At 66.7% G+C, this 57,671-nt stretch carries 41 protein-coding genes (1 of these 41 running past the window's edge); 21 read left to right on the top strand and 20 right to left on the bottom strand.

All coding sequences use genetic code 11. The annotated features are described in order from the left end of the window. Positions 1-875: the 3' portion of a deoxyguanosinetriphosphate triphosphohydrolase gene (locus ACFW0H_RS26350; RefSeq protein ID WP_422916795.1), read on the top strand. The gene continues 457 nt to the left of window position 1, outside the view; 875 of the gene's 1,332 nt are visible here — the last part of the coding sequence; the start codon falls outside the window, past its left edge; it ends in the stop codon at positions 873-875. A gap of 25 nt (positions 876-900) precedes the next feature. Continuing rightward, positions 901-1,965 (top strand): FUSC family protein, encoded by a 1,065-nt coding sequence (locus tag ACFW0H_RS26345; protein WP_422916794.1) that lies wholly within the window; start codon positions 901-903, stop codon positions 1,963-1,965. Between the two features lie 166 nt (positions 1,966-2,131). On the opposite strand, the gene ACFW0H_RS26340 is transcribed toward ACFW0H_RS26345, so the two are convergent. After that, entirely contained in the window at positions 2,132-5,752 is a 3,621-nt protein-coding gene (locus ACFW0H_RS26340) for a transporter substrate-binding domain-containing protein (protein ID WP_422916793.1), read from the bottom strand. An 8-nt stretch (positions 5,753-5,760) separates the two neighbouring features. Further along, positions 5,761-6,375, bottom strand: a complete 615-nt coding sequence (locus ACFW0H_RS26335) for a response regulator (protein ID WP_422916822.1) — start codon at positions 6,373-6,375, stop codon at positions 5,761-5,763. Between the two features lie 397 nt (positions 6,376-6,772). Between ACFW0H_RS26335 and ACFW0H_RS26330 the strand changes: the two genes are divergently transcribed. Then, positions 6,773-9,727 carry an HD domain-containing phosphohydrolase gene (locus ACFW0H_RS26330; protein WP_422916792.1) on the top strand — a complete coding sequence of 985 codons (2,955 nt, stop codon included), beginning with the start codon at positions 6,773-6,775 and terminating at the stop codon, positions 9,725-9,727. A gap of 190 nt (positions 9,728-9,917) precedes the next feature. On the opposite strand, the gene ACFW0H_RS26325 is transcribed toward ACFW0H_RS26330, so the two are convergent. Further along, positions 9,918-10,259 (bottom strand): YggL 50S ribosome-binding family protein, encoded by a 342-nt coding sequence (locus ACFW0H_RS26325; RefSeq protein WP_422916791.1) that lies wholly within the window; start codon positions 10,257-10,259, stop codon positions 9,918-9,920. A 223-nt stretch (positions 10,260-10,482) separates the two neighbouring features. Between ACFW0H_RS26325 and dacB the strand changes: the two genes are divergently transcribed. Continuing rightward, on the top strand, positions 10,483-11,940 hold the full coding sequence (gene dacB / locus ACFW0H_RS26320; protein WP_422916790.1) for a D-alanyl-D-alanine carboxypeptidase/D-alanyl-D-alanine endopeptidase: 1,458 nt from the start codon (positions 10,483-10,485) through the stop codon (positions 11,938-11,940). A gap of 34 nt (positions 11,941-11,974) precedes the next feature. Here dacB and ACFW0H_RS26315 read toward each other — a convergent pair whose 3' ends face one another. Together ACFW0H_RS26315 and rlmKL are read right to left on the bottom strand one after the other, a co-directional pair. After that, complete coding sequence (locus ACFW0H_RS26315) at positions 11,975-14,752, bottom strand: sensor domain-containing diguanylate cyclase (protein WP_422916789.1); 2,778 nt, start codon at positions 14,750-14,752, stop codon at positions 11,975-11,977. 271 nt (positions 14,753-15,023) lie between these two features. Then, positions 15,024-17,198, bottom strand: coding sequence for a bifunctional 23S rRNA (guanine(2069)-N(7))-methyltransferase RlmK/23S rRNA (guanine(2445)-N(2))-methyltransferase RlmL (rlmKL, locus tag ACFW0H_RS26310; RefSeq protein ID WP_422916788.1), 2,175 nt, complete (start codon positions 17,196-17,198; stop codon positions 15,024-15,026). A gap of 431 nt (positions 17,199-17,629) precedes the next feature. Between rlmKL and rmf the strand changes: the two genes are divergently transcribed. After that, positions 17,630-17,845, top strand: coding sequence for a ribosome modulation factor (rmf, locus tag ACFW0H_RS26305; protein WP_151132935.1), 216 nt, complete (start codon positions 17,630-17,632; stop codon positions 17,843-17,845). 93 nt (positions 17,846-17,938) lie between these two features. Here rmf and ACFW0H_RS26300 read toward each other — a convergent pair whose 3' ends face one another. After that, on the bottom strand, positions 17,939-18,964 hold the full coding sequence (locus ACFW0H_RS26300; RefSeq protein ID WP_422916787.1) for a quinone-dependent dihydroorotate dehydrogenase: 1,026 nt from the start codon (positions 18,962-18,964) through the stop codon (positions 17,939-17,941). A gap of 57 nt (positions 18,965-19,021) precedes the next feature. Next, positions 19,022-19,243, bottom strand: a complete 222-nt coding sequence (locus ACFW0H_RS26295) for a DUF2835 domain-containing protein (protein ID WP_422916786.1) — start codon at positions 19,241-19,243, stop codon at positions 19,022-19,024. A gap of 147 nt (positions 19,244-19,390) precedes the next feature. Here ACFW0H_RS26295 and ACFW0H_RS26290 point away from each other — a divergent pair, with 147 nt between their 5' ends. After that, positions 19,391-20,260: a DUF6685 family protein gene (locus tag ACFW0H_RS26290; protein WP_422916785.1), complete on the top strand. Its 870-nt coding sequence runs from the start codon at positions 19,391-19,393 to the stop codon at positions 20,258-20,260. 705 nt (positions 20,261-20,965) lie between these two features. On the opposite strand, the gene ACFW0H_RS26285 is transcribed toward ACFW0H_RS26290, so the two are convergent. After that, positions 20,966-25,828 carry an NAD-glutamate dehydrogenase gene (locus ACFW0H_RS26285; RefSeq protein ID WP_422916784.1) on the bottom strand — a complete coding sequence of 1,621 codons (4,863 nt, stop codon included), beginning with the start codon at positions 25,826-25,828 and terminating at the stop codon, positions 20,966-20,968. Between the two features lie 400 nt (positions 25,829-26,228). Here ACFW0H_RS26285 and ACFW0H_RS26280 point away from each other — a divergent pair, with 400 nt between their 5' ends. From ACFW0H_RS26280 to ACFW0H_RS26230, 11 genes are all read left to right on the top strand, one after another. Continuing rightward, entirely contained in the window at positions 26,229-27,188 is a 960-nt protein-coding gene (locus tag ACFW0H_RS26280) for an AAA family ATPase (RefSeq protein ID WP_422916783.1), read from the top strand. A 122-nt stretch (positions 27,189-27,310) separates the two neighbouring features. Then, a complete protein-coding gene (locus tag ACFW0H_RS26275) occupies positions 27,311-28,189 on the top strand; it encodes a DUF58 domain-containing protein (RefSeq protein ID WP_422916821.1) in 879 nt (292 codons plus the stop codon). Further along, positions 28,186-28,677: a DUF4381 domain-containing protein gene (locus ACFW0H_RS26270; protein WP_422916782.1), complete on the top strand. Its 492-nt coding sequence runs from the start codon at positions 28,186-28,188 to the stop codon at positions 28,675-28,677. Before ACFW0H_RS26275 ends, ACFW0H_RS26270 begins: the two co-directional genes overlap by 4 nt. After that, positions 28,670-29,689 (top strand): vWA domain-containing protein, encoded by a 1,020-nt coding sequence (locus ACFW0H_RS26265; protein ID WP_422916781.1) that lies wholly within the window; start codon positions 28,670-28,672, stop codon positions 29,687-29,689. The genes ACFW0H_RS26270 and ACFW0H_RS26265 overlap by 8 nt, the downstream gene beginning before the upstream one ends. Then, positions 29,686-31,407 carry a VWA domain-containing protein gene (locus ACFW0H_RS26260; protein WP_422916780.1) on the top strand — a complete coding sequence of 574 codons (1,722 nt, stop codon included), beginning with the start codon at positions 29,686-29,688 and terminating at the stop codon, positions 31,405-31,407. Before ACFW0H_RS26265 ends, ACFW0H_RS26260 begins: the two co-directional genes overlap by 4 nt. Beyond that, positions 31,407-33,047 carry a BatD family protein gene (locus ACFW0H_RS26255; protein ID WP_422916820.1) on the top strand — a complete coding sequence of 547 codons (1,641 nt, stop codon included), beginning with the start codon at positions 31,407-31,409 and terminating at the stop codon, positions 33,045-33,047. The genes ACFW0H_RS26260 and ACFW0H_RS26255 overlap by 1 nt, the downstream gene beginning before the upstream one ends. A gap of 285 nt (positions 33,048-33,332) precedes the next feature. Continuing rightward, the gene (ydcS, locus tag ACFW0H_RS26250) at positions 33,333-34,484 is read left to right on the top strand and encodes a putative ABC transporter substrate-binding protein YdcS (RefSeq protein ID WP_422916779.1); all 1,152 of its coding nucleotides are present in this window, start codon (positions 33,333-33,335) and stop codon (positions 34,482-34,484) included. 74 nt (positions 34,485-34,558) lie between these two features. After that, on the top strand, positions 34,559-35,569 hold the full coding sequence (locus tag ACFW0H_RS26245; RefSeq protein WP_422916778.1) for an ABC transporter ATP-binding protein: 1,011 nt from the start codon (positions 34,559-34,561) through the stop codon (positions 35,567-35,569). A 3-nt stretch (positions 35,570-35,572) separates the two neighbouring features. After that, entirely contained in the window at positions 35,573-36,511 is a 939-nt protein-coding gene (locus tag ACFW0H_RS26240; RefSeq protein ID WP_422916777.1) for an ABC transporter permease, read from the top strand. After that, on the top strand, positions 36,501-37,307 hold the full coding sequence (locus ACFW0H_RS26235) for an ABC transporter permease (protein WP_422916776.1): 807 nt from the start codon (positions 36,501-36,503) through the stop codon (positions 37,305-37,307). Before ACFW0H_RS26240 ends, ACFW0H_RS26235 begins: the two co-directional genes overlap by 11 nt. A 173-nt stretch (positions 37,308-37,480) precedes the next feature. Then, a complete protein-coding gene (locus ACFW0H_RS26230; RefSeq protein WP_422916775.1) occupies positions 37,481-38,905 on the top strand; it encodes a gamma-aminobutyraldehyde dehydrogenase in 1,425 nt (474 codons plus the stop codon). 152 nt (positions 38,906-39,057) lie between these two features. On the opposite strand, the gene ACFW0H_RS26225 is transcribed toward ACFW0H_RS26230, so the two are convergent. The 4 genes from ACFW0H_RS26225 to ACFW0H_RS26210 form a co-directional block, all read right to left on the bottom strand. Continuing rightward, entirely contained in the window at positions 39,058-39,765 is a 708-nt protein-coding gene (locus ACFW0H_RS26225) for a type 1 glutamine amidotransferase (protein WP_422916774.1), read from the bottom strand. A gap of 167 nt (positions 39,766-39,932) precedes the next feature. Next, positions 39,933-40,274: a ribonuclease E inhibitor RraB gene (locus ACFW0H_RS26220; protein WP_422916773.1), complete on the bottom strand. Its 342-nt coding sequence runs from the start codon at positions 40,272-40,274 to the stop codon at positions 39,933-39,935. 346 nt (positions 40,275-40,620) lie between these two features. Continuing rightward, positions 40,621-41,559, bottom strand: coding sequence for an alpha/beta hydrolase (locus tag ACFW0H_RS26215; protein WP_422916772.1), 939 nt, complete (start codon positions 41,557-41,559; stop codon positions 40,621-40,623). Positions 41,560-41,810: 251 nt separating this feature from the next. Then, positions 41,811-42,089 (bottom strand): hypothetical protein, encoded by a 279-nt coding sequence (locus ACFW0H_RS26210; RefSeq protein ID WP_422916771.1) that lies wholly within the window; start codon positions 42,087-42,089, stop codon positions 41,811-41,813. Positions 42,090-42,275: 186 nt separating this feature from the next. Between ACFW0H_RS26210 and ACFW0H_RS26205 the strand changes: the two genes are divergently transcribed. Further along, a complete protein-coding gene (locus tag ACFW0H_RS26205) occupies positions 42,276-43,301 on the top strand; it encodes a patatin-like phospholipase family protein (RefSeq protein WP_422916770.1) in 1,026 nt (341 codons plus the stop codon). Positions 43,302-43,450: 149 nt separating this feature from the next. Here ACFW0H_RS26205 and glsB read toward each other — a convergent pair whose 3' ends face one another. The 7 genes from glsB to kdpF all read right to left on the bottom strand — a co-directional run bounded on the left by glsB (position 43,451) and on the right by kdpF (position 52,444). Next, complete coding sequence (gene glsB, locus ACFW0H_RS26200) at positions 43,451-44,359, bottom strand: glutaminase B (RefSeq protein ID WP_422916769.1); 909 nt, start codon at positions 44,357-44,359, stop codon at positions 43,451-43,453. 78 nt (positions 44,360-44,437) lie between these two features. After that, on the bottom strand, positions 44,438-45,130 hold the full coding sequence (locus tag ACFW0H_RS26195) for a response regulator (RefSeq protein WP_422916768.1): 693 nt from the start codon (positions 45,128-45,130) through the stop codon (positions 44,438-44,440). 166 nt (positions 45,131-45,296) lie between these two features. After that, positions 45,297-47,945 carry a DUF4118 domain-containing protein gene (locus ACFW0H_RS26190; RefSeq protein WP_422916767.1) on the bottom strand — a complete coding sequence of 883 codons (2,649 nt, stop codon included), beginning with the start codon at positions 47,943-47,945 and terminating at the stop codon, positions 45,297-45,299. Further along, complete coding sequence (gene kdpC, locus ACFW0H_RS26185; RefSeq protein WP_422916766.1) at positions 47,942-48,493, bottom strand: potassium-transporting ATPase subunit KdpC; 552 nt, start codon at positions 48,491-48,493, stop codon at positions 47,942-47,944. The genes ACFW0H_RS26190 and kdpC overlap by 4 nt, the downstream gene beginning before the upstream one ends. A gap of 88 nt (positions 48,494-48,581) precedes the next feature. After that, on the bottom strand, positions 48,582-50,633 hold the full coding sequence (gene kdpB / locus ACFW0H_RS26180) for a potassium-transporting ATPase subunit KdpB (RefSeq protein ID WP_422916765.1): 2,052 nt from the start codon (positions 50,631-50,633) through the stop codon (positions 48,582-48,584). Positions 50,634-50,645: 12 nt separating this feature from the next. Beyond that, complete coding sequence (gene kdpA, locus ACFW0H_RS26175; RefSeq protein ID WP_422916764.1) at positions 50,646-52,346, bottom strand: potassium-transporting ATPase subunit KdpA; 1,701 nt, start codon at positions 52,344-52,346, stop codon at positions 50,646-50,648. A gap of 8 nt (positions 52,347-52,354) precedes the next feature. Beyond that, the gene (gene kdpF / locus ACFW0H_RS26170) at positions 52,355-52,444 is read right to left on the bottom strand and encodes a K(+)-transporting ATPase subunit F (protein WP_422916763.1); all 90 of its coding nucleotides are present in this window, start codon (positions 52,442-52,444) and stop codon (positions 52,355-52,357) included. A 442-nt stretch (positions 52,445-52,886) separates the two neighbouring features. Here kdpF and ACFW0H_RS26165 point away from each other — a divergent pair, with 442 nt between their 5' ends. Genes ACFW0H_RS26165 through ACFW0H_RS26155 form a run of 3 tightly spaced genes read left to right on the top strand, consistent with a single transcriptional unit; the run spans position 52,887 to position 55,977 of the window. Beyond that, complete coding sequence (locus tag ACFW0H_RS26165) at positions 52,887-53,708, top strand: transporter substrate-binding domain-containing protein (protein WP_422916762.1); 822 nt, start codon at positions 52,887-52,889, stop codon at positions 53,706-53,708. Further along, positions 53,705-54,541: an amino acid ABC transporter permease gene (locus tag ACFW0H_RS26160; RefSeq protein WP_422916761.1), complete on the top strand. Its 837-nt coding sequence runs from the start codon at positions 53,705-53,707 to the stop codon at positions 54,539-54,541. Before ACFW0H_RS26165 ends, ACFW0H_RS26160 begins: the two co-directional genes overlap by 4 nt. Before the next feature lie 59 nt (positions 54,542-54,600). Continuing rightward, positions 54,601-55,977 (top strand): LLM class flavin-dependent oxidoreductase, encoded by a 1,377-nt coding sequence (locus ACFW0H_RS26155; protein ID WP_422916760.1) that lies wholly within the window; start codon positions 54,601-54,603, stop codon positions 55,975-55,977. Positions 55,978-56,183: 206 nt separating this feature from the next. On the opposite strand, the gene ACFW0H_RS26150 is transcribed toward ACFW0H_RS26155, so the two are convergent. Then, positions 56,184-57,404, bottom strand: a complete 1,221-nt coding sequence (locus ACFW0H_RS26150) for an MFS transporter (protein WP_422916759.1) — start codon at positions 57,402-57,404, stop codon at positions 56,184-56,186. Positions 57,405-57,671 lie beyond the last annotated feature (267 nt).

Here is a 57,671-nt window from a genome sequence, read left to right as displayed (position 1 = left end):
CCCAAGGCCTGCGGGTGCTGACGCAACTGGAGTATCACCAGTTCGACGGCGGCATGCGCCTGACCTACGCCACCCTCGGCACCTACCTGAAGTACCCCTGGACCTCGCGCCATGCCGAGGCCCTGGGCTACAAGAAGCACAAGTTCGGTTGCTACCAGAGCGAGCTGCAGCTGCTGGAGCAGATCGCCGCCAAGCTGGAGCTGCCGCGGATCGACGAGCAACGCTGGGCGCGCCATCCGCTGGTCTATCTGATGGAAGCGGCGGACGACATCTGCTACGGCCTGATCGACCTGGAAGACGGCCTGGAAATGGAGCTGCTGGACTACGCGGAAGTCGAAGCCCTGCTGCTCGGCCTGGTGGGCGACGACCTGCCGGAAACCTACCGTCAGCTCGGCCCGCAGGACTCCCGCCGGCGCAAGCTGGCGATCCTTCGCGGCAAGGCCATCGAACACCTGACCAACGCCGCCGCCCGCGCCTTCGTCGAGCAGCAGGACGCCCTGCTGGCCGGCACCCTGCCGGGCGATCTGGTGGAGCACATGCACGGCGCGGCCAAGCGCTGCGTGCTCAAGGCCAAGGCCATCGCCCGCGAGAAGATCTTCCAGGACAAACGCAAGACACTCCACGAGATCGGCGCCTACACCACCCTGGAAATCCTGCTCAATGCCTTCTGCGGGGCGGCCTTGGAGCAGCACGGCGGGCGCTCCCCGTCGTTCAAGCACCGGCGCATCCTCGACCTGCTCGGCAACAATGCGCCCGACCCGGACTGGCCGCTGTACCGCTCATTCGTGCGCGTGATCGACTTCATCGCCGGCATGACCGACAGCTACGCTACCGAAATGGCCCGTGAGATGACCGGCCGATCCAGCCCGATCTGACCGCAGGTCTTCAGGAGTAGCGCTGATGCGAACCTTGTTCAAACAGAGCCTGCGCTGGCACGCCGGCCCCCCGGCCTGGGGCGCCGCCCTGATGGCGGGCGCGGGGTGCGGGCTGCCGTTGATGCTGGGCCTGTTCACCAGCCACAGCGGATTTCTCTGGGCCGCCACCGGCGCTTTCCAGGCTTCCCTGGCCAACCCCTTCCATCGCCTCGGCATGTTGCGCATGACGCTGCTTACCGGGCTGGGCGCCGTCAGCGCCGGCCTGGGTTTCTGGTCCGCCAGCCATCCCCTGCTGAGCCTGGCCAGCTTCGCCTTCGTCGGCCTGCTGCTGGCTGTGCTGCAACGCTACGGCACGGAGCTCGGCAAGCTGGGCGTGGGGCTGGCGGTCTGCCTGTGCCTCGGCCAGGGCCAGGCGGGGCTGGGCAATCTGCACAACGGCCTGGCGGTAGGGGCGCTGTTCGCCATCGGTGGACTCTGGGTGATGCTGCTGGCCTTCGCCCTGCGCGCGAGCCGGGGTCTGCGGCTATGGCCGCTGATGCCCCGCCTCGGCGAGTTCGCCCAGGTCATGCGCCGCCATGCGCAGCGACTGCCGCAGCGCCTCTGGGTGATCCATGCGACGGCCTGTTGTACGGCCGGCGCACTCGCCGGCCTGGCGGTCAACCTTTCCGGCTTGCCGCGAGGCTACTGGCTGACGCTGACGGTGATGACCACCATCCAGATGGACCTCAACGGCAGCCTGGTTCGCGGCATCCAGCGCGGCCTGGGCAGCCTGGTCGGCGCGCTGATCCTGATCGGGGTGGGCAGCTGGCTGCAGAGTCCCGGATTACTGGTGGCCTGCATGCTGCCGCTGATCGTCCTCAGCCGGGCTTACATCGCCCAGCATTACGGACTCTTCGTGGCGCAGACCACCGTTTGCTTCGTGCTGCTGGCTGAAAGCCTCTCCCTCGACTGGCACCTGCCCGAGGTGCGTCTCTACAACACCCTGCTGGGCGCGGCGCTGGCGCTGCTGGTGGCCTACCTCGCCCACCGTGCCCGCCTGCGCTGGGGAACTCCGGCGCCACGGATGGAGGAAGCGCGCCAGGGGGAATGAGCATCCACGTTCGTAGAGCCCGGATTCGCGGAGTCCCTGCACTTGCCCCACCGTAGGGTGCGCCATGCGCACCGATCCCGGGGTCAGCGCCTGCGCCTCGCTCAACCCTTGGTGCGCGCGGCGCACCCTACCTGGTCAGCTCCATCGCGTCATGCATACAGAGGCCTCATTCCTCCAGGCGCTGCGCCAATGCCTCCAGCAGGTTGTCCAGGCTGCGCCGGACCATCTCCGCCAGCCGCCGCAGCTCGACCTCCCGGACACCACCGGCATAGGCCTCGGCAAAGGCGATGCACTGGCCGAGCAGGGGCTGTGCGTCGAACAGCGCCACGGCCCCCTTGACCCTGTGCACCAACCGTTCCAGCTCTTCCCAAGCCCCGGCCTGCAGCAAGGTGTCCAGTTCCAGGGCGTCGGCCTGACTGGACCGGTGCATCTCCGTCAACAGCAGGCGCGCCGCCCCGGCGGAGCCACCGATGCTGCGCTCCAGCAGGCCAGGGTCGAGGCGGATCGGCGAATCGCTCCCACGCGCCGCCTGCGCCGCGGAATCGACAGAGTCGAGGCCTTGCAGGTAACGCTGCAGCCCTTCCAGGCCGATGGGTTTGAACAGGCAGTCATCCATGCCCGCCTCCCGGCAGCGTGCCAACTCCTCCGGCTGCGCGTTGGCGGTCAGCCCGATGACCCTGCTGGGAGCCTTACCGAGCCAGCGTTCGCGCTCACGGATGCAGCGGGCGAGCTGGAAGCCGTTCATTACCGGCATGTTGCAGTCCGTGATGACCAGGTCGAACTCCGCTTCCTCCCAGGCGCGCAGGGCGTCTTCGCCGTTCCCGGCCTGCGCCGCCCGGTGCCCGAGGAATTCCAGTTGCTGCACCAGCACCATGCGGTTGACCGGATGATCGTCCGCCACCAGCACACGGTAGGTGTTCGCAGCCGGCTCAAGCCTGGCGGACGGTTCCGGGGCTGGCGGCAGAGGCTCGCGTCGAGGCAGCCACAGGTCCACCGTAACCTGCGTACCGACACCGAGCTCGCTGTGCAATTCGAGCTGCCCGCCCATGAGGCTCACCAGCCGGCGGCAGATGCTCAGCCCCAGACCAGTACCGCCGCGCTCCACACTCATGCTGCCGGCGAACTGGGTGAAGGACTGGAACAGCCGCTTCTGGTCCTCTTTCGCGATACCGATTCCGCTGTCCTCCACCACCAGCCTCAGGTGCACCTGCCCGTCTTCGACCGAAGCGCTGCACAGGCTCACGCAGACGTTGCCCCGGTCGGTGAACTTGATGGCATTGCTGATGAGATTGGAAAGGATCTGCTTGAAACAGGACGGGTCCACCATCACGTCGTCCGTGGTAGCGAGGTCCAGGTGCAGAAGCAGCTCCAGGCCTTGCTGCCGCGCCAGCCCCTCGAACACCCGAACCACCGATTCCGTCAGCGCCCTGGGGGAGGATTGTCGGGGTTCGAGGACCATCCGCCCGGATTCGATCTTGGCGATGTCGAGGATATCGCCGATCAGCGCCAGCAATGAATTGGCCGAGTCCTGGGCCACCGTGATCGCCTCGCGGTCCGGCCTCTCGCGCTTGAGCGCCAACTCGAGCATGCCGATGATGGCGTTCAATGGTGTGCGAATCTCGTGACTCATGGTGGCGAGAAAGCGGCTTTTCGCCACATTGGCCGACTCGGCCTGGTCCTTGGCCTGACGCAGCTCGGCCATCAGGCGATTGCGTTCGGTGATGTCCACCCAGCCACAGATCAGGCCGAGGATGCGCTGCTGGGCATTGCGATAAGGGATGGCCCAGTAGGACACCTCCAGCGTCTCTTCACACAGGTGCAGCTGCTGGTCGCTGAACTGCGCCCGGCCCTCCTGCAGGGCACGCAGGTTGAGCGACTCCAGCGCTTCCAGGGCCTCGACCCGCAGGCCCTGCACGGCCGTCAGGCGCTTGCCCAGCAGCGCCTCCCGCTCCAGGCCGAAGGCAGCTTCGAAACTCAGGTTGCAGGTGATGGTACGCCCCTCCAGGTCACGTACGGACAGCGGGAAGGGAATGCCGTCGATCAGCGAGCGCTTGAATTCCAGCTGGTCATTGAGCCAGCGCTCCTTGCGCTCGCGCCGCTTCACCTGGCGGCGCAGGTAGAGGGCCCAGCCGGCGAACAGCACCGACAGCAGGAGAAAGGCGAAGCCCACCTCGTAGAGCCGTTCCTCGTACTCGACCCAGGTGCTTTCGGCCACTTCGGCATTGGTGTACCAGCGATTGACGATGTTGCCCAACTCGTCCGGCGAGATGGACAGCAGCGCCTTGTCGAGGATGCTCAGCAGCTCCGGCTCGCCATGCACGACCGAGAAGGCATAGCGTGCCGGGTCCCGCCCGACGGTATCGGCGATGCGCAACTTGCCGGGGTAATAGCGATTGATCAGGAAACTTGCCGACGCCATGGCGTGCAACGCGCCATCGGCCTTGCCTTCGGCGACGCTGGAAAGCGCCTGGATACCGCTGCCGACTTCCAGCAGACGCACGCCCGGGTGGCGCTGCTCGATGTAGCCACGCATGGCATGGCCGCCGGGGATGGCCAGGAGCTTGCCATCGAACTGGTCCAGGCCTTGGAGGCCTTGTTCCGACAGGCGCACCACCAGCACGTTGCTGCTGCTGAAGTAGGGTCGGGTGAAGTGGAGGAACTCGTTCCGTTCCGGTGTCGAGACCAGGGTTGCCGCCATATCGGCCTGGCCATTGCGCAACCGATCGAGCATCCCCTGGACGCTGACGGCGTCCTGGACCTCGACCGTCAGGCCGGTCTTCTGCCGGATGAGCTCCAGCAAGTCGGGCGTTATGCCGCGAAAACGCTTCTGCGCATTGAAGAAGGTCAGCGGTTCGAAGGAGCCGTCCACCACCAGCCTGGCCGGCCCGTGCCGCCTCAGCCAGCGCCGCTCCCGTTCGGTCAGGTGCAGCCGGGCGTTCTCGAGAAACATCCCCGAGCCACCGCCCCAGCGTCGCAGGATCCCCGCCCTCTCGGTTTCGGGTATGGCCGCTATCGCGAGATCGAGGATGCGCCGCAGCTGCTGGTTGTCCGCGGCCAGGGAAAAGCTGAACCCCACGCCGTCGAAACCGGCGAAGTTGGTCATCCGCAGGTTGGTCAGGTAGCCCTGCCCGATCAGGTAATTGACGGTGATGGCATCGCCGATGAACAGGTCGCTCTGGTCGAAAGCCACCGACTGCAATGCACCGCGCACCGAGTTGTGCAGGCTGGGCCTCGCACCGGGGTAGAGCTGGCGGACCTGAGCCGGATCCGGTCCCTCCTCGGAAACGGCCAGGCGCAGCCCCGCGAGGTCTCCTTCAGCGGCACGAGTATCATCGATGCGCATCACCATCACTGGCTGGTGCTGGACATAGGGGCGGGTCTGGATCAGGCCCGGGCTGGCCGCATCGGCCTCGAGGCTGCTGCCCAGCAGGTCGACCTCACCGGCGCGCAGGGCAGCGCGCGCGGCTTCCCGGTCCGGATAGCGCAGGACTTCGGCATCGATCTCCAGGGCCTGGGCGATCAACCTCAGGTAGTCGGCGGTGATCCCTTCGTATTCCAGGCCACTGGCGGTGATATCGAAGGGCGGAAAGTCCGGTTCGCTGGTACCTATGCGCAATACGCGCTTGTGCCGCAGCCAGAGCCTGTCCTGCTCCTCCAGCGGCACCCGCAGATCCCGCGCCTCGGAGCGCCCAAGCAGCTGCAGGGGCACGACTTCGCTCGCAGGGCAGTGCGGGGACAGCAGCAGGCTGCCCAGGAGGGAGCCTGCCAGCAGGGCGGACAAGCGCATGGCCAGGGTCACACCAGGGCATTGCGGTTGGCGAACTCCACCAGCTCGATCAAGGATCGGGCGTTGAGCTTGAGCATCAGGCGGGTCTTGTAGGTGCTGACCGTCTTGTTGCTGATGAACATCTCCTCGGCAATTTCCTTGTTGCTGTAGCCGTTGGCGAGGAACTTGAGCACCACCAGCTCGCGATCGGAAAGGCGGTCGATCATCTCGACCTCGTCCGGCAGACCGATCTGGCGCTTGCCGGACTTGATCACGTCGCTGGGGAAGTAGCTGTAGCCCGAGAGCACCGCCCGAACCGCCGCGGTGACTTCGGAAAGATCACCTTCCTTGCAGACGAAGCCCGCCGCGCCACCCTGCATGCAGCGCGTGGCGTAGTGGTTGGGGTTCTGCCCGGTCAGCACCAGCACCCGCAGCGGCATGTCCAGCGCATGCAGGCGGGCGATGACATCCAGGCCGCCGAGCTTGGGAATGCCGATATCGAGTATCACCAGGTCCGGCTCGTGCTCCCGCGCCAGGGCGATGGCGTCCACGCCGTTATCCGTTTCCGCCACGATCGAATAACCCTCGCGATCGAGCAGCAGGCGCACGGCCAGGCGAATCACCGGATGATCGTCGACGATCATCACCTTGTAGGCGGACTCGTTTCCCGGCTCGATAAAATCATCCAGATTGACCAGCTTGCTCACGGCAGCTCTCCTTCGCGCGATTGAACGCTGCCAAGATAGAGATGCCGGCTCCCCTGTCGAGCCCAGGAAGGGCCGCTTCTCCACTTAAAGACGCGGCTTACCGCACCTTAGGCCATCTCCTACGGCAACTGGTCAGTTTCAACGCGGAAGATCGCTCGGTTCAGGAAGAAAACTCTGCTAGATCCGCACCACCCCACCGGCCTGGTGAAAGCCTTGGCGCCCCCCCCGGCCTACCGAACCCGTCCCGCCCCCATGGCAATTTGCACGACGAAGCCAACCGCGCTCATCTATGCTCCTTTAGCCCCCCAGGGACCGGGGCCAAGGAGCTTCCTCAATGCTGCAAAAGTTCGCAGAGCGTCGCTTTCCGCTGCATGTCCATATCAGCGTGCTCTTCACCCTGCTGCTGCTCCTCACCGGCGTGGTCCTGGGCCTGTTCAACTACCGCCAGACCAGCCAGATCATCCTCTCCAGCAGTGACGAGCTTTTCGGCCGCATCAGCGGCGAAGTCGAAACCGACCTGCGCCACACCTACCAGCCGATCCACCACCTGTTGAACCTGTTGGCCCTGAGCGGCGGCGACCAGCGCCAGGACAGCTTCGATCGCCTGGACCTGCTTCTGCACCCGCTGACCCGTGCCCTCACGGACAATCCCAAGTTGGCCGCCCTCTATCTGGGCTATGACGACGGCGACTTCTTCATGGTCCGCCCCCTGCGCAGTGAGCGGCTGAAGACGGCCTTCAACGCCCCGCCCGGCGCCGCATACCAGGTCTGGAGCATCGAGCGCGACAACCTGTCCCGGGCTCGCTCGTTCACCTTCTTCTTCGATGATGCGCTCAACGAGATCGTTCGCCGCCAGGAACTCAGGGAACGCTACGACCCGCGCGGCCGACCCTGGTACTACCGGGCCCTGGAGCAGGACGGAGCAATCGCCACCGCACCCTATGTGTTCTTCTCCAGCGGCGCGGTCGGTACCACCCTGGCCCGGCCCAGCGGCAGCGACGCGGTGATAGGGGCCGACCTGACCCTGGACGACCTTTCCGCCACCCTGGCCGATCACCGGGTCACCCCCTCCACCGAAGTGGTGCTGTACCAGCCGGACGGCCGCGCCGTGGCGTACCCGGACACCAGCAAACTGGTCAAGCGGATCAATGGCGCCCCCGAACTGGGCGAAGTCAAGGAGTTCAGTCCGCCCCTGGCGGCGCTGGCGGGCCTCGCGGGTCAAGACGACCTGCGCACCAGCCTGCAGATCGACGATCGCCGCTGGGTGGTGGCCCGCCAGCGCCTGGAGGAAGGCGGCCCCCAGGGCCTGCAACTCGGCATCCTGGCACCCGAGGATGAGCTGCTGGACGACGCCTACCGCATCCGCTGGCAAGGCGCGATCCTGACCCTGGCGATCCTGCTGCTCTGCATCCCGCTCGGCTTCCTGCTCTCGCGCATTGTGGTCAAGCCGCTCCAGGCGCTGGTCACCCAGGCCGAGGCGATCCGCAGCTTCAACTTCAGCCTGCCCGCCATGGGCAACTCGCCCGTGCTGGAGGTGGACCAGTTGGCGGTGGCCATGGCGCGGATGAAGGAAACCATTTCCAGCTTCCTCGATATTGCCTCCAGCCTCTCGGCGGAAACCCGGTTCGACAACCTGCTGCGCCGCGTCCTCGACGAAACCATAGACATCGGCGAAGCCTCCGGCGGCCTCCTCTACCTGATCGACACCCAGAAGGGCCGCCTGGAGCCCCATGGCCTGTTCCTCAACGACCAGGAGCAGGATCTCGAGGCCCACGGCATCCGGGGCTTCGGCCTGGAAAGCCCGGCCTTGCCGCACTGGCTGGACCTGCCGGCCCACGGCGGCCCAAGCCAGGTCTGCTCCTTCGGCTACGATCAGGCCGGCGCCTACTGCGACCTGCTGAAGACCCTGCAAAGCCCGCGGGTTCACCTGGTGAGTACCGGGCTGCACAACCGCCAGGGCAACACCATCGGCGTGCTGGTCCTGCTCCACCGCGACGTCGGCAGGGAAGCCCGGCCAGCCATCCTGCGCCCGGAGCGCATCGCCTTCGTCGAAGCGATTTCCGGCGTCGCCGCGCTCTGCATCGAAAGCCAGCGGCTGCTGGAGAAGCAGAAGCAGCTGCTGGATGCCTTCATCCAGCTGATGGCCGGCGCCATCGATGCCAAGAGCCCCTACACCGGCGGCCACTGCCAGCGCGTACCGGAGATCACCCTCATGCTGGCCCGGGCCGCTGCCGCGAGCGAGGAGCCGCCGTTCCGCGGCTTCAAGCCCACCGACGAAGAGTGGGAAGCCCTGCATATCGCGGCCTGGCTCCATGACTGCGGCAAGGTCACGACGCCGGAGTACGTGGTGGACAAGGCCACCAAACTGGAAACCCTGTACGACCGCATCCACGAGGTCCGTACCCGCTTCGAAGTGCTCAAGCGCGATGCCTGGGTGGACTACTGGCGGGCCATCGCCCAAGGCGCGGACGAAGGCGAACAGGCGCGTCGGCGTGACCAGGAGCTGGCGGCGCTGGATGACGACTTCGCCTTCATCGCCCGCTGCAACCTGGGCGGCGAGGCCATGGCCGAGGAAGACCAGGAGCGCCTCAAGCGCATCTCCGCGCGCACCTGGACCCGCACCCTGGACAACCGCCTGGGGGTTTCCTGGGAAGAGGCCCAGCGTCTGGCCCGCACGCCGCCGCAGCCGCTGCCGGTCGAGGAAAACCTGCTGGCCGACCGCCCCGACCACCTTTTCGAACGCCCCGCCAGCGACCTGATCGCCCCGGACAATCCCTGGGGCTTCAAGCTCAGGGTGCCGGAGTACAAGTTCAACCGTGGTGAGCTGTACAACCTCTCCGTGAGCCGCGGCACCCTGACGGAGGAAGAGCGCTACGTCATCAACCACCACATCGTGCAGACCATCCTGATGCTCAATCACCTGCCCTTCCCGGCGCACCTGGCGAACGTGGCGGAAATCGCCGGCGGGCACCACGAGAAGATGGATGGCACCGGCTACCCGAAACGCCTGACCCGTGAACAGATGAGCCTGCCGGCGCGGATGATGGCGATCGCCGACATCTTCGAAGCCCTGACGGCGGTGGACCGCCCCTACAAGAAGGGCAAGATCCTCTCCGAAGCCCTCGGCATCATGTCCGGCATGTGCCGCAATGCCCACATCGATCCCGACCTGTTCGGCCTCTTCATCCGCTCAGGGGTCTACCTGGATTACGCACGACGATTCATGAAGCCGGAACAGATCGATGCAGTGGACGAGGCGGCGGTGCTGGCGAAGGCGGGGCTGGCTTGAGCAACAGGCAATCGCTGGCGCAAACGTTGTAGGGGCGAATTCATTCGCCAAGGGTAGCGAAGCTGCCCCTATGGGGCTCCCGATGGCAGACCTTCGGCCTGCTTGGCGAATGAATTCGCCCCCACAGTAGGAAAGCCATCCCACAGTCACAAAAAAGGCGCCCAAAGGCGCCCTTTTTTTCCGCAGCCCGTCATGCGTTGACGGGATTCTCCGGGTACCACACGTCGAGCAGCGGGCTGACGGTGGAGCCGGCCAGCTCGGCGTGGCCCTTCTGCAGCCAGGCTTCGACCTGGGCACGCTGTTCCGCGCTTACCGAGCCACGCTTGCCGAGGCAGACGAAGCCATAGTCCTGGGCACCGATGAAACCGAGGCCGTTGCCCTCGATCGCTTCGGTGACGAAACGCTCGAAGAACGCCGAAGCCGCTTCCGGGTCCAGCCCCTCCTTGTAGTTGAAGACGAGTTCGAAACCCAGTTCCTGGAATTCATCGACGCAAAGCTTCTTGCGCAGGCGGCGGGAGCGGTTGGTGGCCATAAGGCAGTTCCTCGGGAGATTTGACGGGCGGCACTCTAGCAGCTTCCGCCGCAACTTGCCCGCCCGAGAGCCGTTGCCCCCCCATGGACGGACGAAATGAATGGCGGATCCGCGCAGTTCGGGCAGGGTTGCGGCATAATGCGCCGATTTCCCGAACCCTCGTGGGAACACCTGCCATGTCATTCGTCTTCGTCACCCGCCCTCGCCAGGAGGGCAAGTCTTGATGTTCAAGTCCATCCGTACGATCGCGCTCGCCGCCCTGATTCTGCCCTGCGCCCTGCCGCTGCAGGCCGCGCAGGTCAACACCAGTCTGCCTGCCAAGGTGCAGAAGGCTCTGGCCGCCAACAAGATCGCCACTTCGTCGCTGTCTCTGGTGACCCTGCCGCTCACCGGCCCTGGCGCCCAAACCCTGGTCAACGCCGATGTCTCGGTGAACCCGGCTTCCACCATGAAGCTGATCACCACCTATGCCGCACTGGAACTGCTCGGCCCGACCTACCAGTGGAAGACCGAGTTCTACGCCGACGGCCCGCTGAAGAACGGCGTGCTCAACGGCAACCTCTACCTCAAGGGTGGCGGCGACCCCAAGCTGAACATGGAAAAGCTCTGGCTGATGATGCGTGACCTGCGCGCCAACGGCGTGCGCCAGGTCACCGGCGACCTGGTGCTGGACCGCAGCTATTTCGTGCATCCGCAGCTCCCCTCCTTCAATGATGACGGCGGTGACGAAAACAAGCCCTTCCTCGTCGGCCCGGACTCGCTGCTGGTCAACCTCAAGGCCGTACGCCTGATCGCCCGCGCCGAAGGTGGCCAGGTCAGCCTGGCCATGGAACCGCCGCTCGACAACATTCGCATCGACAACAAGGTGCAGGCGACCAAGGCCGCCAAGTGCCCGTCCTGGCCAGATGTACGCTACAACCCGGTGACCCAGTTCGACGGCACCACGCTGATCGCCAGCGGCAAGCTGCCGGAAGGCTGCAGCGCCCAGGCCTACATGTCCCTGCTTGACCATCCGGGCTATGCCGCCGGCGCCGTACGCGCTTTCTGGAAAGAGCTGGGCGGCAGCATCAGCGGCAAGGACCGCCTGGGCGACGTGCCCAAGGATGCCAAGCTGCTGGCGCGGTCCTTCTCCCCGGACCTGGTGGAAATCATCCGCGACATCAACAAGTACAGTAACAACACCATGGCCCAGCAGTTGTTCCTCAGCATCGGCGCGCGTTACCGCACCGCTGCCGATGGCGACGACGCCAAGGCCGCGCAGCGGGCGATCCGTGACTGGCTGGCGAAGAAGGGCATCACCGCGCCGCACCTGGTGATGGAGAACGGTTCCGGCCTGTCGCGCAACGAGCGGGTCAGCGCACGTGAAATGGCCGCCATCCTCCAGGCTGCCTGGCAAAGCCCCTATGCCGCGGAGTTCATCGCCTCCATGCCGCTGGTGGCCATGGACGGCACCATGCGCAAGCGCCTGCGCCGCACGGCGCTGGAGGGCGAGGCCCACATCAAGACCGGCACCCTGAACACCGTCCGCGCCATCGCCGGCTTCAGCCGCGACAGCAACGGCAACACCTGGGCGGTGGTCGCCATCCTCAACGACTCGCGCCCCTGGGGCGCCTCGGCCATCCTCGACCAGGTCCTGGTGGATCTCTATCGCCAGCCCAAGAGTGTCGCCGACACCCAGTGAGCCGAAGGCGGTCGCCCCTGCGGCGGCCGCCCTCTCAATCGGCAGTGCGGATCTGGTTGCGTCCCGCCTGCTTGGCCGCGTAGACCGCGGCATCCACCCGCCGCAACAGGTCATCGGCACTCTCCCCTTCGCGCCAGGCGGCACAGCCGAAGCTGGCGGTGACCTGGCCGACCCCCTCCACATTCTCCCGCGACAGCGCCTGCCAGAGCGCCTGGGCCACCGACTCGGCCTGCTCGAGGTTGGTATCCGGACAGAGCACCACGAACTCCTCGCCCCCCAGCCGGCACAGCACGTCGATGCGCCGCAGACGTTCGCCGACCCGCGCGCAGAGGGCCTTGAGCACCCGGTCGCCGGCATCGTGCCCATGGCAGTCGTTGATTTGCTTGAAATGGTCCACATCCAGCATCACCAGTGCCAGCGGCCCCTCGTGGCGCTCGGCGCGGGCGATCTCCAGCTCCAGGCGCTCCTGGAAGTAGCGTCGGTTGTAGACACCCGTGAGGGCATCGGTGATCGATAGCGCGCGCAGCTCCTGCTCCACCAGCTTCAAGCCGGTGATATCGGTGATGTAGCCATGCCAGAGGACGGCGCCGTCCTCACCCCGTTCGGGCACCGATTCGCCGCGCAGCCAGCGCAGCCCCTGGCGCGGCAGCAGCACGCGGAAGTCCTCGCGCCAGGTGGTAAGCAGCTCGGCGGAGCGGCGGATGGAGCCCTGCACCCGCTCCAGGTCGTCCGGATGGACACGCTCCAGTAGCCCGGTGGCATCGTCCCGCACCACCTCCGGCGCCACCTCGAAGACCTCGACTATGCCGGCACTGGTGTAGGGAAAGCTGAAACGCTCGTCCGGCTCCATGCGGCATTGGTACAGGACCCCGGGGACTCGGTCGCTGAGCTTCTCCAGCAGCCGGTCGCGTTCCTCCAGTGCCTGCTGCACGTGCTTGCGCTCGGTGATGTCGATGGCCACTCCCAGGTAACCCACCAGCACGTCGCGCTCGTCGCGCACACCGGTGAGGATCAGGCTGCCGATCAGCTGGCTGCCGTCGCGGCGCTGGAAGGTCCACTCACGCTCATCAAAGCGGTCGCCGGCCGTGACTTCCTCGATATAGGCCTGGAAATCCGGGACCAGCCGCCCCAGAGCCCGCCCGAGCTCCCGGCAGCGCCCCTGGACCTCGCTCTCCAGGTGCAGCACCACCGGATGGCGGCCGATCATCTCCAGCGCGCGGTAGCCGAACATGCGCTCGGCGCCGACATTGAACTGGAGGATGGCACCCCGCAGGTCCATACCGACGATGGCGACCTGGGTCGCCGCGTTGAGCAGGCTGCGCAACTGGCCGTGGGCCATGGCCAACTGCAGTTCCACGGCCTTGCTGGAACTGATGTCGGTCTGGGTGCCGATCATCCGCATGGGCGCGCCATCAGGCCCCCGCTCCACTACCTTGCCGCGGTCCAGCACCCAGATCCAGCGGCCATCCTTGTGCAGCATGCGATGCTGGCTCTGGTAGGCCGCGCTGGCACCACGCAGGTGGCGTTCGAGTTCGGCGCGGGCCAGCGGCTGATCCTGGGGGTGGATGAGACGGGCGCGGGCCTCCAGGCTGTCGGCCACCTCGTCCTCCGTGTAGCCGAGCATGGTCTTCCAGCCGCGGGAGAGGAATATCCGCCCGGACTGCGGCTCCCAGTCCCAGACGCCATGCCCGGCGCCGTCCAGGGCGAAGCTCCAGCGCTCCTCGCTGAGCTGCAGTTCGAGCTCGCGTTCGCGCAGCGTCACCGTGCGCTCGGCCACCAGCGCCAGCGCGTTCTGCCGCTGATTGATCAGCAGCAGCAGGTAACCTGCCAGCAACAGCGAAAAGGCCAGCCCGCTGAAGGCCACCAGGTCGGCCGTGGACAGCCCCGGCCCGGCGAGGAAGGCTGAACTCGGCACGATTTCCAGCAGGTACCGGCGGTCGCCGAAGGGCACCACGCGGCGCTGGCGCAGCTCGCTCTCGGGCGCTTCGGCGCTCTGGTAGATCAGCTGTTCGCGGCCATCCTCGCTGACATCGCTGACCCGCATCACCAGGCTTTCCAGGTTGCGCGGCGCAATGGCGGCCTCCATTTCCAGGTGCAGGCTGAGCACCGAGACCACGAAACCGCGCAGGCCAACATCGCCCGGCCGGGTGCCGTCATAGACCGGGGCGAGGATCACCACGCCGCTGGCCTCGCTCTCCGCCACGCCGATCACCCGCACCCGCTCGGTGACGGTAAGGCCATAGGTCCGCCGTGCCTTGGCGATGGCCGCACGCCGCGCCGGATTGGAATTCATGTCCATGCCAAGGGGCACTTCGTCGATACGCGAGGTCACGCTGTAGTAGACGGGGAAATACTCGTCCCGTGGCGGGCTGGGCACCAGGCTGTCGTCCTGCAGGTCACGGATGGCGAAACCGGCCATGCCCTCGGCGCGAGCACGAGCCTCGAACTTCTCCCGCTCGCTCGCGGCGATGCGTGGCACCCAGGAGTAGACCAGGGTGTCGCCCAGCAGAGGGCCGACGAAGCCCTGGAATTCGCCAAGGGTGACTTCATGGGAATTGCTGAAGAAACGCTGGACGGCATCCAGCTCCTCGAGCTGGTGGTCCAGCCGCTCCTGGATGCGGCTGATGCGTTCGCTGGCGGCCAGGTAGAAACGTTCACGCAGCTGCGTCTCTTCGGCGTTGCGCACCGCTTCGCTGAGCAGCAGGCTAAGCCCTGCGCCACCGAACAGAGTCAATAGGCAGACCAGCCACACCAGAGGGCGGCCGGACAGGAGCGCCGACAGGTTCAGTTTTTCCGTCGCAGGCGACCGCATGCTCACTACTCGAGTCTGGGTTTGGAAATACCGTCCCTGTGAGCTTCAACATAGTCAGATAGTGGCACTTCGCCTAGCGGCGGCGGCGGGCAATCGACCGCCCAGGGCAATCGTCGGACGGCCGGAGCTGCCGCCGGTTGATTCCAGGTCAATGCGAGCAGGATTGCACAGCCCCGCAGGCGGGGCTTTGGTCGCGGGGCAATGACGCGCGGTCCAGCTTGCGAAGGACCGCGCGGGGTGGAAATCCGCGTGGCGGATTCCCGACGGCGCCTCAGCGGATGGCCAGGCGCCAGGCGCGGTGGATCTTCGGATTGCGGGCGAAGTCCGGGTCCAGGGTCTCGGCGCTGATCTCGCTGACCGCATAGCGATCCGCCAGGCCTTCATCCAGCTGGAACTTGCGGAAGTTGTTGGAGAAATACAGCGCCCCGCCCGGCGCCAGGCGCGCCATGGCCAGGTCCAGCAGCTGGACGTGGTCGCGCTGCACGTCGAACACCCCTTCCATGCGCTTGGAGTTGGAGAAGGTCGGCGGGTCGATGAAGATCAGGTCGTATTCGCCACGGTCCTCGGCCAGCCAGGCCATCACGTCGCCCTGCTGCAACCTGTGCTTGTCGGAGAAACCGTTCAGCGACAGATTGCGCCGCGCCCAGTCCAGGTAGGTTTTCGACAGGTCGACGCTGGTGGTGCTGCGGGCACCGCCCTTGGCCGCATGCACGCTGGCAGTGGCGGTGTAGCAGAAGAGGTTGAGGAAGCGCTTGCCGGCGGCCTCGCGCTGGATGCGCAAGCGCATCGGACGGTGGTCGAGGAACAGACCGGTGTCCAGGTAGTCGGTGAGGTTCACCAGCAGCTTCACGCCACCCTCGCTGACCTCCATGAAACGGCCCTCGCTGCCCTGGCGCTCGTACTGGCGGGTTCCGCTCTGGCGCTCGCGGCGCTTGACCACCACGCGCGCGGGGTCGACGTCGAGCGCCTGGGGAATCGCCGCCAGGGCGTCCAGCAGGCGTGACTGGGCCTTTTCCGGGTCGATGGAACGGGGCGGCGCGTACTCCTGCACGTGCACCCAGTCGCCATAGAGATCGACGGCCACGGCGTATTCGGGCATGTCGGCGTCATACAGGCGGTAGCACTGGATGCCATCCTTGCGCGCCCATTTTCCAAGCGACTTCAGGTTCTTCTGCAGACGATTGGCGAACATCTGGCCGCCTTCGGAAAGGCGCGCCGGTTCGCTGCGCGGTATGGCGCCCTCGCCCTGCTCGGAGCGGCGCTCGCCGGTCACGAACTGCTCCGGCAGCACCTTCAGCAGCAGCAGCTTGCACGCCAGGGCGCCGTTCCAGAAGGCGTACTGCTTGTGGCTGCGGATGCCCATGCGCTTGCCCAGTTCCGGCGCGCCGGTGAATACCGCCGCCTCCCAGCCCAGGCAAGCCTGGCGCAGGCGTTCGCCCAGGTTCTGGTAGAGGTAGAGCAAGCTGGCTTCGTCACCCAGGCGCTCGCCATAAGGCGGGTTGCTCACGACCAGACCCTTCTGGTTCTGGTCCGGGCGCGGCTCGAAGGTGGCCAGCTCGCCCTGGTAGATTTTCACCCAGTCGCTGAGGCCGGCACGCTCGATGTTGTTGCGGCCGGGCTGGATCAGGCGCGGATCGGCCTCGTAGCCGCGAATCCACAGCGGCGGACGGGCCAGGCCGGCTTCGGCGCGATCACGAGCCTCTTCGTGGAGCTTCTTCCACAACGCCGGCACATGGCCCAGCCAGTTGGAGAAACCCCAGCGCTCGCGCTTGAGGTTGGGCGCCATGTCGGCGGCCATCATCGCCGCCTCCACCAGGAAGGTGCCGACACCGCACATGGGGTCCGCCAACGCGCCGCCCTCGGCGGCGATGCGCGGCCAGCCGGCACGGATCAGGATGGCCGCGGCCAGGTTCTCCTTCAGCGGCGCGGCGCCCTGCTGCAGGCGGTAGCCGCGCTGGTGCAGGCTGTGGCCGGCGAGGTCGAGGGAGAGGATGGCCTCGCCCTTCTCCAGGCGCAGGTGGATACGCAGGTCCGGATTGACCTTGTCGATGGAGGGGCGCACGCCATCGGCGCCGCGCAGCTTGTCCACCACCGCGTCCTTGACCTTGAGGGCGCCGAAGTGGGTGTTGTCGATGCCCGATCCGTGCCCGCTGAACTCCACCGCCAGGCTGCCGCTGGGCATCAGGTGGTCATGCCAGTCCACCGCCAGCACGCCCTGGTAGAGGTCCTCGGCGTTCTGCACCGGGAAGCGTTTGAGCACCAGTAGCACGCGGTTGGCCAGGCGGGACCAGAGGCACAGGCGGTAGGCGGTTTCCAGGTCGCCCTGGCCACGCACGGCGGCCACCTGCTCGCGCACGTCCTCCAGGCCGAGGCGTGTGGCCTCTTCGGCCAGCAGGCCCTCGAGGCTCTTCGGGCAGGTGAGGAAAAGTTCGTAGCGGTCCGACATGGGCAAATCCAGGGCCTTTAGAGGCGATCAGCGGCACAGAATCTGAGCTGTGCGGTAACAGAATGTGTGACGTAAGGTCGCGGAACGGCCCTTCGTCGGAATGGAAAAGTTACTGCATCGTGCAAAAAACGATATAGCACCATGACATCACGTCTTTCTCCGGCCCCGAAACCACGGGGGTTAGACCGAAAAAAGGCAAATTTCGTTTCCCACAGCTTATGGCCGTTGCCACCTTCAAGTTACGTCCTTATGACAAAACGATCATTCACATGCCTGGGAGCATTGGTTAGAACTCAGCTTAACCGCCGCCGCAATGGCAGCGGATGAAGGCCCGTCACGCCGGCAACGGGACTTCGAGGGCAGAGTATTTTCTGCCAGGCCTCGACTTGAGGCCAATGGACATAACAGTCAACAAATGAGGGCTACACCCTATGAGAAGACTTAAGCGTGATCCGATGGAACGAGCATTCTTGCGCGGCTATCAGCACGGCATCAATGGCAAATCCCGCGATCTTTGTCCTTTCACCCATCCCACCACACGGCAAGCCTGGATCAACGGTTGGCGCGAGGGCCGTGGCGACAACTGGGATGGTTACACCGGCGCCGCCGGTATTCATCGACTGAACGAACTCCACGCTGTCGGCTGACACTGGATCACACCGACTTCACCAAGCACGCCCCATCCGGGCGGCGGGCGCGAGCCCAGGGGCTCCCCTAGCGGGAGCCCTTTTTTATTTCCCTCAATTCTTCGGCAGGCCGGCGATGGCATCCACCGCCTCGCGAATCAGTGCCGGCCCCTTGTAGATGAAGCCCGAGTAGACCTGCACCAGGCTCGCCCCGGCAGCGATCTTCTCCGCCGCATGACGGCCCTCGGTAATGCCGCCGACCGCGATGATCGGCAGACGCCCGCCCAGCTCGCCAGCGAGCACCTTCACCGTGTGCGTGCTCTTGTCGCGCACCGGTGCGCCGGAGAGACCACCCGCCTCGTCACCGAAGGGCAGGTGTTCGACACCTTCACGGCCAAGCGTGGTGTTGGTGGCGATCACCGCGTCCATGCCGGACTCCAGCAGCGCCTTGGCCACCATGGCGGTTTCCTCGTCGCTCATGTCAGGGGCGATCTTGATCGCCAGCGGCACATGCCGGCCATGCTGGGCAGCCAGGCTTTCCTGACGGCTGCGCAGGGCTTCCAGCAATTGCTTCAGCGAATCGCCGAACTGCAGGCTGCGCAGGCCGGGGGTGTTCGGCGAGCTGACGTTCACCGTCACGTAGCTGGCATGGGCATAGACCTTGTCCAGGCAGATCAGGTAATCGTCCACCGCGCGCTCGACGGGGGTGTCGAAGTTCTTGCCGATATTGATGCCCAGCACACCGTCGTACTTGGCCGCGCGAACCCGCGCCAGCAGGTGGTCGACGCCCTGGTTGTTGAAACCCATGCGGTTGATGATGGCTTCGGCCTCGGGCAGGCGGAACAGGCGGGGCTTGGGGTTGCCCGGCTGCGGGCGCGGGGTCACGGTGCCGATTTCGACGAAGCCGAAGCCGAGCTGGCCGAAGCCATCGATGGCGTCGCCGTTCTTGTCCAGGCCGGCGGCCAGGCCCACCGGGTTGGGGAACTCCAACCCCATCACCTTTACCGGCAGGCTTGCCGGGGCCTTGGTCAGCAGGCGGTTGAGGCCGAGGCGGCCACCGGCTCCGATCAGGTCGATGGAGAGTTCATGGGAGGTTTCCGGGGACAGGGAAAAGAGCAGCTCGCGGGCCAGTCTGTACATGGTCGGTCGGGTATCGATCGGCGATATGGGCCGGCGATTATAGCTGCGCCGCCCGCATCACGCGAGGCGACGCAGGTTGAGCAACCGGCCTTCCCCGGAGAATTCCAGTTCGAAGGTGCCCCGTACCCCGGCATGGCCGAGGTGGGGTCGCAGGTGACGGGCCGGCAGACTGACCTTGCGGCCGTCGCGGCTACGCAACAGCACGCGGTTGGCTCGACCTTGATAGACTGCCAGGAATTCGTCGGCAGTCAGGGAAATATCCAGCATCAGGCTGGGCATGGAGACACCCTCGGCAATGAACAGCAGGATTCTGCCACACCGTCCATTCGCTCTTCGTTCCCGCCAAGCGGATATGCGCGGCGCGCGGCGTGCGCGGCCGGCAACCCTCTGCCAAACTGCCCCCCGTGCCCCGGGAGTATTCAGGCCATGAGTCAGATGCAGCCACCCCCCTTGACCGCCCGCTTGGCGGCAATCGCCCAGCGATTCGGCATCGGCAAGGCACCGCGACGGATACTGGAGCAGGCCAGCCGGATACGCCTCCCCTTCCAACCCTTGCCGCCGATCCAGGAAACCATCTGGTGGCAGTCGGGCCCACCCCTGCAGCGCCTGGTGGAGCTGCCGCGCAGTGCATTGTCCGGCCCGGTGCAGGAAGACAAGGCCGAGGCCCACGCAGTACTGGTGGATGTGGTCAAGCGGAGTGAACAGCAGCTTTCCAGTTTCGACCTGCGCCAGGTGGACGGCTTCTGCGGCAGCGACAACGAACCACTCCCCTCGCCCAGCTTCGAGGAATACCTGGCCGGCCTGCATACCCGCAAAGTGCGGATCATCAGCTACAAGGACTTCATCAAGGCCATCAGCCTGCCGCTGCCACGTTTCCTCGCCGGCGAGCCCATCAGCCTGTGCCGGGCCGGCTGGCACGGCAAGCGGGTGTTCTGGAACGGCGACCAGCACGTGGAAGCCTTCGCGGCCTCCATCGCCTATGCGCGCCTGCGCGAACTGGAAGCCACCCTCCCCGCCGACATCACCGAATACCGCCTCGATCCTGGCGGGCTTGGCCTGCTGAACGACCGTTACCATGTCCTGGCCATGCCGGTTCAGGCCTGGAGCGACCCGGCTTTCATGGGCCTGCTGCTGGACGGCGGTATTCCCTATTCACGCCTGACCTTCCTGCGCCACCCGGGCGCCCCGGAGTTCATCCTCCTGCCAAAGACGCACGCCGAAGCCACCGCCCTGGGCGAGGGCCTTCGCCTGGCGGGGGCGGCGGATGTGGTGAGGTACCTGCAGGCGCTGGCCTGATCGCGCTTCGACGGGTGGGTCCAGAATCGGCTCCGGAAGCTTCCGTAGGATGTGGTGGAGCGCAGCGATACCCATCAGCGACGGCCGATGGGTATCGCAAGTTCGAGGAGCGCCGGGGAGGCATTGCATTAACACATGATTGCCAATTTCGTATGAGTGGCATTAGGTGGCTCCGCGCAGCCGGATATCTCCCTCTCCCCCGTCCCCTCTCCCGGAGGGAGAGGGGTGACTCGCGCCGGCGAGGCACAAACAGTCCTGATGCCAACAGCGACCTGAAACCATGCAAAGACGGTGGGGCAAGGATTCCGCCCCTTCAGGAGGCTGAGCGGAATCGTTGCAGAGCGGGACGAGCGGCATGGATGCCGCGAGAGGCGTGCGGGGCCCTGGATGGCCCTTCGCGCCGTGCCCCCGGCGCAATGATGGAGCGAGGGCACCCGACGTAGTCGGGCCGGATGCAGGGGCAAGCCCTTTGCTTCCTTTTGGGTGGGCGGCACTCCGTCGACTGCCAAAGGGAGTCGCCTGGGAAGGCGAAACAGAAACCCGCAGCCTACTCGGCAACGAGCCGAGCAACAAACCTCAAACAAACTCATACCCGGGTACCAATCAGGCACCTGCCAATGACAGCCCCGGTAATCCGCGAAGAAACAAAAAAAAGCCCCGCGTGCGCGGGGCTGAGAGCACTAAAAACTTACACCTTCACGGACATCAGGGAATGCACACCCCGTGCTGGCCGCTCTGGGCCAGGTCCATGAGTTCGCGGTTGGCCACCGCGTACATGGCGTAGTCGGTGGCGGTGGCCGCGCGCAGTTCGACCAGCATGGCCTTCCAGCGCTCCACCAGGGCACGGTGCTGGTCGAGCCAGTAGGCCACGCGCTCTTCGATGTCCGCCGGGCCTTCGTTCATCTGCAGGACGGCGATGGTGATCGCCCGCTGTTGCCAGTCCAGGTCGTCGCGGAAGGCTTCCCGCGCCAGCGCTTGCCAGTTGTTCTCCACCGGCAGGCTGGTGATCTGCTGCAGGTACCAGGACAGGTCCAGCGCGCCGCCGACGGCAAAGTAGGCGGTGGCGACTTCCGCGGTGTCCTTGCCGGTGACGTCCGAGGCTTCGATGATCGGCAGCAGCGTGTAGAGGTGGCTGGTGCCGGCCACCACGCGGGCCAGGTCTTCCGGCGCGCCGGCTTCGACGTAGGACTGGAAGCGTGCCAGCCACTGCTCGCGGGACGGGCCTTCCAGCAGCTCGTCCAGGCGGCCGGCCAGGGCCTCCACGCGCGGGCCGAAGTGGTTGACGTCGCGAGCGGCGTTCTGGTCTTCGCGGCGGCTGCGCAGGAACCAGCGGGTGGCGCGGCGGCCCAGGCGCATCAGCTCGTCCATCAGGGTCAGCTGCAGTTCGGCTGGCACCTTGTAGTCCAGCGCCTCGATCTGCTGCCACCAGTGCGGCAGGCGGAACACGTCACGCACCACCACATAGGCGCCGGCCACGTTGGCCGCGCTCATGCCGGTGGACTCCTTCAGGCGCTGCACGAAGGTGATGCCCATGTGGTTGACCAGGTCGTTGGCGATCTGGGTGCTGATGATCTCGCGCTTCAGGCGGTGACGGCGCATCGACTCGCCGAAGGTCTCGGCCAGCCGCGCCGGGAACGCGGTTTCCATCTCCTGGGCGAGGTAGTCGTCGTCCGGCACCAGGGATTTGAGCAGCGATTCCTTGAGATCGATCTTGCTGTAGGAGATCAGTACCGACAGCTCCGGACGGGTCAGGCCCTGGCCCCCGGCGATGCGCTCGTTCAGCTCATCGTCCGGCGGCAGGAACTCCAGTCCGCGATCCAGCTTGCCGGCCGCTTCCAGGGCGGCGATCAGGCGTTTGTACTCGCCGATCTTCTCCCGTGCGCGGCGTTCGGCCAGGGACAGCGCCTGGGTCTGCTTGTAGTTGTTGCCCAGCACCAGGTTGCCGACGTCGTCGGTCATTTCGGCGAGCAGCTTGTTGCGCTGCTTGCCGGTCATGTCGCCGGCGCCCACGATCTCGTTGAGCAGGATCTTGATGTTGACTTCGTGGTCCGAGCAGTCCACACCGCCGGCGTTGTCGATGAAGTCGGTGTTGCTGGCGCCGCCATTGAGGCCGTACTCGACACGGCCCAGTTGGGTCATGCCGAGGTTGCCGCCCTCGCCCACCACCTTGGCGCGCAGATCGCGGCCGTCCACGCGCAGGGCGTCGTTGGCCTTGTCGCCGACGTCGGCGTGGCTTTCGCTGCTGGCCTTGACATAGGTGCCGATGCCGCCGTTCCAGAGCAGGTCCACCGGCGCCTTGAGCAGTGCGTTGAGCAGCTCGGTGGGGGTCAGCTTGTCGGCCTCGATCTCGAAGCGCTGCTGCATCTGCGGGCTGATGGCGATGCTCTTGGCGCTGCGCAGGAAGATGCCGCCACCCTCGGAGATCAGTTTGGTTTCGTAGTCGGCCCAGGAGGAACGCGGCAGGTCGAACAGGCGCTGGCGCTCATGGAAGCTGGAAGTGGCGTCCGGATTCGGGTCGATGAAGATGTGCATGTGGTTGAAGGCTGCCACCAGCTGCAGCTTGTCCGACAGCAGCATGCCGTTGCCGAACACGTCGCCGGCCATGTCGCCGATGCCGATCACGGTGAAGTGATCCTTCTGCACATCGATACCGCGCTCTCGGAAGTGGCGCTGCACCGATACCCAACCGCCCTTGGCGGTAATGCCCATGCCCTTGTGGTCATAACCGGCCGAGCCGCCGGAGGCGAAGGCGTCGCCCAGCCAGAAGCCGTACTCCTGGGCAATGCCGTTGGCGATGTCGGAGAAGGTCGCGGTGCCCTTGTCGGCCGCCACCACCAGGTAGGGGTCGTCGGGATCGTGGCGCACCACGTTGGCCGGCGGCACCACCTTGCCTTCCTTGAGGTTGTCGGTGACGTCCAGCAGGCCCGAAATGAAGATGCGGTAGCAGGCGATGGCCTCGGCCTGGATGTCGTCGCGGGTGCCGCCCACCGGCAGGCGACGCGGGATGAACCCCCCCTTGGCGCCCATGGGCACGATCACCGCGTTCTTCACCTGCTGCGCCTTGACCAGGCCCAGCACTTCGGTGCGGAAGTCTTCCTCGCGGTCCGACCAGCGCAGGCCGCCGCGGGCCACATCGCCGAAGCGCAGGTGCACGCCTTCCACGCGCGGGGAGTAGACGAAGATCTCGAACTTGGGCACCGGCCGCGGGATCTCGGGGATCAGGCGCGGGCTCAGCTTGAAGCTGAAGTAGGACTTGTTCTGGCCAGCGGCATCCGTCTGGTAGAAGTTGGTGCGCAGGGTCGCCTTGATCAGGTCCAGGTAACGCCGCAGGATGCGGTCTTCGTTGAGCACGGCGACGTTGTCCAGTTCGCCGAGGATGGCGTGCTCCAGCTTCTGCTGCTTGTCTTCCAGGTCATCCCCCGCCAGCTTGCGCGCCAGGTAGAAGCGGGTCTTGAACAGGCGCACCAGCTCCTTGGCGATATTGGCGTGGTTCAGCAGGGTGCTGGCGATGTAGGACAGGTCGAAGCCCAGGCGGATCTGCTTCAGGTAGCGGGCGTAGGCACGCAGCAGGGCGACGTCGCGCCAGGGCATGGCGGCGGTCAGCACCAGGCGGTTGAAGGCGTCGTTCTCGGCATGGCCGTTGACGATGTGGACGAAGGCGTCCTGCAGGGTGTCGTTCAGTTGCTGGATGTCGACTTCCTGGCCCAGGGCGCTGGTGAAGGCGAAATCGTGGATCCAGTACTGGCGGCCGTCCTGGCGCACCAGGCGGTAGGGGAACTCACCCAGCACGCGCAGGCCGAGGTTTTCCAGGATCGGCAGCACGTCGGACAGGGCCAGCGGGGTATCGGCGTGGTACAGCTTGCAGTGCAGCTGCTGCTCGCCCTGGGCCAGCGGCTGGTAGAAGCTCATCACCAGCGGGCGCTCGTCGGACAGGCTGTGCAGGTGCTGCATGTCCACCACCGCCGAGTGCGGGGCGAAGCGCTCGCGGTAACCGGCCGGGAAGCCTTTCGGGAAGTCGGCCAGCACGCGGGTGCCCTGGCCTTCGCCGAAGCTTTCGTTGATCAGGCTGGCGTAGTCGTCCTTCCAGGAGCGGCAGGCCTGGATGACCTCTTTCTCCAGCAACGCGATATCGACAGACAGCTTGTTCTTCGGGTCCAGGCGCAGGATGAACTGCACGCGTGCCAGCACCGACTCGGAGAAGAAGGTCCAGAATTCGCAGTCGCTGGCCTGCAGGCGATCCATCAGGATCTGCTGGATCTTCAGGCGCGTCTCGGTGGAGTAGACATCACGCGGCACGTAGGCCAGGGCATAGGCGAAGCGGCCATAGGGGTCGCGACGCAGGAACAGGCGGATCTTGTTGCGCTCCTGCATCTGCACGATGGACATGGCGGTGGAGAACAGGTCGTCCACCGGGGTCTGGAACAGGTCGTCGCGCGGCAGCACTTCCAGGACCTGGGCCAGCTCCTTGCCGAGGTGGGCCTTGGCATCGAATCCGGCACGGCGCTGGATCTCCGCCACCTTGCGGCGGATGTAGGGGATGCGCCCTACGCTTTCGGCGTACACGGCGGAGGTATAGAGGCCCATGAAGCGGCACTCCCTGATCACCTTGCCCTTGGCGTCCAGCTCACGGATCGACACGAAGTCCGGGTAGGCCGGACGGTGCACGCGGCTCGGCTCGGCAGCCTTGGCGAAAGACAGCAGCGTCGGCTCGCGCAGGTAGGCCACGGCCTCCGCCTCGATGTGCAGGTCTTCCTTCTTCAGCCCGGCGCGACGCAGCCTGGAAATGCCCAGCAGGGATTTCTCGTCGTAGACCATGTGGCCGCCGCTCTTCTCTTCGGCCACGGTGAACTCTTCATAGCCGAGGAAGGTGAAGTGGTCGTCCAGCAGCCACTCCATGAACACCTTCACCTCGGCCAGCTCCTCGCCATCGACCTTGAGCTTGGCCTTGTCCAGCCAGGACAGCAGTTCCTGGGCCTTGGCCTTCATCGGCTTGAAATCGGCCACGGCCACGCGGACATCGCCCAGCACTGCCAGCAGGGCCTTCTCCAGGGTCTTCATGGCGCCGACGTTGGCGCAGCGGTCGATCTCCAGGAACATCAGGGACTCATGGTGCACATCCTTGCCCTGGGCGCCCTTGGGCAGGACCTCAACCAGCTCGCCCTTGGCATTGCGGCGCACACTGATCACGTTGTTCTGCAGGGTATGGATGCTGTAGCCGCGGCGATTGAGCTCCATGCGCACCGAATCCACCAGGAAGGGGATGTCCGGGTGCAGCACTTCCACCGCGGTGTGGGTGGACTGCCAGCCGTGCTTCTCGTAATCGGGGTTGAATACCCGGGCTTCCGGGTTGGCGGCGTCGAAACGCTCCAGCAGACGCCAGGACGACAGGGTGCAGCCGACCAGGTCGGACAGCCGGCGCTGGGTCAGCTCGTCGAGTGCGATGATGCCGAAGAATTGTTCGGCGAACAGGGCTACTTGTGGCAATGCCTTTTCGCTGACGTGCTGCGCCAGGGCCGCCTGCAGTTGGTGCTGGAAGTCGGCTTTGCTGGCTGCGGTGAAGGACGTCATGGTTGTGCTCCGCTAGGCTCGTTTTGTTGGGATTAAGCGTAGAACGCCTAATAAGCGGAGAAAGGGCCACAGGTCGTTCCGGGCAGTGTGGCCCCGCTCCGGGCGAACGCCGGGAGGACAACTGCGACCCGGCGGTCACCATTGCCGCGAAAGCTTAACGAGGGAGAACGACGATGCGCTTACGGCGCTGCGACATATTCGTTCACCCAGCGGCTACACAGCAGTCCTACAGACACATTCGCCAATGCCCTGTGTAAGGCCCATGTAAAACCTACCCGCGTCACGGAACCAATACCTGAATTCAGGCTCTTCTAGGCCGCTTCCCCTGGTCTGGATTACAGTTATGCCCCATCACCGGAGGGCTTATAGCTCTCTCCTCCACAGTTCAACGAGTCCATCGATGGAACACCGTGACGCGCTAGTCGCCCTGCGAAACTTCCTATCCACCCAGATTCTCGGCCAGGAAAAGCTCATCGACCGCTTGCTGGTCGCGCTGCTCGCCGATGGCCACCTGCTGGTGGAAGGCGCGCCCGGCCTGGCCAAGACCAAGGCCATCAAGGACCTGGCGGACGGCGTGGAGGCGCAGTTCCATCGCATCCAGTTCACCCCCGACCTGCTGCCGGCGGACATCACCGGCACCGAGATCTATCGCCCGGAGAACGGCAGTTTCGTCTTCCAGCAGGGGCCGATCTTCCACAACCTGGTACTGGCGGACGAGATCAATCGCGCGCCGGCCAAGGTGCAGTCCGCCCTGCTGGAGGCCATGGCCGAGCGCCAGGTGTCGATCGGGCGGTGCACCTATGCCCTGCCGCCGCTGTTCCTGGTCATGGCGACCCAGAACCCCATCGAGCAGGAGGGCACCTACCCCCTGCCCGAAGCCCAGCTCGATCGCTTCCTCATGCACGTGCGCATCGGCTACCCGGATGCCTCCGTGGAGCGCAAGATCCTCCAGCAGGCCCGTGGCGAGGCGCTGCATGGCGAGACCCGCGCCGAACACCAGGTCAGCCAGCAGGCGATCTTCGCCGCGCGCAAGGAAATCCTCGGCCTCTACATGGCCGAAGCCGTGGAGGAATACCTGGTGCACCTGGTCATGGCCACCCGCACCCCCGCCAAGTTCGACAACGAGCTGGCCGAGTGGCTGGCCTGGGGCGCCAGCCCCCGCGGCTCCATCGCCCTGGACCGCTGCGCCCGCGCCCATGCCTGGATGGCCGGCCGCGACTTCGTCAGCCCCGAGGACATCCAGGCGGTGCTCTTCGACGTGCTGCGCCATCGCCTGATCCTCTCCTTCGAGGCCGAGGCCGCCGGCGTCGACCAGGACCGGGTGATCCAGCGCATCCTGGATGTCGTGGCGGTGGCCTGATGCGCCTGAAAGCGGCGGCCTGGAAGTTCCGGGTCCGGAAACGCCGTCCGGCGACGCCCGGTGCCGCCCCGCCCGTGGCCAGCGGGGAGGGGGTTCACGTGGACCTCGCCGAGCTGATCGACATGCGCCACCGGGTGCGCGAAGTGCAGATTTTCTCCAGCCCGGCCCGGCGCAGCCCGCTGATCGGCCTGCACCATTCCAAGCTGCGCGGACGCGGCGTGGACTTCGACCAGGTACGGGTCTACCAGGCCGGCGACGACGTGCGCACCATCGACTGGCGCGTCACGGCGCGAACCCAGGAGCCCCACACCAAGCTGTTCCACGAGGAGCGCGAGCGGCCGGTGTTCATCATGGTCGAGCAGAGCCAGCGCCTGTTCTTCGGCACCGGGCTGGTGTTCAAGTCGGTGCTCGCCGCCCAGGCCGCCAGCCTCATGGGCTGGGCCGCGCTGGCCCACAATGACCGGGTCGGCGGCCTGGTGTTCAGCGACCAGGACCACCACGAGATCAAGCCCCGGCGCAGCAAGCAGAGCCTGCTCCAGCTGCTCAGCCGCCTGGCCCGCGCCAACCAGGCCCTCGGCAACCCGGCGGCGACCCATCGGGAAGGCTTCAGCCTGGCCCTGCGCCGCGCCCGCGAGGTGCTGCGCCCGGGCAGCCTGGTGGTGATCCTCTGCGACGAACGCACGCTTTCCGATACCGCCGAACAACAGATCGCCCTGCTGGCCCGCCACACCGACCTGATCCTGATGCCGGTATCGGACCCCCTCGACCATGCCCTGCCCGCCGCCGGCCTGCTGCGTTTCGCCGAGCAAGGCGCGCAGCTGGAGCTGGACACCCACGCCGGCGACCTGCGCCAGGCCTACCGCGAGATGGGCGAAGCCCGCAGCGCGCGCTGGGAACGCCTGGCCCAGCGCCTCGGCGTACTGCTGCTGCCGCTCTCCACCCAGGAGGGCATGATCGAGCAACTGCGCGACTACCTGCAGCACAAGGGCGGCGTACGATGAACCCGCTGGACGGCCTGGAACCGCTGATCGCCCCAGCGGCCATTTCCTGGTGGCCACCCGCCCCCGGCTGGTGGTGCCTGCCGCCGCTCATGGGACTGCTGGGCTGGGCGCTGTGGTACGCCTGGCGCCGCCACACACGCCGGGTCGAGGTCGAGCCCGAACAGCCGCTGGACCCACTGCGCGTGGCCGCCCTCGAGGAACTGGCGCGCTTGCCCAAGCCTTACGACGGCGCGCCGGCCGGCCCCTGGCTGCAGGAGCTCAACGGCCTGCTCAAACGCCTGTGCCGCATGCACTACCCCGACGACCAGAGCCATACCCTCAGCGGCCGCGCCTGGCTCGCCTACCTCGACAACCGTTGCCCGGCGGCCGGCCTGACGCGCTGGATGATCCTGGTGGAAGGCGCCTATCGCCCGCAATGCAAGCTGGACGACAAGGCCATCAGCAGCCTCTACCAGTCCGTCGAGACCTGGATTCGCAAGCATGTTTGAGTTCGCCTGGCCCTGGGTCTTCGTCCTCGCCCCACTGCCCTGGGTGCTGCGCCTGCTGCTACCACCGGCGGACAGCGGCGAGTCTGCGCTGAATGTGAGCTTCCTCGCCGAACTGGAGGGCCTGGCGGGCCGCCGCGCCCGCGCCAACCTGCCGGCCTGGCGCCAGCAGACGCCCTTCGCCCTGCTCTGGCTGCTGCTGCTCTGCGCCGCCGCGCGCCCGGAGTGGGTGGGCGAGCCGCAACCCTTGCCCACCAGCGGCCGCGACCTGCTGCTGGCGGTGGATGTGTCCGGCTCCATGGATTACGCCGACATGCAGTGGGAAGAGGAGGACGTCAGCCGCCTGACCCTGGTCAAGCACCTGATGGGCGACTTCATCGACGGCCGCCGGGGCGATCGCATCGGCCTGATCCTCTTCGGCAGCCAGGCCTACGTGCAGGCGCCGCTGACCTTCGACCGCCAGACCGTGCACACCTGGCTGGACGAAGCCCTGATCGGCATCGCCGGCAAGAACACCGCGATCGGTGACGCCATCGGCCTGGCGGTGAAGCGCCTGCGCCAGCGTCCGGCCGACAGCCGGGTGCTGGTGCTGGTCACCGACGGCGCCAACACCGGGGGCGAGATCGACCCGCTGACGGCCGCCCGCCTCGCCGCCGAGGAAAAGGTGAAGGTCTACACCATCGGCATCGGCGCCGACCCGCAGCAAGGCGACGTGCTGGGCATCCTCGGTCTCAACCCGAGCATGGACCTGGATGAGCCGACCCTCACCGCCATCGCCGAGCAGACCGGCGGCCGTTATTTCCGCGCCCGCAACAGCAAGGAACTGGCGCAGATCGAGGAAACCCTCGACAGCCTGGAACCGGTGAGCCAACGCGCCAGCCAGGCACGTCCGACCTACGCCCTCTATAGCTGGCCCCTGGCCGGCGCCCTGCTGCTGAGCCTCGCCCTGGTGTGCCGCGTGCTCTGGCCCAACGCCCTGCAACAACGCCCACAATGGCTGCGGAGGCGTCCATGATCGATCTCTGGCCCTACTGGCTTCGCCCCGCCTGGTTACTGGTGCTGCCGCTGCTGGGCTGGCTGCTCTGGCAACTCTGGCACCGCGAACGCCGCAGCGGCCGCTGGGAGCAGCTGCTGCCCCGCGCGTTCCAGCCGTGGCTGCTGAGCGGTGGCAAGCGCCGCGGCAATCGCCTGCCCTGGCTCGCCCTGGGCCTGGCCTGGCTGCTCGGCCTGCTGGCCCTGCTCGGCCCGAGCTGGCAGCAGATGGAACAGAGCACCCAGAAGCGCGCCGACCCGCTGGTGGTGATGCTGGAGCTGACGCCCTCGATGCTCGCCACCGACATCGCCCCGAGCCGCCTGGAACAGGCCAAGCGCAAGCTTAGCGACCTGCTGGACGCCCGCCGCGATGCGCAAACGGCGATCGTGGTCTATGCCGGCAGCGCCCACAGCCTGGTACCGCTGTCCGATGACCTGATGACCAGCCTCAACCTGATCGACTCCCTCAAGCCGTCGATCATGCCCCAGGCCGGCCAGCGCGCCGACCGTGCGGTGACCAAGGCCCTGGCCCTGCTCGACCAGGGTGCCCAGGGCCGGGGGCGCCTGCTGCTGGTCACCAGCGGCCTCGACGAGCAGGAACAGGCCGGTATCCGCCAGGCCCTTGGCTCGCGCAGCGAACGCCTGGCCATCCTCGGCGTCGGCACCGCCGCCGGTGCCCCCATCGCCCAGGAAGATGGCGGATTCCTCAAGGATGACCAGGGCGCCATCCTCCTGCCCAAGCTCGACAGCGCCCAACTGGGTCGCTTCGCCTCGGACCTCGGCGGCCGCTATGCCAGCGTCCAGCTGGACGAAGGCGACCTTCGCCGCCTGGGCCTGCTCGATGGTCCGAGCAGCCTGCGCGACACCGGCGAAATCGCACGCCTGGCCGCCTGGGCCGACCAGGGCCACTGGCTGTTGCTGCCGCTGCTGCTGATCGCCGCCTGCGCCGGCCGCCGCGGCTGGCTGTTCTGCCTACCGCTGCTGCTGGTGTTGCCGCGCCCCAGCCTCGCCCTGGAATTCGACGACCTTTGGCTGCGCCCGGACCAGCAGGGCCAGCGCCTGCTGGAAGCCCAGCGCCCGGCCGAAGCCGCCAGCACGTTCAGCGACCCGCGCTGGCAGGGCGTGGCGCTCTATCAGGCCGGTGCTTACGCCGAAGCCGCCGCCCGCTTCGCCCAGGGCGACAGCGCAGCGGACCACTACAACCGGGGTAATGCCCTGGCCCAGGCCGGTGAACTGGAAGCGGCCATCGACGCCTACGACTCCGCCCTGGCACGCCAGCCCGACCTCGAGGCGGCGAAGAAGAACAAGGCACTGCTGGAAGACCTGCTGCGCCAGCGGGAGGCCGAGGCGCAAGCCGCCAACTCGGACCAGCAGGGTAGCGAGCAGCAACGCTCGGGCCAGAACGGCGAACAGAAATCGGCACAACAGCAGGCCGACGAGCGGAGCGCCAGCAAAAGCGCCCTGCAACAGGGCAATGGCGAGGCCAGGCAGAATGGCGCGACGCAGCCCGGCACCGGCGGCACCGCCGAAGATGCCACGCCCCAGGACACCACTCATACCCGCACCGCCAGCACCGAGCCCCTGGGCGACGAGCGTCGCCAGGCGCTGGAGCAATGGCTGCGGCGGATACCCGACGACCCCGCCGAGCTGCTGCGCCGCAAGTTCTGGTACGAACAGCAACAGCGCCAGGAAGAACCATGATGACGCGCCTGCTATGCGCCCTCCTTCTCAGCCTGCTGGCGCTCGCCGCCCAGGCCGCCGGCTTCTCCGCCAGCGTCGACCGTACCCGCCTGAGCGAGGGCGAGACCGTCGAGCTGACCCTTGAATCCTCCGACCCGACCCTGTTCGGCAAGCCCGACCTGACACCGCTCAATGCCCAGTTCGAAGTGCTCGGGACCCGTCAGATCAACCAGCTCGGCACCTTCAACGGCCGTAACGACCGCGCCACCCGCTGGATCATCACCCTGCAGCCGAAGCAGAGCGGCTTCGTCACCATCCCGGCGCTGAAGCTGGGCGACGTCCACAGCGCGCCCATCACCCTGAACGTGCAGAAGGCCGAAAAATCCGGCAGCGGGAGCCTGGCGCCGGTGTTCATCGACGCCAGCCTGGACCAGGACAATGTCTACGTGCAGGCCCAGGCCATCCTCACCCTGCGCATCTACCACTCGGTGTCGCTTTACGACGACAGCAGCCTCAGCCCCTTGCAGATGGACGATGCCCTCGTCCAGCAGCTGGGCGATCCACGCACCTACGAGAAGGAAATCAATGGCGTGCGCCACGGCGTGATCGAGGTGCGCTACGCCCTCTTCCCGCAGAAGAGCGGCGTGCTGAACATCCCGCCGCAAGTCTTCAGCGCAACCCTGGTCGACCCCGGCAGCCAGGACGGCTTCCAGCCCTTCGGCCCCAGGCCGGGCAAGCTGACGCGGGTCAATTCGCCGCGCATCCCGCTGACGGTCAAACCCAAGCCTGCCGAGTACCCGGCCGACGCACCCTGGCTACCGGCGCGTAACCTGACCCTGACTGAATCCTGGAGCCCGGACCCCAAGGCGGTGCAGAGCGGCGACTCGCTGACCCGCAGCCTGCTGCTCCAGGTGGAGGGGCTGTCCAGCAACCAGATCCCGCCCCTGCCGGCGACCCAGGCCAATGGCCTGCGGCGCTATCCCGACCAGCCGCAGCTGGCCAACAAGATCGATGAACGCGGCCTGATCGGCAGCCGCGAAGAACGCGAGGCCCTGGTGCCGACCAGCAGCGGCCGCCTGGAATTGCCGACAGTGCGCATCGCCTGGTGGAACACGCGCCTGGATCGCCTCGAACAGAGCGAAATTCCGGCACGCAGCCTGGAAGTGGCCAGCAATCCGGAGCTGGAAGCCAGCACCCGCCCGGCCGATGGCGCCCCGGCCGGCGCCGCGGCCAGCCAGGCCCGGGTCTGGCCCTGGCAGCTCGCCAGCGCCCTGCTCGCCGGCACCACGCTGCTGGGTTTCGGCCTCTGGTGGCGCGCCCGTCGCCAGCCGGCGATCCTGCCCACCGTCCAGGCCGGGCCGAGCCCCCGCACCCTGCTGGACGACTTGCGCCGCGCCTGCCAATCCAATGATCCCCACGCCACCCGGCAAGCCCTGGACAACTGGGCGCGCCAACAACCGGAGACCCTCGCCGACATGGCCGCGCGCTTCGTGCCCCTGTCCGACGCCATGGATGGACTCAATGGCGCGCTCTACAGCGAAACCGGTCAGCAATGGCAGGGCGAGGATCTGTGGAAAGCCATCCGCGCCCTGCCGGCGCCCCAGACGCAGCAGCAGACGGTCGCCGAGCCGAGCCAGCTGCCACCGCTGTACCCGCGCTGAGGCTGCAACTCCCCTTCCTTTATTACCGCCAGGCACCGGGCCGGACCGCGCTTCAGCGGTCCACCGCCCAAGGCCCGCCAACCCGCCCCGCGAACATGAGCGAAAGCCAATCGCAAAACACCGGCGGTGGCGCCCTCCGGCCCCTTCCTTGTCAGCCCCAAGGCCCCGAACTACGCTGCTCAATGCGAGCAGCGGCGGTACATTTCGGTTCGCTTTCAACGCACCGCCAACGGCATGCAGTTCCGCCGAACAGGCTCCGCACGTCATGTACAACAGGAGTCGACAATGCCTTCGCTCAAACCCGCATTCCTCTCGTTCGCCGTCAGTTGCGCCTGCCTCATCACCTCCGCCCAGGCCGCCGAGCCGCTGAAGCAGATCGGTAACGGCGAAGGCCAGCTCGATATCATCGCCTGGCCCGGTTACATCGAGCGCGGCGAGTCGGACAAGAGCTACGACTGGGTCACCCAGTTCGAGAAAGACACCGGCTGCAAGGTCAACGTGAAGACCGCCGCCACCTCCGACGAGATGGTCAGCCTGATGGCCAAGGGCGGCTACGACCTGGTCACCGCCTCGGGCGATGCCTCCCTGCGGCTGGTGTTCGGCAAGCGGGTCCAGCCGATCAACACCGCCCTTATCCCGAAGTGGAATACCCTCGACGAGCGTCTCCAGGACGCCCCCTGGCACACGGTGAACGGCCAGCACTACGGCACCCCCTACCAGTGGGGCCCGAACCTGCTGATGTACAACACCAAGCTGTACAAGCAGGCGCCGGATAGCTGGGCGGTGGTCTTCGAGCCGCAGCAACTGGCCGACGGCAAGCCCAACAAGGGCCGCGTGCAGGCCTACGACGGCCCCATCTACATCGCCGATGCCGCGCTCTACCTGAGGTCCGCCAAGCCGGAGCTGAAGATCCAGGACCCCTACCAGCTCACCGAGGAACAATACGCCGCCGCACTGGACCTGCTGCGCAAGCAGCACAGCCTGGTGCACCGTTACTGGCATGACGCGACCGTGCAGATGAGCGACTTCAAGAACGAGGGCGTGGCCGCCTCCAGCACCTGGGGCTACATGGCCAACACCCTGAAGGCCGAAAAGCAGCCGGTGGAAACCGTGTTCCCGAAAGAAGGGGTCACCGGCTGGGCCGACACCACCATGCTGCACGTGGACGCCAAGCACCCGAACTGCGCCTACAAGTGGATGAACTGGTCCCTGGAACCCAAGGTCCAGGGTGACCTGGCTGCCTGGTTCGGCTCCCTGCCGGTGGTCGCCAAGGCCTGCACCAGCAGCGAACTCCTCGGCCCCGGCGGTTGCGCCACCAACGGCTACGACCAGTTCGACAGTATCGCCTTCTGGAAAACCCCGCAGGCCGAGGGCGGCAAGTTCGTCCCGTACAGCCGCTGGACCCAGGACTACATCTCGATCATGGGAGGCAGGTAACTCGCACCGAGCTCTCCCCAGAAGTTACCCCTCTCCCGGAGGGAGAGGGAGCAAAGCCCTCCGGAGCCATATCCATGACCACAGCCGTCCAGTTCACCGATGTCTGCCGCCACTACGGCGACGTGAGGGCGGTGGACCGGGTGTCCATCGAAATCCGCGATGGTGAGTTCTTCTCCATGCTCGGCCCCTCCGGTTCGGGCAAGACCACCTGCCTGCGCCTGATCGCCGGTTTCGAGCAGCCCACCTCGGGTTCCATCCGCATCCACGGCGAAGAGGCCGCCGGCCTGCCGCCCTACGAGCGCGACGTGAACACCGTGTTCCAGGACTACGCGCTGTTCCCCCATATGAACGTGCGCGACAACGTCGCCTACGGCCTCAAGGTCAAGGGCGTGGCCCGCGCCGAGCGCCTGGCCCGCGCCGAGGAAGCCCTCGGCATGGTCGCCCTGCCCGGCTATGGCGAGCGCAAGCCGGCGCAGCTCTCCGGCGGCCAGCGCCAGCGGGTGGCCCTGGCCCGTGCGCTGATCAACCGCCCGCGCGTGCTGCTGCTGGACGAACCCCTCGGCGCCCTGGACCTCAAGCTGCGCGAGCAGATGCAGGTGGAACTGAAGAAGCTGCAGCGCCAGTTGGGTATCACCTTCATCTTCGTCACCCACGACCAGGGCGAAGCGCTGTCCATGTCCGACCGGGTGGCGGTGTTCAACAAGGGCCGCATCGAGCAGGTGGACAGCCCGCAGAATCTCTATCGCCAGCCCCGTACCCGATTCGTCGCCGAATTCGTCGGCACCGCCAACGTGCTCCACGGCGACCTGGCCCAGCGCCTCACCGGCAATCCCGGCGCCTTCTCCCTGCGCCCGGAACACGTGCGTTTCGGCAGTGCGACCAATGGCGAGCTGCAGGTCAGCGGCACAGTGCATGACGTGCAGTACCTGGGCGCCAGCAGCCGCTACGAACTCAACCTCGAAGGCGGCGGCCGCCTGGCGGTGAGCCTGCCCAACGGCGAGCAGCAGGACAGCGCACGCCCGCATCCCGGCCAGCAGGTGCAGGCCTGCTGGGCCCGCAGCGCGATGGTCGCGCTCAGCGAGTAGGTCATGAACACCGTCCTCGCCAGCCAGCAGAGCGGTCCCCTGCGCGGGCTTTCCAACCTGCTCTACCGTCGCTCGACGCTCTACCTGCTGCTGCTCCTGACCCCGCCGCTGTTGTGGTTCGGCGTGATCTATGTCGGCTCCCTGTTCGCCCTGCTCTGGCAGAGCTTCTACACCTTCGACGACTTCACCATGGCGGTGACGCCGGAGCTGACGCTGGCCAACTACGTCGCCCTGCTCAACCCGGCCAACTACGACATCATCCTGCGCACCCTGACCATGGCCATCGCCGTGAGCCTGGCCAGCGCGGTGCTGGCCTTCCCCATCGCCTACTACATGGCGCGCTACGCCTCGCCCAGGGAAAAGGCCTTCTTCTATATCGCCGTGATGCTGCCCATGTGGGCCAGCTACATCGTCAAGGCCTATGCCTGGACGGTGATCCTGGCCAAGGGCGGGATCTTCTACTGGCTGATCCAGCAACTGCACCTGGAAGGCCTGCTGGGCAACCTGCTGACCCTGCCCGGGCTCGGCGGCAACACCTTGTCCACCTCGCACCTGGGGCGCTTCCTGGTGTTCACCTACATCTGGCTGCCCTTCATGATCCTGCCGATCCAGGCCTCCCTGGAGCGCCTGCCGCCCTCGCTGTTGCAGGCCTCGGCGGACCTCGGCGCCAAGCCCCGGCAGACCTTCACCCAGGTGATCCTGCCGCTGTCCTTTCCCGGCGTGGTGGCCGGCTCCATCTTCACCTTCAGCCTGACCCTGGGGGACTTCATCATCCCGCAGCTGGTGGGACCCAGCGGGCTGTTCATCGGCACCATGGTCTACGTGCAGCAGGGCTCGGTGGGCAACATCCCGCTGGCGGCGGCCTTCACCCTGGTGCCCATCGTGCTGATCGCCATCTACCTGTCCATCGCCAAGCGGCTGGGGGCCTTCGATGCGCTTTGAACGAGCCTCATGGGGCCTGCGCCTGGCCGCCTGGGGCGGGCTGCTGTTCCTGCACTTCCCGATCCTGGTGATCCTGCTCTACGCCTTCAACACCGAAGAGTCGGCCTACAGCTTCCCGCTGCAGGGCTTCACCCTGGACTGGTTCGTCGTGGTGGCCAGCCGCGAGGATGTGTTGCAGGCCATCATCCTGTCGCTGAAGGTCGCCTGCCTGGCCACCGCGCTGGCCATGGTGCTCGGCACCCTGGCCGCGGCCGCGCTGTACCGGCGCGATTTCTTCGGCAAGGAGAGCATCACCCTGATGCTGATCCTGCCCATCGCCCTGCCCGGCATCATCACCGGCATTGCCCTGCTCTCGGCGTTCAAGACCCTCGGCATCGAGCCCGGCATCTTCACCATCGTCGTCGGCCACGCCACCTTCTGCGTGGTGATCGTCTACAACAACGTGATCGCGCGCTTGCGCCGCACCTCCCACAACCTGATCGAAGCCTCCATGGACCTGGGCGCCGACGGCTGGCAGACGTTCCGCTACATCATCCTGCCGAATATCGCCACCGCCCTGCTGGCCGGCGGCATGCTGGCCTTCGCGCTGTCCTTCGACGAAATCATCGTCACCACCTTCACCGCCGGCCACGAACAGACCCTGCCCCTCTGGCTGCTCAGCCAGCTCAGCCGTCCCCGTGATGTGCCCGTGACCAACGTGGTGGCATTGCTGGTGATGCTCGCCACCATGCTGCCCATCCTCGGCGCCTACTACCTGACGCGGGGGACCGAGGCGGTGGCGGGGGGTGGCAAGTGAATACGCTTGCCTCCGCGCACAATCCACCCCCTCTCCCTTTCAGGGAGAGGGCCGGGGAGAGGGTTGCGAGGCTTGTCCAGGCAACGCTGCCCGCCCCTGCTTCGTCACCCTCTCCCTAACCCTCTCCCGCAAGCGGGAGAGGGGATGAATGGCACTCGATCGAGGACCCCACCATGCAAACCAAACTGCTGATCAACGGCCAGTTCCTTCAAGGCGAAGGCGAAGCGCTGGATGTCCTGAATCCCGCCACCGGTGCGGTACTGGTGAAAGTCCACGAAGCCAGCGAAGCCCAGGTCGAAGCTGCCGTGCGCGCCGCCGATGCCGCTTTCGAAGGCTGGGCACGGACCTCGCCCAGGGACCGCGCCACCCTGCTGCTCAAACTGGCCGACAAGATCGAAGGCCATGCCGAAGAGCTGGCGAAACTGGAGTCGGACAACTGCGGCAAACCTTACGCCGCCGCCCTGAACGACGAGATCCCCGCCATCGCCGACGTGTTCCGCTTCTTCGCCGGCGCCTGCCGCTGCCTCACCGGTTCTGCCGCCGGGGAGTACCTGCCGGGCTTCACCTCGATGATCCGCCGCGACCCGGTGGGCGTGATCGCCTCCATCGCGCCCTGGAACTACCCGCTGATGATGGCGGCCTGGAAGCTCGGTCCGGCCCTGGCCGCCGGCAACACCGTAGTGCTCAAACCCTCCGAGCAGACGCCGCTGACCGTCCTGCGCCTGGCCCATTTCATCACCGAGCTGCTGCCGCCAGGGGTGGTCAACATCGTCACCGGCCGCGGCCCGACCGTGGGCAGCCCGCTGGTGTCGCACCCACTGGTACGCATGGTGTCGCTGACGGGTTCGGTGGGCACCGGCAAGGCCATCATCCGCAGCGCCGCCGAAAGCGCCAAACGCACCCATATGGAGCTGGGCGGCAAGGCGCCGGTGTTGGTGTTCGACGACGCCGATCTGGCCGACGTGGTGGCCGGCATCCGTACCTTCGGCTTCTACAATGCCGGCCAGGACTGCACCGCGGCCTGCCGCATCTACGCCGGCAGGAAGATCTACGACAACTTCGTGGCGGACCTGGCCAGCGCGGTCTCCAGCCTCAAGATCGGCCTGCAGAACGACCCGACCACCGAGCTCGGCCCGCTGATCACCCAGAGCCAGCGCGAACGGGTGGCCGGCTTCGTCGACCGCGCCCGTGGCCAGTCCCATATCCAGATCGCCACCGGCGGCAAGCCGGTGGCCGGCAGCGGCTTCTTCTACGAGCCCACGGTGGTGGCCCATGCGAAACAGGATGACGAGATCGTGCGGAGGGAAGTGTTCGGCCCGGTGGTGACGGTCACGCCGTTCAGTGACGTGGACGAGGCGGTGCGCTGGGCCAACGATTCGGACTACGGCCTGGCCTCATCGGTCTGGACCCGCGACGTCGGCCGTGCCGCTGCGGTGGCTTCGCGCCTGCAATACGGCTGCACCTGGATCAATACCCACTTCATGCTCACCAACGAGATGCCCCACGGCGGCTTCAAGCAGTCCGGCTACGGCAAGGACCTGTCCATGTATGGCCTGGAGGACTACACCGTGGTGCGGCATGTGATGATTCGGCATTGAACGGCTGAAGGGGGCCCGAACTCTGTAGAGGCGAATTCATTCGCCAAGCAGGCCGCAGGCCTGCCGCTGGACGTCCGAGGGGGCAGCTGCGCAGCCCTTGGCGAATAAATTCGCCCCTACAAGAGCAGTCGCCCCACGGCGGATGCGGATCCTCAGCCGAACGCCAGGCCCAACCAGCGCCGATAGAAGCCGTCCGCCACCTGGTTAAGCGCCGCCACCCTGGCCGGCAGGTCCTCGAGCATGCGCGCCCTGGCCTGTTGGCTGGGCTGGGTCTCATCCAGCAAGTGGGCCCAGTCCGTCAGCCAGAGGCGCACCAGGTCCTCGGTCATCTCCGGATGGCCTTGCAACGCCAGCACCTGGTCGCCCCAGGAAAAGCCCTGGTTGGGGCACCAGGGGCTGTCCATCAACCATTGCGCGCCTTCCGGCAGGTCGAAGGTATCGCTGTGCCACTGGAAGATGGCGAACTCCGTCGGCAGATGCGCCAGCCAGGGGTTGTCGCTGGCCGGGGCACGCGTCTCCATTGGCTGCCAGCCGATCTCGGTATAAGGCATGCGGTGCACCGATGCGCCAAGGGCGCGAGCCAGCAGTTGGCCGCCCAGGCAGTGGCCGATCATGGGTACGTCGCGGGCGATGAAGTGACGCAACGCATCGATTTCCGCCCCTATCCAGGGCAGCGGGTCATTCACGCTCATGGGCCCGCCCATGATGGCCACGGCCCTGGGTCGGTCCAGGTCGTAGCCCTCCAGTTCGCCCAGGTCCGCGCGCAGCACGGTGAAGTCGCGTTGCTCACGATCCAGGACGGTCGCCAGGTAGCCGGGCGAACAGAAGTCGGCATGGGTAAGAATCAGGATGTCGGTCATGGGGTCCCCTCCGATGGAGGAGTCTGAGGCAAAGGCCATGCCGGGTCGAGTAAAGGAAGTCTCAATTTTGCAGCAGAGCCGCAACGGAAGGGAGCAGATTCAACGCCGGAAGCAGGCTCCGGCATGTCCGGTTCGCGGCGGGCCGGCCGCCACGAACCGGAGTCACTTCAAGGTCGCGTGGCCGGAATTTCCTGGGTCACGCCCCAACCATCGAGCACGCCGCCAAGCGGCACCACCAGGGCTTCCAGGTCGTGCTCGAAATCACCGATTCCCGCATGGGTGGCGTACATCACCTTGCTCACCTGCAGGTGCCAGGCCCCATCGGCGCGGACCGACACCTGTGCATTCAAGGACTCACCACGAAAATTCTTCGCAGCCATTCGCGCCCGGTCCTCGTCGGGAAAGATGGCATAGAACTCGATCGGATGGACACGGGCAAAATCGAAACCGCCCTCTTTCATGCGGCGCAACAGATTGCTGCTGACATCATCGTGGAAGGCTGTGCTCATGAAACGACCTCCTCTTAGCGATGGATGAGAGTTCCGCGTTTTTCCGCTTTTCCGAGAAGCCGGTGGATTCGGCTTCGCGACACCATGCAGTGCCGCCCCCGGGCCGACCCTGCAGACACAGCGCCAGACCCCGGCCAGGCCCCGCGCGGACCCGACCACTGATTCACTCGTCGAGTGAGCTTTTCTGCTTTCATTTTGCAGGGTAGCGCCACCACGGCGGGTCTGCCGGAAAGCTGGACAAATTGTCGCAAAAGTGGCGACAGGCGGCGCTCAGGTCTGATCCGCCAATAAATTGGCCTTGCGCCCGGCCAGACTGGCCAGCGCGGGGGAGAGGGTCAATCCCGGTTCAGGCGCCCCCCTCCACCTGCCTGCAGATGAAATCAGCGGCGCTGGCCAGGGCTTCGTCGGCCGTGCGCAGTACCCCCGTGTGCGTCTGGAACACATGCCAGAGTCCCGGATAACGCTCCAGCCGAACCCAGCCGCCCGCCGCGCGCACCCGTGTAGCCAGGCGCAGGCTGTCGTCACGCAGCACCTCGTCCTCGGCCACCTGCACCAGCATGGGGGCGAGACCGGCAAGGTCGGCGAACAGCGGCGACAACGCCGGATCGCGGCGGTCCAGGCCGGATGGACAATAGAGCGTCATCGCCTGATCCACCCAGGCCGGGTGGATCAGCGGATCGCCCGCCGGGGGACAGTGGTGCGCCGTACCGCTGAGGTCGGTTACCGGCGAGAAGCAGATCAGCCCCGCCGGCCGGGGCAGCTTCTGGCGCTTGATTTCCAATGCCGTGAGCAGCGTCAGATTGCCGCCCGCCGAGTCGCCGCCAATGACGATGCGCGAAGCTGGGAAACCCGCCTCCAGTAGCTCGCGGTAGGCGGTGACGGCATCGTCCCGCGCTGCGGGAAAGGGATGCTCCGGTGCCAGTCGGTAGTCCAGCGCGCACACCGCCACACCGGCACGCTTGGCCAGGCTGGCGGTGATGGCCCGGTGGGTGGCCGGCGAGCCGGTGATGAAGGCGCCGCCATGCAGGTAGAGCAGCACCACATGGCTGCCGCCCTGGGGCCGGTGCCATTCGCAGGGGCGGCCGGCCAGGCATCCCGTATCCCGCAGCAGGCCACGGGGCGCCAGGATGCTGGTGGAGAGCGAGCGCAGCACCAGCCGCTGAAGCATCACGGGCATGGGCGGGCGCATCAGGCCACGGAACAGCACGCGCAGTGCGCCGCGCAGCGTCGCGCGCAGCCATGGCTGGCCAGGCTCGGGCGCAGTGAACTCAAGGGGGGCATTCATGATGATCCAGCTCCGGGCAACGAGTCTGCTGACGGTAGCTGACAGTGAAGCCCGCCCAGTTGCAGGCATGGCGGAAATCGGCACTCTTGTGCCAACTGGTGCAATCCTGTTCCCGGACGGTATCGCCGAGCGCCTGGGTTATCGGGAAGTGTCGAACATCATCCATGCCTCCAAGCGCTGGCAAGGCACGACACCCCACTCCGTAGCGACGGACCACCCCGGGAAGCCTGGCGGCTTCCCGGGCACGACCATCAGCGCCCGGCGCGGGACTCGCGGATATAGAAGCGTGCCTTCGCAGCCTTGTCGGTGCAGCCCTCGAAGGCCTCGAACTGCTGCTGCGTCTTGGCGGCCGTGAGCAGGCTGAGAGCCTTGGAGTAGCTCACGGTACCGGAGAATCCCTCGGCCTTGGCCAGATCCAGTTCCTGCCAGGCGGCATCGATTTCCGTGGCACAGCTGTCGCGATGGACGGTCTTGCCGGCGCAACCAACGAGCAGCAGGGTAATCAGGGGCAGACTGATCCAGGCTTTCATCAATGAAGCTCCTGTGGTGAAGATCGACAAAGTCTAGTGTGTCGACGGACGGTTCGGTACCCGGAAGACTCAACTCCGCAAACGGGTCGACACTGCCGACCGCCGGCCCCGGTGGGGGGCCGCGCGGCTTGGCGACGCCCCCGCCACGGGCGTATCGTCGAAAGATCGTTGGCGGGGGAATTTCGCATGCGCAAACGCGTGGCTTTAGTGCTGGGATCGGGGGGCGCGCGCGGCTACGCGCACATCGGCGTGATCGAGGAAATCGAAGCGCGCGGCTACGACATCGCCTGTATCGCCGGCTGTTCCATGGGCGCCGTGGTGGGCGGCATCTACGCCGCCGGCAGGCTGCGCCACTACCGCGACTGGACCGAAAGCCTCGACTATCTCGATGTGTTGCGGCTGCTGGACGTGAGCTTTCGCCTCGGCGCGATCCGCGGCGAAAAGGTCTTCGGACGCATTCGCGACATCGTCGGCGAGATCAACATCGAGGACTTGCCCATCCCCTACACGGCGGTCGCCACGGACCTCACCAACCAGCAGGAGATCTGGTTCCAGGAGGGCTGCCTGCACCAGGCGATGCGCGCTTCGGCGGCCATTCCCAGCCTCTTCACCCCGGTAGTCCAGGGCAGCCGCATGCTGGTGGACGGCGGCCTGCTCAACCCGCTGCCGATCATTCCGGTGGTGTCCAGCCACTGCGACTTGATCATCGCCGTCAACCTCAACGCCACCACCCAGCGCGAGTACCAGTTGCCGGTGATCGAACGCCCGCCGGCGATCAAGGGCCGCCTCGATCTGCTGATGGCCTCCCTCGGGTCGCGCCTGCCCTTCCTCAAGCGTGGCGGCGACGAGCCCCATGGCCTGCTCGACCCGGAAAGCCTTCCCGGCGGCAATCCCTGGCTGGACGCCGCGGCACCGCAGATGCAGCAACCCGGGGCCGCCCCGGAGACCGCCGGCGCCCCCCGGTCCGCCAGCGGCTCGCAGGTGATCGCCAGCGTCGGTCCCGCGTCCCTGCTGGACCTGGTGAACCAGAGTTTCGAGGTGATGCAGACCTCGCTGGCCCAGTACAAGATCGCCGGCTACCCGCCGGACATCCTGATCAACGTGCCCAAGCGGGTGTGCCGCTTCTTCGAGTTCTACAAGGCCCCGGAGCTGATCCAGCTGGGCCGGCAGATCGCCCGCGAGACCCTGGAACGTTACGAGCAAGGGAAGTGATTCCGAAGCTCGATCTTCTTTTTTGTAGGGGCGAATTCATTCGCCAAGCAGACCGCAGGTCTGCCTGACAGTCCGTGGGGCAGCTTCACCGCCCTTGGCGAATGAATTCGCCCCTACAGATTCGCCCCAACAGGTCAGCGCCCAAGGCTTCAGAAAATCGACCAGCCGATCCGCTCGGAGAGCTTCTCCAGCGCGGCCATGCCGGCCAGGGAGTTGCCGGCCGGATTGAGTTCCGGTGACCACACGCAGACGGTGAAGCGGCCGGGTACCACCGCGACTATTCCGCCCCCTACCCCGCTCTTGCCCGGCAGGCCGACGCGATAGGCGAAGTTGCCAGCCTCGTCGTAGAGGCCGCTGGTGGCCATGATGGCGTTGACCTGCTTGGCCTGGCGCGGGGTGAGCACCTGTTCGCCGCTGTGAGGGCTGACGCCGTTGTTGGCGAGGAAGCTGAAGGCCAGGGCCAGGTCGGCGCAGCTCATGCGAATGGCGCAATGGTGGAAGTAGCTGTGCAGCACGGCCTCCACATCGTTGTGGAAGTTGCCGAAGGATTGCATCAGGTAGGCCATGGCGGCGTTGCGTGCGCGGTGCTGGTACTCGGAACGGGCCACGACCTCGTCCGACACCAGATGGGGGTTGCCCGACAGGCGCCGGACGAAATCGCGCATGGACAGCGGCGGCGCGGCGAAGCGCGATTCGTTGATGTCGCAGATCACCAGCGCGCCGGCGTTGATGAAGGGGTTGCGTGGCACGCCGCGTTCGAACTCCAGCTGCACCAGCGAATTGAACGGCTGCCCCGAGGGCTCGTGCCCCAGGCGCTGCCAGATGTCTTCGCCCGAATGCTGGATAGCCTGCACCAGGCTGAACACCTTGGAGATGCTCTGGATGGAAAACGGCGTCAGGCCATCGCCGGCGTAGGTCAGCTCGCCATCGTTGCTGTAGACGGCGATGCCGAGCTGGTCCGGGCTGATGCAGGAAAGCGCGGGAATATAACTGGCGACCTTGCCCTGGCCGATCAGGGGACGTACTTCGTCGAGGATGTCGTTCAACAACTGCTGCATGCTGGTCCTTCCAGTGAGGAGCGTCTGCGCGCTCATGCAGCACTGGACGCGCGCCGCGAGCATGGCGGCACAGCGAATTCAGGTTTCCCGCAGGCGGTATCCGACACCGGCCTCGGTGACGATGAATCGCGGGTCGGCCGGGTCGTCGCCGAGCTTCTGCCGCAGGTGGCCGACCACCACGCGCAGGTAGTGGCTGTCCTCGACATGGGTAGGGCCCCAGATGTCCTTGAGCAACTGCTGCTGGGTCACCACCCGGCCCAGGTGACGGGCCAGTTGGGCGAGCACCGCGTACTCCTTGCGGGTCAGCGCGACTTCCTCACCGTCCAGGGTCACCCGGCGGTAGGCGAAGTCCAGCCGCAGCGGGCCGCTGGCGATGCTGGCCTCCTGCTGCTCGCCGGGACCGCCCTGGCGCAGCAGCACCCGTACGCGGGCGAGGAACTCCTGGATACCGAAGGGCTTGGTCACGTAATCGTTGGCGCCACCGTCCAGGGCCAGGACCTTCTCGCCTTCGCTGGCGCGTACCGAGAGCACCAGCACCGGCACCTGGGACCACTCACGCAACTCGCGAAGCACGGCCTGGCCATCCATGTCCGGCAGGCCGAGGTCGAGTACCACCAGGTCGGGCTTTGCCAGTGCCGCCTGGGCCAATCCGTCGCGGCCATTGGCGCCCTCCAGTACCCGGTAGCCCTGGGCGGCCAGGCTGATGCGCAGGAACTTGCGGATCTGCGCTTCGTCGTCGATGACCAGGATGGTCGGTTGGTTGGTTGTCATAGGGTCCTTCGTCGAATCCATTTGCTGTCGGGGGCGCTTTTCACTGTAGGGGCGAATTCATTCGCCAAGCAGACCGCAGGTCTGCCCTGGTGGTCCCATTGGGGCAGCTGCGCCGCCCTTGGCGAATGAATTCGCCCCTACAACATCCCGCGCCAACCGACAGTTCTCATTCTTCTTCCACCTGCGGCTGCGGGTGCAGCGGCAGGTGCAGGGTCAGGGTGGCGCCGCGGCCTTCCAGGCCGTCGCCGACGCTCACGCGGCCACCGTGGGCGCCGACCATGCCCTGGCAGATGGCCAGGCCCAAGCCGGTGCCCTGCCCGCCCCGATCGCCCCGGGCAGCGGTATAGAACATGTCGAAGATCCTGTCGCGTTCTTCCGGCGGAATGCCCGGGCCCTGGTCACTGACGGCGAAGCGCAGTTCGGTCTCGTCGGCCCCCACGGCAATGCGCAGGCGACCCTGGCCGGGGGAGAAGCGTGCCGCGTTTTCCAGCACGTTGACCAACGCCTGCTCGATCAGTGCGGCATGCACATAGAGCAGCGGCAACGGTTCCGGCACCAGGGTTTCCACCTGCAACGACGCCAGCACCGGACGCAGGCGCTGCAGGGCACTGGCGACGATGTCCACCGGCGCCACCCAGTCGCGGGCCAGCTTGAGGGTGCCGTGGCCGAGGCGGGTCATGTCCAGCAGATTCTGAATGTAACGGTCCAGTCGCTCGGCTTCGTCGCGGGTGCCTTCCAGCAGCTCGCGCCGATCCTCCAGGGGAATGGTCTCGCCCAGGGCCAGCAGGCTGTCGATGGAGCCGCGCATGGCGGTGAGCGGCGTGCGCAGGTCGTGGGAAACCGACGCCAGCAAGGCACTGCGCAATTGCTCGGTTTCGCCGTGCAGGCGTGCCGCTTCCAGGTCCTCCGCCAGCTGGGCGCGAGCCAGGGCCTGGGCCAGGGGCTGACCGAGGGCGGCGATCAGGCGGCGTCGCCCAATCGGCAGCGGAGCCCCGTCGCGGGGGCTCACTCCCAGCAGCACCAGCGGCCCCTCCTCCCCCGACAGCGGCAGCCACCACCAGCGGCCGCCCGGCAGGGTGTCGGTGCCCAGGCCCGCCGGCTGATCATGCTGCCAGGACCACTCCGCCGCCGCCCGCTCCTGTTCGGCCAGCAACCGCTGGGCGCCGGCCTCCACTTTCCAGACGCCATCACGGCCACGGGACAGCAGGCAGACCTCCACGTCCGTCCAGGAGTCGAACTGCTGCACGGCGACGGTCAGCACCGCCTGGCGGTCGGTGGCGGCGGTGAGCTTGCGCGAGAGATCAAGCAGCGCGGTGGTTTCCGACTGGGTGTCGCGCAGCGCATTGAGCTGGCGGCGCTGGCGGGAGGCCAGGTTGCCGGTGAGCCCGGCCATCAGCAGGAAGAACAGCAGGGTCAGGACGTCTTCCTGGCGGGCGATGGTGAAGGAGAAAATGGGCGGGATGAACAGGAAGTCGTAGGCGAGGAACGACAGCACCGCGCACGCCAGCGCCGGCCCAAGGCTGCTGCGCACCGCCACCAGCAGCACCGCGGCGAGGAAGACCAGGGAAATGTTCGGCAGCTCCAGGGTATGGGCCACCCCCCAGGCCACGGCAGTGGCGGTCATGGCCGCCGCCACGGCCAGTCCGTAGTCCATCAGCCCCGAGGGGTAGTTCGCGCGCGGGCTGGGTGGACGGCTGTCGGCCTCGGTATCCAGCACGCTGACTTCCAGGCCTTCGGCGAGGTACAGCAAGCGTTCCGCCAGGCCACGGCCGAACAGGCGGCGGCGCAGGCGCTGGCGGCTGCGCCCCACCAGCAGCAGGCTGGCACGGCGCTCATCGGCGTGCTGCACCAGCGCCTTGGCGACGGACTCGCCACGCAGGGTCACCACCTCGCCGCCCAGGCGCTCGGCGAGTTGCTGGGCGCCCTGCAGACGGGCACGCACCTCTTCGGAACGGCCGCCGCCGGTGTCCACGTACACCACCGACCAGGGCAGGTGGCGCCGCTCGGCGACCCGACAGGCATGGCGCACCAGGCGTTCGGCCTGATGGTCGCCGTCGATCCCCACCAGCAACCGCCCACGCACGGCGGGCGCCTCCAGGCCACGCTGGCGATAGCGCCGGGTGAGGTCGGCGTCCACCCGCGCGGCGGCGGTCTGCATGGCCAGCTCGCGCAGGGCGGTGAGGTTGGTCTGGGAGAAGAAGGCGTCGATGGCCGCGCGCGCCTGCTCGGGCACATAGACCTTGCCCTCGCGCAGCCGCTCGAGCAGCTCGCGCGGCGGCAGGTCGACCAGCAGGATCTCGTCGGCCTCCTGCAGCACCCAGTCCGGCAGGGTCTCGCGCACCTGCACGCCGGTGATGTCATGCACCTGGTCGTTGAGGGCTTCCAGGTGCTGGACGTTGACCGTGGTGTAGACGTCGATTCCGGCGTCGAGCAGTTCCTGCACATCCTGCCAGCGCTTGGCGTGGCGGCTGCCGGGGGCGTTGGTGTGGGCCAGCTCGTCCACCAGCACCAGACTTGGCGGGTGGGCGAGGATGCCGTCGAGGTCCATCTCGGTGAGGGCCATGCCGCGATACTCGAAACGCCGCAGCGGCTGCTGCGGCAATCCGGCGAGCATGGCTTCGGTTTCCGCACGGCCGTGAGTTTCCACCACGCCGGCGCGCAGGTCCACGCCCTGGCGCAATTGCGCCTGGGCGGCCTGGAGCATGGCGTAGGTCTTGCCCACGCCGGGTGCCGCGCCGAGAAAGACCTTCAGGCGACCACGCCCGCCACGGGGCATATCGGCCAGCAGCGCGTCGGCGCGCAGGGCATCACTCATCGAGTCATCTCGTTCAACGCTGTGTTCAAGGCCAGCACATTGACCACCGCCGGACCGATCAGGGGCCGCTCGGTGTTCTGCTCCACCAGGCGTTCCAGGGTATCGGCCGGCACCCCGCGTTCAGCGGCGATGCGCGGGATCTGGAAGCGCGCGGCCGCCGGCGGCAGATGCGGGTCGAGGCCGCTGCCGGAGGTGGTGACCAGGGCCATGGGCACCTTGCCGTGGCCTTCGGTGGCCAGGCGCTGCGCATCCTTGTTGATGCGCTCGGCCAGGGCCGGGTTGCTCGGCGCCAGGTTGCTGGCGCCGCTGGCCACGGTGGCGAAGCCGGCGGCCGACGGGCGCGGCTGGAACCACTGGGGGCCTTCGAAGTTCTGCACCAGCAGCGAACTGCCGCGCACCTCGCCCTTGGCATCGCGCACCAGGCTGCCATTGGCCTGCTCGGGGAATGCCAGCTGGGCGATGCCGGTAACGGTCAGGGGATAGGCGACGCCGGTAATCAGGGTCATCAGGGCCAGGAGGCTTATGGCTGGACGGAGTTGGCTAAGCATATTCAGTTCCTCGAGGGAAATCTAAGTTCGCGGGGAAAGGTTCCGCCCTTCCCCCGCCCCCTCCCCCTTGCGGGAAAGGGGTAGTCGGTCACGCCAGTCCCACTGCATTGAGCAGGACATCAATCACCTTGATGCCGACGAAGGGGGCGACGATGCCGCCCAGGCCGTAGACCAGCAGATTGCGCCGCAGCAGGTGGGCGGCGTCCGTGGCCTGCACCCGTACCCCGCGCAGGGCCAGCGGAATCAGCGCGATGATGATCAGGGCGTTGAACACGATGGCCGAGAGGATGGCGCTCTGCGGGCTGGCCAGCTGCATGACGTTGAGCACGCCGAGCTGCGGGTAGATGCCGGCGAACAGCGCGGGGAGTATTGCGAAGTACTTGGCCACGTCGTTGGCCACCGAGAAGGTGGTCAGCGCGCCACGGGTCACCAGCAGCTCCTTGCCCACCTGCACCACGTCCAGCAGCTTGGTGGGGTCGGAATCCAGGTCCACCAGGTTGGCGGCCTCGCGGGCGGCCTGGGTACCGTCGTTCATCGCCAGGCCGACGTCGGCCTGGGCCAGCGCCGGGGCGTCGTTGGCGCCGTCGCCGCACATGGCGACCATCTTGCCCTCGCCTTGCTCCTGGCGGATGCGGCTCAGCTTCTTCTCCGGCGTGGCTTCGGCGATCACGTCATCCACCCCGGCCTCGGCGGCGATGGCGGCGGCGGTCAGCGGGTTGTCGCCGGTCACCATCACGGTGCGAATGCCCATTCGGCGCAATTCGGCGAAGCGCTCGCGGATACCGGGCTTGACCACATCCTTGAGGTGGATGGCGCCCAGCAGCTTGCCGTCGGCCGCCACCAGCAGCGGTGTGCCACCGCTCTGGGCGATCTTCTCGATCTCTCGGGCCAGCGGCGCCGGCACCTCGTCCCGGGTCATCCCAACCCAGGCCAGCACAGCGTCCACGGCGCCCTTGCGGTAACTGCGGCCGGCCCAGTCGGCGCCGGACAGTCGAGTCTCGGCGGTGAAGGGAATCACCTGGATTTCCTCGCGGGCCGGTTCCTGCATCGACTGCAGCCCGCGCAGGTATTCGACGATGGACTTGCCTTCCGGCGTCTCGTCGGCCAGGGAGGCCAGCAGCGCGGCATCGGAAAGCTCCATGCCGGCCACGCCGGGGGCCTTGATCATCGCGCTGCAGCGGCGGTTGCCGAAGGTGATGGTGCCGGTCTTGTCCAGCAGCAGCACATGCACGTCACCGGCGGCTTCCACCGCCCTGCCCGATTTGGCGATGACGTTCAGGCGCACCAGGCGGTCCATGCCGGCGATGCCGATGGCCGACAGCAGGCCCCCGATGGTGGTGGGGATCAGGGTCACCAGCAGCGCCACCAGGTAGACCAGCGGCAGGTCGCCACCGGCGAAGCGGGCGAAGGGCTGCAGGGTGGCCACCACCAGCAGGAAGATCAGCGTCAGGCCGATCAGCAGGATGTCCAGCGCCACTTCGTTGGGGGTCTTCTGGCGCTTGGCGCCTTCCACCAGGGCGATCATCCGGTCCAGGGTGGATTCGCCGGGGTTGGCGGTGATTCTGACCAGCAGCCAGTCGGAGACGATGCGGGTGTTGCCGGTGACGGCGGAACGGTCGCCGCCGGACTCACGGATCACCGGCGCCGATTCGCCGGTGATGGCCGCTTCGTTGACCGCGGCAATGCCTTCGATCACCTCGCCGTCGCCGGGAATCAGCTCACCGGCTTCGACACGCACCACGTCGCCACGACGCAGGCTGGCGGCGGCGATGGTCTCGAACTGGCCGCTGCCCTTGCGACGGCGCGCGGTCAGGCCCTGGCTGCCGGCCCGCAGGCTGTCGGCACGGGCCTTGCCACGGCCTTCAGCGAGCGCTTCGGCGAAGTTGGCGAAGAGCACGGTGAACCACAGCCACAGGGCGATCTGCACGGCGAGGCCGGTGCTCACCGCCGGGTTGGGGATGAAGCAGAGGACGGTGGTCAGCAGCGCGGTCAGCTCGACCACCAACATGACGGGCGAGCGAACCAGCTGGCGTGGATCGAGCTTGACGAAGGCCTGGCGCAGCGCCGGTTTCCACAGCGCGGCGAAGGAGGTCCTGGGTTGCTGCTTGACGCCCTTGGGCGCCTTTATCGGGGCATTCATGTTGGTTCTCCGTCAGAAGCCCTGGATCAGTGCGAGATGTTCGGCAATGGGCCCGAGGGCCAGCGCCGGCAGGAAGGTCAGGCCGCCCACCAGCAGGATGGTGAGGGTCAGCAGGGTGACGAACAGCGGACCGTGGGTGGGGAAGCTGTTGGCGCCCAGCGGCGCGCGCTTCTTCATCGCCAGGCTGCCGGCGATGGCCAGTACCGGGAGGATGTAGCCGAAGCGGCCGAGGAGCATGGCCAGGCCGATCAGCACGTTGTGGAACGGCGTGTTGGCTTGGAGGCCGGCAAAGGCCGAGCCGTTGTTGGCGCTGCCCGAGGTGTAGGCGTAGAGCGCCTGGCTGAAACCGTGGGCGCCCGGATTGGTGATGGACGCAGCCGGGCCGTCGAGGCTGATGGCCAGGCCGCAGAACACCAGCACGCCCACCGGCATCACCAGCAATGTGGCCACCAGCAGGCGCACTTCGCGGGCTTCCAGCTTCTTGCCGAGGTATTCCGGGGTGCGACCGATCATCAGTCCGGCGAGGAACACGGCGATCAGCACGAACAGCAGCATGCCGTAGAGACCGGCGCCAACGCCGCCGAAGATGATCTCGCCGAGCATCATGTTGAACATCGGGATCATCCCGCCGATGGCGCTGAAGCTGTCGTGCATGGCGTTCACCGAGCCGTTGGACGCGGCCGTGGTGGTCGCCGCCCAGAGTGCCGAGGCGGCGATGCCGAAGCGGCTTTCCTTGCCTTCCAGGGAGCCGGCCTGCTCGATGGGCAGCGCGGCCAGGGCCGGGTTCGGCTGGTATTCGGCGTAGAGCGTCACGCCCAGGCCGATCACGAACAGCACCAGCATGCAGGCCAGCAGCGCGCGGCTCTGGCGCAGGTCCTTGACGTAGTGGCCGAAGGTGAACACCAGGGCCGCCGGGATCAGGATGATGGAGGCCACCTCCAGCAGGTTGCTCCAGGCCGTGGGGTTCTCGAACGGGTGCGCCGAGTTGACACCGAAGAAGCCGCCGCCGTTGGTACCCAGCTGCTTGATGGCGATCTGGCTGGCTGCCGGGCCCAGCGGAATGCTCTGGTCGGCGCCCTGCAGGGTCACGGCGTGGGCGTAGTCGGTCAATGTCTGCGGCACGCCCTGCCAGACCAGGAACAGCGCCAGCAGCAGGCACAGCGGCAGCAGGCCGTAGAGGGTGCCGCGGGTCAGGTCGACCCAGAAGTTGCCCAGGCGATCGGTGCTGCGGCGGCTTATGCCGCGGGCGAAGGCCACCAGCACGCAGAGGCCGACGGCGGCGCTGACGAAGTTCTGCACGCCGAGGCCGACCATCTGACTGAAGTAGCTCAGCGTGGCCTCGCCGCTATAGGCCTGCCAGTTGGTGTTGGTGACGAAGCTGACCGCGGTGTTGAACGCCAGGCTCCACTCCAGCCCCGGCAGCTTCTGCGGATTCAGCGGCAGCACACCCTGCAGCATGAGGATGGCGAACAGCAGCATCAGCCCCGCCAGGTTGAAGGCCAGCAGGGCGGCGCAGTAGGACTTCCAGTCCTGCTCGCGCTCGGCGTCGACGCCGGAGAGGCGGTAGCAGAAGCGCTCCACGGGCGCGAAAACCGGAGTCAGGAAGGTGCGTTGCCCCTCCATCACCCGGTAGTAGAAGCGCCCGAGGAAGGGTGCCGGCGCCAGCACCAGCACGAAAAAGGCCAGGATGAGGCCGATGTCCTGAAGTTGCATGGGGCCTCCTAGCCGCGCTCGGCGCGCAGCAGCTCCACCAGCAGATAGATGAACAGCCCCATGGCCAGGACCAGGGACACCCCGTCGAGAATGCTCATTGCGTTTGCTCCTTGATGCGGTCTGTGCCGCCGTGGAGCCATTGTCGGAACGAGGGGCGTAAAGGAACGAGTCCCGGGGACGTGGCGGGGCATCAAGAATGCGTAAAGAGTGATGGGGAATGCCGCGCCCGATTCAGGATGAATTCACCGCATCAGGCGCGAGTCCCCGAGCTAACGGACGGACCAGCAGCCAGCTGTCCGCCCGCCAACAGCGCTTTCACAAATTGCTGCTGCCTCAGCAGCGCAACCTTCACTCGATCTGCTCTGAAGCCCGAAGCGGCGGCGCACGTGCCGCTCGGGCATGTCTCCTGCAAAGCCTCGCAGCACGAGCGATATAGCCGAGCGCATGCTTAATATTCCATTAAATTCTTATTAATACTTTTTTAATTTCCTTTTTAATGATCCAAGCGTTCAATAAAATCATTCGACCCTAGGAGTTCCCTTGAAGATTCGTACCTTGCTGCCACTGGGACTGGCCCTTGCCACTGCCTGCACTTCAGCCTTCGCCGGACAGACCCTCGACCGCGTCCAGGGCAAGGGCGAACTGGTCGGGGTCCTGATGGAGAACTACCCGCCCTTCTCCTTCCTCAACGAGCAGAACCAGCTGGACGGCTTCGATGTGGACGTCGCCCGGGCCGTAGCCGATCGCCTGGGTGTGCAGCTCAAGCTGGAAACCCCCTCCTGGGATGTAATCGCCGCCGGCCACTGGAACGGCCGTTACGACATCTGCATCTGCTCCATGACGCCGAGCCAGGCGCGCGCCCAGGTGTTCAACTTCCCGGTGAAGTACTACGAGTCGCCTGCCGTGGTCGTGGTCAACGCCAAGGACAGCCGTATCGGCTCCGGCAAGGACCTGTCCAACCGGAAGGTCGGCGTTATCAGTGCCTCCACCTACGAAAGCTACCTGCGCAAGGACCTGGTGATCGAGGGCGCCGAGGACAAGCCGCTGGACTACCCCTTCGACCAGGTGGAGATCGCCCCCTACGACAACGAAACCGTGGCCTTCCAGGACCTGGCCCTGGGCGCCGGCGTGCGCCTGGACGCCATGGTCACCAACCTGGTGACCGCCCGCGAGCGCATCGCCCAGGACCCGCGCTTCAAGATCGCTGGCGACACCCTCTACGGCGAACCCAATGTGGTCGCCACCGAGAAGGGTGACCCCGAGTGGGACGCCAAGGTCACCGAGGTGATCGGCCAGCTCAGGCAGGACGGCACCCTGGCGCGCATCTCCAACAAATGGATCGGCGCCGACATCACCCAATGACAGCCTTCCCGCAACCCCCACGCCCGCAGCGCATTGCGGGCCCCGCCCTCGTCGAGCGGATGTTCGGCTTCCGTACCCGGCTGTACCTGACCTGGGCGGTGATGCTCGCGCTGTGCGTGACCTTCTTCCTCGGCTTCGACCTGAAGTTCTCGATCATCCTCGACAAGTGGCGCCACCTCACCGGGCTCAGCCTGGCGCCCAACGGCTTCCTCCAGGGCGCGGCGCTGACGCTGTTCTTGAGCGTCTCGTCCATCGCCTGCTCACTGGTGCTGGGCTTCCTCGCCGCCCTGGCGCGGTTGTCCAGCAGTGCCGTGGCCTTCGGTGTCTCGACCTTCTATGCCTCGTTCTTCCGCGGTACGCCGCTGCTGATCCAGATCCTGCTGATCTACCTCGGCCTGCCCCAACTGGGCGTGGTGCCCGGCGCCATCACCGCCGGCATCCTCGCCCTTTCGCTGAACTACGGCGCCTACCTCAGCGAGATCTTCCGCGCCGGCATCATCGGCGTGGCGCCGGGCCAGCGCGAGGCCGCCGCCGCCCTGGGCATGGGGCCGACCCTGACCTTCTGGCGCATCGTCCTGCCACAGGCCATGCGGACCATCATCCCGCCCACCACCAACCAGTTCATTTCCATGCTCAAGGACTCGTCCCTGGTCTCGGTGATGGGCGTGTGGGAGGTGATGTTCCTCGCCCAGTCCTACGGTCGCTCGTCGTACCGCTACATCGAGATGCTCACCGCCGCCGCGGTCATCTACTGGCTGCTGTCCATCGGCCTGGAACTGATCCAGGCGCGCCTGGAGCGCCATTACGGCAAGGCCTACGCCGGCCGCCGCTGATCTGTTGCCACGGGCCCGCCCTCGAGCGGGCCTGACCTGAAATGCCTCAAGGAATGACCATGTCCGATCCCAAGCCCCTCCTCTTCTCCCTCTACGAGCAGGCCAGCGTCGGCTGCGGCGGCGCCCCCAGCCTCTGGACCCACCCCGCCGACGAGCGCGTGCGCATCAACACCCTGGACTTCTGGTCGAACCAGGCGCGCATCGCCGAACAGGCCAACCTCGACCTGTTCTTCTTTGCCGACGTGCTGGGCCTCTACGATGTCTACGGCGGCTCGGCCGACGCCGCCCTGAAGTGGGCCGTGGAAGCCCCGGCCAACGACCCGCTGCTGCACATCCCGGCGCTGGCCGCGCAGACCCGCAACCTCGCCTTCGGCGTCACCGTCAGCACCACCTACGAGCACCCCTTCAGCCATGCCCGGCGCTTCAGCACCCTGGACCACCTGACCGGAGGGCGCATCGGCTGGAACATCGTCACCTCCTACCTGTCCAGCGCCGCGCACAACTTCGGCCTCGACCAGATGCTCCGCCACGGCGACCGCTACGAGCGCGCCGAGGAATTCCTCGACGTGGTCTACAAGCTCTGGGAGGGCAGTTGGGCGGACGATGCAGTGGTTGCCGACAAGGCAGGCCGGCAATACGCCCGTGGTGACCGGGTACGCCGTATCGACCACGAGGGAGCTCACTATCGCGTGGCCGGCCCCCATGTCTGCGCGCCCTCGCCGCAGCGCTCGCCGGTGCTGATCCAGGCCGGCTGGTCCGAGCGCGGGCGGCAGTTCGCCGCCAAGCACGCCGAACTGGTGTTCGTCGCCAAATCGAACCCCGAGGAAATCCGCGCGGGCCTGACCGATATCCGCAACCTGGCCGAAGCCCGTGGCCGCGCCCGCAACGACGTGAAGTCCCTGACCGTGCTGCGCATCGTCACCGCGCCCACCGCCATCGAGGCCCAACGCAAATACGACGAACTGCAGAGCAACTACCACCTCAACGCCCAATTGGTGAGCTATGCCGGCGACACCGGCATCGACATCGACCGCTATGCCGACAATGAACCGCTGACCACCCAGACCGAGGGCCTGACCTCCTATGTAATGCGCGCAGACGGCAGCGGCAAACCGCTGACCGCCGGCGAGGTGCGCCAGCGCTTCGCCCGGGTGACCCGAGGCAGCGACCTGATCCTGGTAGGCACGCCGAAACAGGTCGCCGACCGCATCGAGGAACACGCGCGGATTTCCGGTACCGACGGCTACATGCTCAATCCGCTGGTGAGTCCCGGCACCCTGGAGGATTTTGCCGAACTGGTGGCCCCCGAGCTGATCAAGCGCGGCTTGTACCGCACCGACGCACCGCGTGGCACCTTCCGCTCGCGCCTGCGCGCCGACGGTGCCGACCGACTGCCCGGCAACGCCTACGGGGCATCCTTCCGCTTCGATCGCTGAGATGGTTTGCCGGGACGGCCAGGCGGCGCAAGCCCTGAAAGTGAGCGCAAAGGGTGGAGGGCCAGCTGCGTTTTACCGTACCTGGCCGCTCCGGTAGCCAATAGCGCCTTGATCGCGGAGCAACTCCTGCTGCTGGGCGGGGTGTTGACGTTTGTGGCTTTCATCTTCCACGCGGTCCTGGGCCTGCGGCCAGAATTGCGACTGGCTCAGCCTCTGGTGGAGGCGCGGGGGCGCAAGATGAACAGCAGCATGGCCAATGCCGGCGGCAACGCCGACAGCCAAGCGAAAGACGCCCAGCCAAGGTGCTCGAAGAGCGGACTGGCAATCAGCGAGCCCAGGGCTCCGCCCACGAAGATGCTGGTCATGTACACCGCGTTCAGGCGTGCCCGGCTGTGCGGGTCGAGGGCGTAGACCTCACGTTGGCCGAGCACCATGTTCAATTGCACTGCGAAATCCAGCAGCACGGCAGTGACAACCATCCATGACCAGCCGGCGCCCGGCAGCGAACCAGCGAGCAATGCCAGGGGAGCCAGCAACAGGGCGACGGCGGTGCTGCGGGTACCGTGTCCGGCATCGGCCAGACGTCCTGCGATGGGCGCGGCGATGGCGCCTACCGCGCCGACCAGGGCGAAGATCGCGACCTCGGCCTGGTTGAAACCGTACTGGCGGACGAGCTCGATGGGGGCGATGGTCCAGAAGCTGCTGAAACTGGCGAACAGCAGGCCCTGGTAGAGGGAGCGTTCGCGCAGTACCGCGTAGCGCCGGGCCAGGGCGAATACCGAGGCGATCAGCGCGCCATAGCTGGCCCGATGCAGGGGCACCCGGTGTGGCAACAGCAGCCCCATCACCAGCGCCATCAGCGCCATCAAGACCGCCGCGCTGTAGAACACGCCACGCCAGCCGAAGGCTTCGGCCAGGGTGCTGGCCAGCGGACGCGACAGCAGGATACCCAGCAACAAGCCACTCATGATGTTACCCACCACGCGACCGCGGGACTCTTCCGGAGCCATGTGCGCGGCCAGTGGCACGAGTATCTGCACCGCTACCGAAGTCAGGCCGATCAGCAGCGAGCAGACGAGGAACACCGAGGGCGTGCGGCTCAGCGCTGCCGCGGCGAGGCACAGAGCCGCGGCAAGCGTGAAGCCCACCAGCAGCCGCCGGTTCTCCAGCAGGTCCGCCAGGGGCACCAGGAACAGCAGGCCCAGGGCATAGCCGAACTGGGTCAGGGAGACGATCAGGCTGGCGTGAGCGGTGGAAAGACCGATGGAAGGGGCGATCAGCTCCACGATCGGCTGCGCGTAATAGAGGTTGGCGACTACTGCACCGCAGCAGAACGCGAGAAACAGCACCAGGGAGTTGGACAAAGCCGGTGGTGCAATGGCCAACGCCGTCCGGGAGTCGGCGGTTGCGGAGTTACCAAGGGACATGGCGGTACCTCGTCGGGTGGTTTGAGAATTGACGGCGCCAGACTAGGGCGCACCCCGGCGAGAGAGAATCCAGCCGTCGCACAACACACCAATGCGATTTGCGCAACGCCGGTAGGAGCTCGGGGGATTGGTGCGGGGCTTGGGGCGCTTTTCTGTAGGGGCGAATTCATTCGCCAAGCAGGCCGCAGGGCTGCCCTTCGAACCCGCAGGGGGCAACCGCGTTGCCCTTGGCGAATGAATTCGCCCCCACAAGGTAAGGGGGCTGCC

Source organism: Metapseudomonas cellulosilytica, from assembly GCF_049334135.1.
Classification (GTDB): domain Bacteria; phylum Pseudomonadota; class Gammaproteobacteria; order Pseudomonadales; family Pseudomonadaceae; genus Metapseudomonas.
Note: the sequence above shows the minus strand (reverse complement) of the source record. Positions and strands in the feature narration are given on the sequence as shown.

Bases quoted from the DNA above. Each gene is read 5' to 3' on its own strand.
- ACFW0H_RS26345 (WP_422916794.1), top strand. From the start codon at position 901: ATGCGAACCTTGTTCAAACAGAGCCTGCGCTGGCACGCCGGCCCCCCG.
- ACFW0H_RS26340 (WP_422916793.1), bottom strand. From the start codon at position 5,752: ATGCGCTTGTCCGCCCTGCTGGCAGGCTCCCTCCTGGGCAGCCTGCTG.
- ACFW0H_RS26335 (WP_422916822.1), bottom strand. From the start codon at position 6,375: ATGATCGTCGACGATCATCCGGTGATTCGCCTGGCCGTGCGCCTGCTG.
- ACFW0H_RS26330 (WP_422916792.1), top strand. From the start codon at position 6,773: ATGCTGCAAAAGTTCGCAGAGCGTCGCTTTCCGCTGCATGTCCATATC.
- ACFW0H_RS26325 (WP_422916791.1), bottom strand. From the start codon at position 10,259: ATGGCCACCAACCGCTCCCGCCGCCTGCGCAAGAAGCTTTGCGTCGAT.
- dacB (WP_422916790.1), top strand. From the start codon at position 10,483: ATGTTCAAGTCCATCCGTACGATCGCGCTCGCCGCCCTGATTCTGCCC.
- ACFW0H_RS26315 (WP_422916789.1), bottom strand. From the start codon at position 14,752: ATGCGGTCGCCTGCGACGGAAAAACTGAACCTGTCGGCGCTCCTGTCC.
- rlmKL (WP_422916788.1), bottom strand. From the start codon at position 17,198: ATGTCGGACCGCTACGAACTTTTCCTCACCTGCCCGAAGAGCCTCGAG.
- rmf (WP_151132935.1), top strand. From the start codon at position 17,630: ATGAGAAGACTTAAGCGTGATCCGATGGAACGAGCATTCTTGCGCGGC.
- ACFW0H_RS26300 (WP_422916787.1), bottom strand. From the start codon at position 18,964: ATGTACAGACTGGCCCGCGAGCTGCTCTTTTCCCTGTCCCCGGAAACC.
- ACFW0H_RS26295 (WP_422916786.1), bottom strand. From the start codon at position 19,243: ATGCCCAGCCTGATGCTGGATATTTCCCTGACTGCCGACGAATTCCTG.
- ACFW0H_RS26290 (WP_422916785.1), top strand. From the start codon at position 19,391: ATGAGTCAGATGCAGCCACCCCCCTTGACCGCCCGCTTGGCGGCAATC.
- ACFW0H_RS26285 (WP_422916784.1), bottom strand. From the start codon at position 25,828: ATGACGTCCTTCACCGCAGCCAGCAAAGCCGACTTCCAGCACCAACTG.
- ACFW0H_RS26280 (WP_422916783.1), top strand. From the start codon at position 26,229: ATGGAACACCGTGACGCGCTAGTCGCCCTGCGAAACTTCCTATCCACC.
- ACFW0H_RS26275 (WP_422916821.1), top strand. From the start codon at position 27,311: ATGCGCCACCGGGTGCGCGAAGTGCAGATTTTCTCCAGCCCGGCCCGG.
- ACFW0H_RS26270 (WP_422916782.1), top strand. From the start codon at position 28,186: ATGAACCCGCTGGACGGCCTGGAACCGCTGATCGCCCCAGCGGCCATT.
- ACFW0H_RS26265 (WP_422916781.1), top strand. From the start codon at position 28,670: ATGTTTGAGTTCGCCTGGCCCTGGGTCTTCGTCCTCGCCCCACTGCCC.
- ACFW0H_RS26260 (WP_422916780.1), top strand. From the start codon at position 29,686: ATGATCGATCTCTGGCCCTACTGGCTTCGCCCCGCCTGGTTACTGGTG.
- ACFW0H_RS26255 (WP_422916820.1), top strand. From the start codon at position 31,407: ATGACGCGCCTGCTATGCGCCCTCCTTCTCAGCCTGCTGGCGCTCGCC.
- ydcS (WP_422916779.1), top strand. From the start codon at position 33,333: ATGCCTTCGCTCAAACCCGCATTCCTCTCGTTCGCCGTCAGTTGCGCC.
- ACFW0H_RS26245 (WP_422916778.1), top strand. From the start codon at position 34,559: ATGACCACAGCCGTCCAGTTCACCGATGTCTGCCGCCACTACGGCGAC.
- ACFW0H_RS26240 (WP_422916777.1), top strand. From the start codon at position 35,573: ATGAACACCGTCCTCGCCAGCCAGCAGAGCGGTCCCCTGCGCGGGCTT.
- ACFW0H_RS26235 (WP_422916776.1), top strand. From the start codon at position 36,501: ATGCGCTTTGAACGAGCCTCATGGGGCCTGCGCCTGGCCGCCTGGGGC.
- ACFW0H_RS26230 (WP_422916775.1), top strand. From the start codon at position 37,481: ATGCAAACCAAACTGCTGATCAACGGCCAGTTCCTTCAAGGCGAAGGC.
- ACFW0H_RS26225 (WP_422916774.1), bottom strand. From the start codon at position 39,765: ATGACCGACATCCTGATTCTTACCCATGCCGACTTCTGTTCGCCCGGC.
- ACFW0H_RS26220 (WP_422916773.1), bottom strand. From the start codon at position 40,274: ATGAGCACAGCCTTCCACGATGATGTCAGCAGCAATCTGTTGCGCCGC.
- ACFW0H_RS26215 (WP_422916772.1), bottom strand. From the start codon at position 41,559: ATGAATGCCCCCCTTGAGTTCACTGCGCCCGAGCCTGGCCAGCCATGG.
- ACFW0H_RS26210 (WP_422916771.1), bottom strand. From the start codon at position 42,089: ATGAAAGCCTGGATCAGTCTGCCCCTGATTACCCTGCTGCTCGTTGGT.
- ACFW0H_RS26205 (WP_422916770.1), top strand. From the start codon at position 42,276: ATGCGCAAACGCGTGGCTTTAGTGCTGGGATCGGGGGGCGCGCGCGGC.
- glsB (WP_422916769.1), bottom strand. From the start codon at position 44,359: ATGCAGCAGTTGTTGAACGACATCCTCGACGAAGTACGTCCCCTGATC.
- ACFW0H_RS26195 (WP_422916768.1), bottom strand. From the start codon at position 45,130: ATGACAACCAACCAACCGACCATCCTGGTCATCGACGACGAAGCGCAG.
- ACFW0H_RS26190 (WP_422916767.1), bottom strand. From the start codon at position 47,945: ATGAGTGATGCCCTGCGCGCCGACGCGCTGCTGGCCGATATGCCCCGT.
- kdpC (WP_422916766.1), bottom strand. From the start codon at position 48,493: ATGCTTAGCCAACTCCGTCCAGCCATAAGCCTCCTGGCCCTGATGACC.
- kdpB (WP_422916765.1), bottom strand. From the start codon at position 50,633: ATGAATGCCCCGATAAAGGCGCCCAAGGGCGTCAAGCAGCAACCCAGG.
- kdpA (WP_422916764.1), bottom strand. From the start codon at position 52,346: ATGCAACTTCAGGACATCGGCCTCATCCTGGCCTTTTTCGTGCTGGTG.
- kdpF (WP_422916763.1), bottom strand. From the start codon at position 52,444: ATGAGCATTCTCGACGGGGTGTCCCTGGTCCTGGCCATGGGGCTGTTC.
- ACFW0H_RS26160 (WP_422916761.1), top strand. From the start codon at position 53,705: ATGACAGCCTTCCCGCAACCCCCACGCCCGCAGCGCATTGCGGGCCCC.
- ACFW0H_RS26155 (WP_422916760.1), top strand. From the start codon at position 54,601: ATGTCCGATCCCAAGCCCCTCCTCTTCTCCCTCTACGAGCAGGCCAGC.
- ACFW0H_RS26150 (WP_422916759.1), bottom strand. From the start codon at position 57,404: ATGTCCCTTGGTAACTCCGCAACCGCCGACTCCCGGACGGCGTTGGCC.